This is a genomic window from Natrialba hulunbeirensis JCM 10989 (genome assembly GCF_000337575.1).
GTDB lineage: Archaea > Halobacteriota > Halobacteria > Halobacteriales > Natrialbaceae > Natrialba > Natrialba hulunbeirensis.
Window position 1 is genome coordinate 57,014 of sequence record NZ_AOIM01000009.1, and the last position, 55,899, is coordinate 112,912.

Sequence of the window (55,899 nt, forward strand, 5' to 3'; positions counted from 1 at the left end):
ACGAGTTGCGACTCGAGATCATCCGCACGCTCGGCACCGCCGACGCCTCCTCGCTCTCCTTTTCCGTGCTCCGCGAACGCGTCGGTAACCCCGACTCCGGACGCTTCAACTACCACCTCGGCAAGCTAACCGGCACCTTCGTCCGCCGAACCGACGCTGGTGAGTACGCGCTCTCGAGTGCCGGCTGTCGCGTCGTCGGCGCAATCGTCGCGGCGGAGTTCCCATCGGGGGCAGCGTCGGGACCGGCGTCCGACTCAACACAGCCGACACCGGAAACGGCCACACTCGAGTCCCCCTGCCCGCGCTGTGACACGGCGCAGGTCGCGACCTACGACCCTGCAGTCGAGCGCGTCTCGATTCGGTGTCCCGACTGCGCGGAGCTGCGCTCGCAGTTTGGCTTCCCGCCGGGCGGCTGGGACGCACACGCCGACTCGCTCACGACCGTTCTCGACCGGTGGTTCACCGATACCCTCCGCTTTCACGCGGACGGCATCTGCGTCAACTGTACGGGGCGGACGACCGGCCGCATCAAGACGGACTCAGCGATGTACGACGATGACGAACTCCGCCTCGCGTTCGACTGTGAGCGCTGCCCGAATCGCGTCTCGTTCACCCTGAGTCTCTACTTGCTGTTTCAGCCGCCGGTGGTCGCATTCCTCCACGATCACGGCATCGATCCCCGAGCAATCGACATCTGGAACCTCAAGTTCGTTCTGACGCCGACGGTACAGCGAGTTTCGACAGCCCCACTCGAGTTGCTCGCCGAGTTCGAACGCGACGGCGACCGGCTTCGGGTGCGCGTCGATTCCGAGTTGCGGGTCGACGTGGTCGAGTAGCGCCCACGAACTGACTTCGCCTCGAATTGCCCGCGTCTGCAAACCGAAACGAGGGTGTCAGCCGTAAACGTCATATCACAAACAGAACTGCGCTTCTGCGAATCACTATCTCGGACTGTACTCGAGTACCCCTATGCGCGTCGTGCTCCGGCAAACACAGTTTCGGCGGCTGTTTCTCGGTCGGCTCATCGCGAACGCGGGGGACAGTCTCTACTACGTCGCGGCAATGTGGCTCGTCTTCGAACTCGGCGGGTCGGCGTTCTACACGGGACTCGCTGGCTTTCTGGCACGATTTCCGATGGTGCTGCAGCTGCTCGTTGGTCCGCTCGTCGACCGCTATCCGCTCGGGCGGATCCTCGTCAGTGCGACGTCGGTGCAGGCGCTCCTGTTGCTCGTCATCCCGGCTGCGGCGGTGACCGGCCAGCTGACCGTCTGGACGGTCCTCCTCGTGATGCCGTTCGTCGCGCTCGCCGGCCAGTTTCTCGAGCCGGCACAGAAGGCTGCCGTACCGCGACTCGTTACCCGTGAGGAGCTGGTGTCAGCGAACGCCGCGATTTCGGTCGCCTACCAGGGGACGAATCTCGTCTTCATGGCCGTCGGCGGAGTACTCGTCGGGCTGATCGGAGCAACCGCGCTGTTCGTCGTCGACTCGATCGCGCTCGGGGTTGCAGCGGTCTGTTTCGTTCTGCTCTCGATTCCATCGGCAGGCCGACGAACGGGTCCAGAAGGTGGCCCCACCGGTGCCGTCGCGGACGGCGACAGGGACAGCGACAGTGCCGCTGTGCTCGATGCTGACGGCGGTGATGCAACAACTGCCGAAACCCGGATCGAAGATACTGCTGCCACCCAGACCTACCTCGGCGAACTCCGGGAGGGGCTTCGCTACGTCCGCGGCTCCATCATCGTCCCAATGTTCGTCGGTACGTTCGTCTTGAACTTCGCAACCGGCGCGATGATGGCCGTTCTCCCGGTCTTTGCGGCACAATCCGGTGGGCCGTCGCTGTACGGCACGCTCCTCGCGGCAATTTCCTGCGGCGTCCTCCTCGGTGCGCTCTCGGCGAGCAAAATCGACCACATTGGGATGGGACGGCTCTTCGGCATCGGCTTTCTCGCCAGCACGCTGGCCTGGGCGATCGCCCTCGGTATTGATTCCGCCCTCATTACGGCCGTTGGCATCGGCGCAGCCTGGATCATCACCGGCAGCTACAACGTCATTTCCGCGTCGCTCAAGCAGTCCTACGTTCCCGATACGCTTCTTGGACGCATCTCCTCGATCAGCTTCAGCATCTCCACCGGCGCGTTGCCGCTCGGCTCGCTGCTCGGTGGGCTCGCCGGCGACGTATTCGGCCCGACGGCCGTTATGGGCACTGTCGGCGTTGCGTTCGCAGGGTTAGCAGGATACTGGTTCATCCATCCACAGCTCCGAACGCTTCCCGCGGTCGACCGTCTCGATCCGGAACGCTACGGGCTCGGCACGACGTGAGTGTAAGTCTCTCGAGCCAGGGCCAAAACTGAAGAAAACAATCAGTTACTCTCGTCGTCCGAGTCCGAGTCCGAATCGGAGTCGGCGTCGGCGTCTGCTCCGTCTTCGTCGTCATCGGCCGCTTCGCCGTCATCGGCATCGGTGTCGGTACCGTCGTCGCTGTCGGCGTCGCCATCCTCCTCATCGTCCTCCTCATCCGCTTCTTGCTCGTCTTCGTCGTCCGGTTCGGGCTCGGGACCCGGCGCAGGTTCCTGTCCCTGCATCTGCTCCAACACGAGCTCGTAATCCTCGCCGGGCAACAGCGCTGCGACCTCCCCGTTTCGGAGCAGGTCGACCAGCCGCTCGTCCGGTCCATCGAGCAAGAACGCACCCTGCTCGGCGATAGCACCCTCGAGTGAGATCTCGTCCTCCTCGAGTATGGCAGACTCGAACTCGACCGCTTCCGCTTGGAACAGCTCCGTCTCTCGCTGTTCGATTTCCGCCATCAGCTCTTCCTGGCTCGCGTCCTCGCCCGCCTCGGCGATCACGTCCTGCTGGATCTGGGCCCGTTCCTGCTGACTCGGCTGGACGGACGCCGTGATGCCGTCGGCAGGATCGATCCCTGGCTCCGGGTCCGTCTCGAGTTCGGGCGCGCTGTCGTCCGAACCGATGCCGGGGATGTCGAACTGGGTACAGCCGGCGAGCGACGCTGTCGCACCGACACCGGTCAACTGGAGGACGCGGCGCCGAGTGGGGAAATCAGTCATTACGCATTTGCTGTCGGCGACGGGCAGGAATAAACCCTCGTTCTCGGAGCGCAAACACGTTCGGCGCGGTATCAAAGACGGCGCTGTCAGACCGCGTGCAGGCTCGCCGTTTCAGCCGAGATGAAGCCACTCTCGATTTCACCACGGCCGACGGCGGTCGCGGCCCTTTTATTCGCCGCGTCGGTATCACTCGACAGTGACCACCAGTCGCAGTACGCAGTCCGTTCGCGCCGTGACACTCGAGCGGCCCACCCCCACGGCGGCTCGCGATGCGATCGCAGACGGTCTCGACCGCAAGGCGCTCGTTACCGTCTTCGGTCGCTGTACCGTCGACTACGACGGCCGCGCCTCGAGTCAACTCGCCGCCGGGGACCGTCACGTGATGCTCAAACCCGACGGGGCGGCGCTCGTTCACACCGACGAGGGCCAGCAGCCGGTGAACTGGCAGCCGCCGGGCTGTGCGCACGATGTTTTCTGCGAACCCGCGAGCGGCGAGGGTGACTCCGAGGAATCTGAGGAAGCTGACGCAGACGGCGCTGACAGTCCTGCCGATCCGGACACAGCCACAAACACCGCGACGCTCGTCCTCGAAAGCACCCGCTCCACCCCCGAAGAACGCCTCCTCGTCCGTTTTCAGGACGTGCTACAGGTCTCGACGTTCGCCGGCACCGACGAGGGGGAACTCACTCTCTCGGGCACCGAAGCCGACCTCCGCGATCGTATCCTCGACGATCCCGATCTACTCGAGTCCGGCTTCACGCCGCTGGCCACCGAGCGCGACACGCCAGCCGGTGCGATCGACATCTACGGCGAGGACGACGCCGGCCGCACCGTCGTCGTCGAACTCAAACGCCGCCGCGTCGGCCCCGACGCGGTCAGTCAACTCCGGCGCTACGTCGACGCACTCGAGCGCGACCTGCACGCGGAGGCGACCTTGCGAGGAATTCTCGTCGCCCCGTCAGTGACCGACCGCGCGCAGCGGTTGCTGGGAGCGCACGGACTCGAGTTCGTTTCCCTCGAACCGACTGGCCCGGACTGACTCGGACTGACTTGAACTGACACCAACTACCGAGTAGTCGACGGTGGGACCCGGTGAGACAGCGTCGTGGCTGCCTGCTAGTGCCACGTCGAACGCTTCCCGTTCGCAGCACTCGGTTCCAGATATGGCGTTGCAATCGTGGACTCGATCTGATGACGGAGAGACAGGTGACCAGCTTTCAAGTACTGAATCAGAGCCGGCCGACCCACCAGCATCGTCGAGCTGGCTCTTCCGACTCGGTCGCGCGCTGTTCGGCGGCATTCTCGCGTTCAACGCGCTCGACAATCTCTGGAATCTGGATGAACGAATCGCCTACGCGGAGGCGAAGAACACGCCGTTTCCCGAATTCACGGTCCCGATGACGAGCGGCGGCTTGCTGCTCGGCGGCATCGGCGTCGCGCTGTGGCGTCGCCCCTCCGCCGCGGCGGCGCTGATCGCCGGCTTCCTCGTCAGCGTCACGCCGGTGATGCACGACTTCTGGAACGTCGAGGATCCCGAGGAGAAACAACAGCAAATCATCCACTTTCTGAAGAACACGGCGCTGTTCGGGGCGGCGCTCGCGTTCCTGAAGTTCGGCCGGCGGCGGTCTGCGTAACCACTCAAGGCCAGTCGGCTCCGAACCGTTCGCGCTCGGATTCGGTTCGTCTCGAGTAGCCGCCGATTCCGTGGCTCACCAACCGGCGACTCGCCACCCTCGCAGCTACGACTTCTCTTCCAGTAGCCGCTGCAGTCGGTCGAGTTCGGTGAGCGCCTCGACGGGAGTCATGTGTCCGACGTTGAGGTCGCGGAGTTCTGCGGCGACGGTATCGGGGACCGGAGCAGTTTCTGTCGACTCGAGTTCGCTGGTGCCGCCGTCGGCTGTTGGCTCGGTTTCGGCCGTGGTCTCTGTGGCAGCGTTGGCGTCGACCAGTTCCCGCGACCGGTCGACGACGTCCTCGGGAACACCCGCTGCGGTCGCGACTTCGACGCCGTAGGAGCCGGTAGCCGCGCCGGGTTCGATCTCGTGGTGGAAGACGACCTCGCCGTCCGTCTGTTCCACCTCGAAGTGGAGCGTGAACGCCTCCGGGAGGTCGTCGGCCAGTTCGGTCAGCGGATGGTGGTGGGTCGCAAAGAGCGTCGTTGCGCCGACCGCGTCGTGGAGGTGTTCGGTGATCGCCTGCGCGATGGCGAGGCCGTCTGCAGTCGACGTTCCTCGACCGACCTCGTCCAGCAGGACCAGCGAGCGCTCGTCGGCGTCCCGGAGGATCGTCGCGAGTTCGTCCATCTCGACCATGAACGTCGAGCGCCCGCCGGCGATGTCGTCGCTCGCACCGACGCGGGTGAAGATGCGCTCGACGGGTGTGAGCCGTGCCGACTCCGCGGGGACGAAGCTCCCGACCTGCGCGAGCAGAACGATCTGGGCCACCTGGCGCATGTACGTCGACTTGCCGGACATGTTGGGGCCCGTGATCACCGCCAGACGCTGCTCCGAACCGAACTGTGCGCCGTTCGGGACGAACGACTCCTGCGTGCGCTCGACGACGGGGTGGCGACCGCCCGTGATGTCGATTTCTACCCCGCTGTTGGTTCGTTCTGATTCGAGGTCGAGAATTTCGGGCCGGCAGTAGTCGTACTGCGCCGCGACGGTCGCAAGCGAGACCAGCGCGTCGAGCGTCGCGAGCGCGTCTGCCAGTTCCTGCACCCGTTCGACTTCGTCACCGATGCCGCTGCGAACGTCACAGAAGAGCTCGTACTCGCGTTCGTCCGCGCGCTCTTCCGCGCCGACGATTTCGTCCTCGCGCTCTTTGAGTTCCGGCGTGACGAACCGCTCTGAGTTCTTCAGCGTCTGGCGGCGCTGGTAGTTCTCGGGTACAGCGTCGAGATTCGGGTTCGTCACTTCGATGTAGTAGCCGTGAACGGAGTTGTAGCCGACCTTCAGCGAGTCGATGCCGGTCCGCTCACGCTCGCGCTCTTCCAGGTCGTCGATCCACTGCTTGCCGTCCCGCGCAGTTCCGCGGAGGTCGTCCAGATCGGAATCGTACCCTTCGGCGATGATACCGCCCTCGGTGATCTCGATCGGCGGATCGGAGACGACGGCGTCGTCGATTAGCTCTCGAACGTTGGCGAGTGGATCGAGATTCTCGTGGAGGTCGCGCAGGCGGTCGCAGTCCGCGTCAGCCAGTTGGGCTCGTATCTCGGGCACGACAGCGAGCGTGTCCCGCAGCGAGCGCAAGTCCCGCGCGTTCGCTCGCTCGCGGGAAATGCGCCCAATCAGGCGCTCCAGATCGTACACATCGCGGAGCAACTCGTGGCAGTGCTCGCGCGTCTGAACCGAGCCCGTGAGCTCTTCCACCGCGTCGAGACGCGCCTCGATTCGGGCAGGCTCGAGTAGCGGCCGGCGAAGCCAGTCGCGAAGCGTCCGCCCGCCGAGGGCGCAGGCGGTTTCGTCGAGCACGCCGACGAGCGTCGCATCGTCCCGGCCATTGACGGCGCGGGGCTCGAACAGTTCGAGGCTACGCAGGGCGACGGCGTCGAGCAGGAGGTACTCTCGGGGGTCGTACCGGGTGAGATGTGTGAGGTACTCGAGTCGGTCGGTCTCGCCGAGCTCGCGGGAACGCCCAGCTTTGCTGGTGTTGTCGCTCTCAGTGCCTCCATCCTGATCCTCATCCCCATTCCCTTTCTCGCCCTCGTGCTCGCCGCCGCGAGCGTACTCGGCGTAGGCGAGCAGCGCCCCGCAGGCTCGAATTTCGGCGTCGCTCGCGAGGAGTGCGTCCGGTTCGCCGAAGTACTCTGAGAGGATCGATGCGGCGCGCTCACGGTCGAAGACGCGCTCGTCGAACGGCGTCACCATGCAGTCGTCGGGGAGCACGTCGGCGGGTGCGTTCGGGCCGACGACGGCTTCGGCGGGGGTAAAGCGACTCACTTCGTCTGCAATCGCCTCGTTGGCGGCGGAACTCGTCACGAGGAAGTCGCCCGTCGAGACGTCGAGGAGGGCGAGGGCGAGTTCGTCGTCGGCGGGTCGCGTGTCGACGCCGCGGCCGCGGGCAACGGCCGCAACGAAGTTGTTGTCGTCGCTCGCGAGGAGTTCGTCCTCGGTGAGCGTGCCAGGTGTGATGACACGGGTGACCGCGCGTTCGACGACGCCTGAGGTTTCGCCGGGCTCTTCGACCTGATCCGCGACGGCGACGCGGTAGCCAGCTTCCAGCAGATCCTCGATGTACGATTCGGCGTTGTCGATCGGGATGCCGGCCATCGGGTACTCGCCGGTGCTGTCCTCGCGGCTGGTCAGGGCGATCTCGAGGAGGCGGGCGCTGCGCTCGGCGGCACCGCAGAAGGTCTCGTAGAAATCGCCGACCTGAAAGAGGACGATCGCGTCGTCGTAGCGGGCACAGAGGTCGTGGTACTGACGCATCATCGGCGTCAGCTCGTCGCGTTTCTCGGCCATCGCGTCGGGCGGGCCAAGCGCCGGGTCCATACAGTGTGGTCGGCCGCCGGACGCTGAAATAGCTTGCTGGACGGGGCGACGGTGGTGAGGGGTAGGCTAGGAAAGATGGGAAGTGGTGAGGGGTGGGATAGGATGGAGAGAGGGTGGAGAGGAGGAAGTGAGGGGTTGGAGAGAGGGTGGAGAGGAGGAAGTGAGGGGTTGGAGAGAGGGTGGAATGGGGTGGCGTGAGAGGGGACTTACTCGCCGTCAGTTTCGAAGTAGAGCTCCGCGTGCGCCCCACAGCCCGGATTGAACGGCGCGTCGCAGTTCGGACACTCGTACGCACAGTCGAGGTAGTCAGGAACCGTGAACGTGGCATCACAGACGCCACAGCGGACGGACGGTTCGTCGAATCGATGTTCGGGCCAGGGGACTGCCTCGTGATCCGTCACGGCGTTGTGGCATTGAAAACAGGGATAGTAGGCGTCACAGCAGGCAAAGCGGAACGCGACGACGTCTAGTTCGCTGTCGTAGTGGTCACACCGCGTGTCGGGGCCGACATCGACGCCACGGATTGGGAGAGACACAGCTCTGACCGGGTGGATGGGTGAGTCCTACTTTGGGATTTCGGATCGTGAACCCCGAATTTCGATTTACTCGAACGCGGTCGTGTCTCCGCGGCGATACCTGTCGAGCCGTCGGTACCCCTGGACGACGCCGTCCGTGTCGAGGTCGATTTCGTACCGGCCGAGCACGTCCTGCGTGTCCGGAATCGACGATCGCTCGACGACCTCGACGACGGCACACCAGCCCTCGTCGGTCGGCGAGATTTCGCTGACGCCGTCGAACTCGTGGCCGATGAGTTCACCGGCCGTCGAGACGACGGTTCGGCGGATCGCGAGCACGCCTTCGATCTGGTCGGAATCAATGTCGGACTCGACCTCGATGTCGAAGTCGTCGGTGTCGACGTCGCCGGGGTCTGTTGTTTCGTCGCTTGCCATATGGGTTTCTTCGTCTGTCTGGTCGGTCTCTGAGTGGTCAGCGTCAGACTGTGCTTGATCTTGTTCCTCGTCCTGCTCTTGCTCTTCGCCGTCTCCGTCCTGGTCCTCTGCTTGCCCTTGCTCCTCGCCGTCTCCGTTTTCCTCTTCAGCGTCCTGCTCCTCTGATTCGTCACTCGATTCGTCCGTCTCGTCGTCGGACTCACTCACTGTCGGATCATCCTCGTCGTGTTGAAAGCAAAAGCCGTCTTCTCGGGCTGGCCGCGAGCAGCGCTCGCCGTCGGCGGTGAGCGCCTTACACTGCGTCGTCGCGTCCGCTGTCTCTGCGTTTGCCATACTCTCAGTCTCGAAGTACCTCGCTAATCTGACTTCGCAGGGACGTCATCCCGTCGACCTCCGTCTCCGAGCCGGCGACTTTCGGACCGAGTACGTCCGTCAACACGTCCGCAAGCAGGTCGTCATCGTCGCCGAACTGGATCTGGCCGCCGTCTGTCCGCCCAACTGCAGCCTCGCCGCCGTCCCAGTCATCGAACACCGAGAGCCCTTTCGCGGCCGTAATCGCAGTCCGCGTTCCGACGACGATCGGTAACTCCTCACGCAGCGTCCGGGTCGCGTCGACGACCGTCTCGATCGCCTCGTCGGAGACCGTCTGGCCGTCGCCAGTAGACTCGTCCTGCGCTTCGGACACGTGTGACCGAACGATTTCGCGCTCGGTCTCTGCGTCGTAGTAGTCGACGTGTACGCCGACCATCCGGTCGAGCAGCGCATCCTGTTGCTGGTGGACACCCGCGTACTCCACGTCGTTCGACGTGAAGATCACGCGGAATTCCGGATGTACGTCGATCGACCTGCCGGCTCCGTGCTTACCCGGCCGCTCGAGTACACCCTCCTCAAGGACGGAGAGCAAAACGTTGTGGGCGGCGGGGTCGCTCCGGGAGAACTCGTTGTAGACGAGCGTTGCGCCCTCCCGGACTGCGACGGAGAGTGGGTTGTCGACCCAGCGGTCACGGACGATCTGCGTCTTCTTGCTGACGCCGCTGACGTACTGGTCGTGCTCCTCGTAGCGTTCGCCGCCGCTGTAGTCGCCGACGAGCGCGCTCGTGTCGACCGCCTCGTCGCCGTTTGAGAGGACGACTTGCCGCCCGCGCGCTGCGGCCGCTGACAGTGCGAGTGCCGTCTTGCCAGCGCCGGTCGGGCCGATCAGGTGAACCGGCTGATCGGCAGCGAGCCAGCCGGTGATGCGGTCACGAACGGCGGTGACGGCGTCGGTTTCGACGAACGGTTCCGGTGCGGCGTCGGCGGGGTCTATGAGGGGGTCGTCCTCACTCGTGCGCTGGGTGTGAGTACCCCCTGACTTCCCGGACGTCTCACCTTCTGTCTTCGTCTCCGATGCCGATCTGGCCAGCTTCTTTCGAGCCTTGCGGCGCTGCTTCGCCTCCCGATCACCGCGAATCTTTCTGCCACGGACTTTGCGCTTGCGCGAGGTGTCCTCGGCCATCGTGGATTATTCGGTGGCCGATTTCGGCGAGGATTCGGGCCGCGGCTCGACCTCGAGCTCTTCTAGGTCCTCGAGGTCGCCCTCCGCGGTCGCTTGCTCAATTTTTGCGATCTCCTCCGCGTAGTGCAGGAACGTGTCGACGGAAGCGACGACGACACGAGCCTCGATGGTGAGGAGTTCGATCCCGACGACCGAGACGCGCGCCCAAACGTCGATGACGACACCCTTGTCGAGTACGCGGTCCAGTACCTCCGCGAGACTCGATGAATCAGGCCGCCGTTGTGGTTGTGCCATTGCGAGTCGCGATTCACCCCGGTTTCGTAACACGACTTTCGTTGCGACTGCAAGCCAGTTGCTGGCGGCGAGCGTTTCCAAATCGGTATTGCTAGCTGGGCTGCGACTGCAAGCAGTACGATAACGCACGGGGCTGTCGAACACTTCCTGACGATTGCGTTTCACGACTGTGGGGACGGGATCACTGCCGCCGTTGCCGTCGAGACCGACGCCGACGGATCGAACTGGTGCGTGACCGTGTCCCTGGTCCGATACACCCGCTTATGACCGACACACGATCCAGCCGTCACACACGGCCGTGCTCGCAGTGGTGGAGAACGCTGTTCACGTGCAGCCCCTTGTCCACACGCAGATCCAGGTTTACACCCGCGCCCAGATCTCCGCCCACACCCATGCCCAGACCTACTCACGACCACACCTGCACGGAGACTCAACCTTCGTCTCACACACCCCGCCCACTACGGAGCGTGACTACCCAATGAGCAACAGTAACCGATACGTCTACGGCATCGTCGACAGCGGCGACATCGAGTTCGAAACCGACGCCGTCGCTGGCGCAGACCGCGTCTACACCGTCTCCCACCGCCGTCTCGGTGCCGTCGTCTCGAACATCGACACCACCGACCCCGAGGAGACCGACGAGGACGCCACACGCCACGACGAGGTCCTCCGCGAGATCATGGACTACGATGGCGGCCGAACCATCGTCCCGATGCAGTTCGGTATGGCCTTCGAAAGCGATCGCACCCTCAAGAACGTCCTCCGCGGCGCACGGCCCGCCTTCCGCCGCGCCATGAACGACATCGAGGGACGCATCGAACTCGGCCTCAAACTCGTCACCCAGGAAGACGCGACGGTCGACCCCGACGAAATCGAGGCCGCCGTCGAAGATGAACTCCAGTCCATCGTCGCACAGACGGTTACGAACGACCAGTTCAGTGACCGCCTCGTCCTGAACAAGTCCTACCTCGTCGACGAGGACGACCGCCCGGCGTTCGACGACGGCGTCGCCCGACTCGAGGACACCTACGGCGACGACCTGCTGGTCCAGTACACCGGCCCCTTCGCGCCGTACAGCTTCGTCGACGTGGAAATCGGGGCCCAATCTCGGTGACCACCATGTTCGTTCTCGACGACCTCCTGTTCCGGCCGTTCGTGGGCATCATCGACGCGCTACACTCACTCGCACTCGAGGAACTCTACGACGTGGACGCACTCGAGGACGAGCGCAAGGAGAACCAGTTGCTATACGAGCTCGGGGAGCGCTCGGAGGAGGAATACCTGGAGCGAAAGGAAGTGATCGAGGAGGAACTCGAAATCGCTCGTGAGGTACACGAGCAGTTCGGGAGTGGGCGTGTCGAGGTGAAGCGATGATGGTTCCTGATGGAGGTGGTGGTGCGGGCGATGGTGGTGGTAACGGTAGTGGCGGTGACGGCGGTAACGATGGTGGCGGTAGCGGTAGTGGTGGCGGTGCCGGTGCCGGAACCGGTGCTGATGGTACTGGCGACCGTGACGGCAACGGCGACAGTGGCCGTGATCGACGAGGCCGACACGATGGACGTGATGAGCAAGATGGACGAGGCGACTGGGACGACTGGGACGAGCGGCGAGAGCGCAAACGCGATTCGCGCCGTTCTCGTCCCAGCCGCGATTCGAGCACCGGCTGGCTCGCCACGGTCCGAGCCCTGCTCGACCGACTGGAGGGAGATTCGACGTCCAACACCCTCTCGAGTCGTGGCCAACGAAGTCGTGACCGGTCGATATTCGATTACAACATCTCGGTCCGAACGGGCGATGATCTGCTTGCTGACTCCCGGTTCGGCGACTCGATCGCCGACGAATGGCTCGACCGATTCCGCAAGCGCGACAGTACGGGTGACGAAGACGCCGAACGACCCCGAGGACGAGACACACCGTCCAAATCGTGGTCGCGTCGACATTCACCGCGCTCATCGTCGGATCGGTCCTCACGTGTCCGCGACGCCGCATCGACGGGATCGTCGCCACCGTCGCCGGGAAGCGACACCGGTCTTGACGACCACCGCGTGACGACGCGCACGCACGAAGACGAACTTCTCGTCATCGCCGATGTCTCCGGCATCGACCACGAGGACGTCACAGTCGGCTTCAGCGACACCGAACTGGTCGTCGTGGTCACCGACACCGAACTCGAGCGCGTCGACGTTCCCTGGCCCGATCGAACCGGTCAGGCGGCGATTAATAACGGTGTTTTGACCGTCCAGGTCCGTCCCGATCAGTCGGACACGGCTGACGATGAGTTGAGGAGAGACTCGAGTACGGAATCGAGGTCAGAATCGGATTCGGGCTCGGATTCGGGCTCAAACTCGAGTTCGAACGCCGACTCGAACACCGGGCCAGAGACCGAGTCTGAATCAGGGGGAGAGCTATGAGCGACGACTCGGTAACCGACTCGGTCGATGCCGAACTCGGCGACCTCGTCGCGAATGCGGAGGAGGCAATCGAGGCACTCGCGGAGTTCAGCGAGGAGGGCGGCCTCGACCCCGACAGCCTCGACGACGACACCCTTACCGACCTCTCACAGAACCTCGACACCCTCGCCGAACTGGCGACCGAACTCGAGTCCGTCCTCGAGACGGTCGACCTGTCGGACCTTCCGGACGCAATCGACGCCGACGAGGTCGTCGGAGCGATCGAAGCGGACGAGGTGCCGTCGGCGCTGGCGGACGACGACACCGGTGTGTCCGATGCAATCGATTTCGGACACCTCTTTCGGGCGATCAATCTGCTCGACGCCTGGGACGCGACTGACCTCGGCAGTCTCTGGGAGGCGAAACGTGACATCGAGGAGACGACCGAGAAACTGACCGGCGACGACGGGGACGGACTCACGGAGGGTCTCGTCGGCGGTGACGACGGTGAGGATGGTGACGACGGTCTCCTCGACACGGACCTCGACGGCGACATGCTCGAGACCGATATTGACCCCAGCGAACTACTCGGCGACATCGACGTGATGGACGATCCCGAGGCATACCAGGTCGCGATCCAGCAGACGGCGATGGCGGGAATCGACAGCTTTCGCGAGGCGCTACTCGAGACACACGCCAAATTCTTCCGCATTTACGAGTTCAATCGGGAGAAGATGCGCCGCCAGGATACAAGTACGAACTCGCGCAATCCGACGGCGGCGTCGACGATGCCGACGGAGCGAGCGGATGTCCCCAGCGGCGTCAAGCACTCGACGGTGCCACAGCAGGTCAAGCTATCGACGGCTCCGAGCCGGCAGCGGATCTACGGCAAGCGGTTCGAGCGCGAGCGGAAGAAACGCCGCAACGATGCCTCTCCCGACGAGACTGAAGACGAACAGGCGACCGAACAAGCGACCGAACAGCCGGCAGACCAGCGTGCGAGCGACGATGCCGGAAACGCCGACGGAGGTGCGAACTGATGGCTGTTCGAGCGCAGCCGTTGGTTTTCTGGACGAACCGTGTCGCCACTGCCACTACAGTACCAGTATCCAGCATGAGCCATACCAGTCCTGAATCAGCGTCGATGTCCCGTCGCAGTCGAACCGCCTGCGAGACACCACAGACACAGCGACGACGGAACGGGTACTCGAGTCCCACTCCGTTGTCGATGCCGGACACACACCCAGTACGAGGTGGTGCCAATGCCCGATAGTTTCCAGCCAAGCCGCCAGCAGAGCGACCTCGCGGATATCGTCGAGATGCTGCTGGACAAGGGGATCGTCATCAACGCCGATATCGCCGTCTCGATCGGCGACACGCAGTTGCTCGGCATTCAGCTTCGGGCTGCTATCGCTTCCTTCGAGACGGCGGCGAAGTACGGACTCGAGTTTCCCGAGGGGACGGATATGCAGCGGGTCGCCGAAGCGGCGGGCGATCCGGAACTCGCCGAGATGGAGCGCCCGAAGCCGGCGATCGATCCGACGCGGGGGGTGAACGTGACGGCGGCTGATGACGACGATGACGACGATGGCAGCGATGATGATGGTGACGAGGCCGGCGGTGACGATGGCGACGATGATGCGAGCGACGACGAAACAGCACAGGACGATACCGACGACGAGACCGCGGCCGACACGGAGGGCGACGAATGACCACGATCGACGTTGGCGACGGCGACGACGCCCGTCAGGGACTGATCACCCTCGTCATCACCGTCGTCGAACTCCTCATCGATGCACTCGAGCGCGAGGCCGTCCGGCGGATGGAGTCCGGCAACCTCTCGGACGAGGAGATCGACCGTCTCGGCCGCCAGCTCGCCACGATCGAGGCCGAAATAGAGCAACTCAAAGCAGACGAAGGGATCGAAGACGGCGTCGACGACCTGCGCGGCGATCTGGATGGGCTCGTCTCTGATGCAATCGAACAGTTCAACGCCGACGCGCCGTCCCACCGCAAACCCGGCTACTCTGTGTTCGGAGGTGACGAGCAGTGACGACGGACGAGGCGACTCCCGACACAGACGCAGCGGACATTCCGGAGATCAACGACGGGCGCTACCTCTACTGCGTCGTCCAGGCTGAATCTGACGCCCAACTCGAGACGACCGGGATCGACGGCGAGTCGGTCTCGGTGGTCGCGGAGAACGGGATCGGTGCCGTCGTCCACGCCTGCGACGGGCTCTACGACACGGACGATCTCGGACAGATCCAGCGCTGGCTGATCCGCCACCAGACGGTAGTCGACGCGGCCGGGGAGGCGTTCGGCACGCCGGTTCCGTTCCAGTTCGATACGATTCTTCGCGGCGGTGAGGCCGGTCTTCGCGAGTGGCTTCGTGAGGAGACGGACACCCTCCAGCCGGTGCTCTCGGAACTCGCCGGTCACTGGGAGTATCGCGTCGAGGTCGTCGAGTACGATTCACCGGATGACGAGACGCTCGTCAACCAGGACGAGCGCCTGTCGGAACTCGACGCGCAGATCGAGGAGGCGAGCGAGGGACAGGCGTTCTTGCTCGAAAAGCAGTTCGACCAGCGGCTGACAGAGCTTCGTGCCGCTCGTCGCGAGACGATGACGGCTGAACTCGAGACGGAGTTGGCCGAGGAAGCACGCGAGGTGCACACACTCGAGCGCTCGCCGGCGTCGGAGATTTCGAAGGTTGCAGGTCGCGATAGGGGCGGGAGCAGTAGAGATGGCGATGACGATGACGATACCGATACCGATAGCCCCGGTGATGACGGTGACAGCGAGGCCGAGAACAACGCGACCACGGCCGACTCGGAGACCATCTGCCGGCTCACACTCCTCGCACACGAAGACAGCGAGGACGAGATCGGTTCGATCCTTGACGACGTGGCGGCCGAAGACGGGATCGAAGTCCGCTTCACAGGCCCGTGGCCACCGTACACGTTCGCGCCAGCGATCGGCGACGACGAGAACAATGACGATGGGGATGGCGGAGACACGGGCGGCCCAGCCCGCGTGGGGAGGTGACCAGCCGTGGAACCGCGCAAAGATGACGACGCGCTGGTCGACTTGCTCGACGTAATCCTCCGGGACGGCGTGATCCTCCGGGCCGACGTCATCATCTCCGTCGCCGAAATCCCGCTCGTCGGCCTCAAGCTCACGGCCGCACTCGCCGGCATGGAGACGATGACCGAGTACGGCCTCTTCGAAGAGTGGGACGCGAGACACAGGCTCCGCGGCGCGGAGAAACACGGTGAACTCGAGCAGACGACGGGGTCGGGTACGAAGTCGGGGAACGCACAGCGGACGGCCGTTCCCGGCCCACGACCGAGCGGCGAATTAGATGGCCGCATCGGTACGTCGAGTCCGACCAGCAGCAGGAAAACGGGGAGTAGACACGACCCTGATCGATAATGTGGGATTCGCTAGATTGACCAGTGCCCTGTTCCGGACCACCGGTCCCAGCTGTCAGGCGAACTTCGGCCGCTCGGTCGTCAACTCGACGTCGCCAGAGACCGTCTCCTCGTCGCAGTCTTCGTCGTAGACGTACTGTCCGGTCGAGCCACAGAGGGTACACTCGTAGCTCTCTGATAGTTCGTTGATAACCTCACCGTCTTCGAAGTAGACGCGGCTCTGAGTGATCTGCAGGAACTGTGGGGTCTCACAGTTTGTACAGGTGATCATATCCGACGGGTCGCTTGCACCGGTTGTAGTTATCCGGCTTGTAACCGAATCGAAGGACACACTATCACAGTCTTACCGTCTGGAAATCGGTCGAACACACCCATGCTATCGACTCTCTTTCGAGGCGTTCGTCCGGCGCTTCTGAAGCCCGCGTAAACAGGCCATAACCGTACGACTAAATCGGGTTCACCCTTCAGAATACCGTTCCGAGTAGCCGTCGGAAAACGAGGAGTTATCAGCCCGTATCAAACTGTTATTCGCCCCCTTCCCGCGACCGCCGACCGGTCCGTTTGAGGGGACACTGGCCACCCCTCTCGGCCACCGCTACTGGCAACCCTACTCGAGTCCCACCGAGACTCGCTCACCGGTTCGAGCGGCCTCGTAGGCTGCCTCGGTCAGGGCGGTCACCCGAAGGGCATCGCGGGCGGCTGCCGGCGGTTCGTGCCCGGGTCCGTTGTGAATACTCTCGACGAAGGCGTCGGCGCGAGTCTGCTCTCGCCGGTGGTCGATGTAGGGGAGCCGTTCGCTCGCGTCGGTCTCGATTTCGAAGACGTCGCGCGAGCCCCACTGCGTCCCCTCGATGTAGAGCGCGCCATCATCGTCCCAGCAGTGGATGTGTTCGCGGGTCGAGGGAAGGTCGCCGTGGAGCGAGACCGTTCCCGTTGCACCGTTCTCGAACCGGATGTCCAGGTGTGCACGGCTGTCGACTCGCTGCTCGTCATCGTGAAAGTCCATGCTCGCGGTGACGGAAGCGGGCTCGAGTCCGGTCGTCCAGAGGATGCCGTCGAGGACGTGACTCCCGGTATCGGAGAGGAAGCCACCGCCCGACAGGTCAGGGTCGAGCCGCCAGGTTCCCTGCGAGTCCGCGATCCAGTCCTGGGTGATCGAGGCCGTCACCCACTGCGGTGGTCCGGATTCGAAGCGATCTCGCGCCAACTGAAACGCGGTCTGGAGGTGTCGCTGATAGCCGACCATCAGGGTCAGGTCGGTGTGCGCCGCTCGCTCGACGAGATCGCGAGCGTGTTCGAGATCCGTCGTCAGCGGCTTGTCGCAGTAGACGTGCAGGTCGGACTCGAGTGCGGCGACGACCTGCTCGTAGTGGAGCGTGTGAGGTGTGGCGATGAGGACGGCGTCGAGGTTTGGGTCAGAGTCTGGGCCAGGTTCAGAGTCTGAATTCGAGTTCCATTTTGAGTCCGAGTCGGAGTCCGAGTCCGGGCCACCGTTACCGTTGGCATCAGCGAGCATCGAGTCGTACTCAGTGTACCGTCGTGCGGGCGGAACGCCGAACTCGTTCCCGACGGACTCGAGTTGGTCGAGATCGAGATCGCAGACGGCTTCGATGGTGGCGTCGTCGTGGCGGTGGAGTTGCCCGCCGACCGTGGTGCCGATGTAGCCAAGGCCGACGATGCCGACGCGGATCGGTGTCGAGGACGACGTGGATGGAGATGGGCTGGCGCACATAGCCCGGGACACGAGGTCCACGACTATCGGTCTGGCGGGGATTTCAGCGGGCATCGCGCGGTAGGCGGTGGAATACGTGAAACAGGCGGGCCGTACCGCCGAGTAATCCCTGGAGACTGCTCTGTGTTCGGTTTTGGACTCGTCTCAGGGAGTGCGAATCTCACGAGGGAACCCGGAGAGCTGGCGGCGAATTCCACCGTAGTGGGGCGATACGCGTGCCGTATTCCGATCCTGTCGATGGTTTGAACACACTACGATCCGCCAACTCAGTCCATAACAAAGGGGAACACCGTCCTCTGGATCACGTGCGGGGATAACACGCCCCGCCGGGTACGCGCTTGGCCCAGACACGACGCGCTGACAGCCGATTGCGTGCGTTCGTGCCCGGATCGCTCGGAAGTGGACTCGCCCCCGCTTCGAGTTAGCTCATGTCTCTCACGCCCGGGCGGGCTCCCGCCCCCGTTCGGGTATACGTGCTGTCTGTCGGTCGCCGCCCGCCGTTCCGACGGCGGCGCTGGCGGCGGCTTTCACGCAAGTAGTGTCGCAGTGTTCCGTCACGCCAGTTCTGTCGCAGTATACCGTCCCAGCCACGCCGTTCGGTTCTCAGCACAGTTGTACACGCTCTGGAGCTACTGAACCGAACAACCAGATCAAGTCAGAACCACCTCGAAAGAGCGGCTGGCGACTCAGAACTCCGTAATAACCGGAATCCCGACCGTCTCGTAGCTATCCATCGAGGACAGCGTCTCGGGAGCCTCCTCGAGTGATAGCGTCTCGCCGATAATCTTGCTCGGCTCGAGCGTGCCCTCACCGATCAGCTTGAACAGTTCCTCGTAGCGCACGAGCGGCATGCCGAACGAGCCGTGGAAGTCGAGTTCCTGCATCGTCATCACGTCGACGGGGACCTCGATCTGTCCCTCCTCCTCGCCGGTCGTGAGACCGACCTGGACGTGCGTACCACGGGTTCCGAGACTGCCGATCGAGTTCTGGCAGGTCTCTGCGATGCCGAGCGCGTCGATCGAAACGTCTGCGCCGCCGCCAGCGAGCGCCTTGACCTCCTGGGCCGTGTTGTCCGCCTCGGCCGCGTTGACCGTTGCGGACGCGCCGAGTTCGCGGGCGCGCTCGAGTTTGTCCTCGCGAACGTCGACCGCAATCGGGTGTGCGCCCAGCGCGTCGGCGATGTGGATCGCCGAGAGGCCGACGCCGCCACAGCCGTGGACGGCGACCCAGTCGCCGGGTCGAAGGTCTGCGCGGTCTGCGAGCGCGTGGTAGGCGGTCATGAACCGGCAGCCGAGGCCGGCCATCTCGGTGAAGTCGACGTCGTCCGGGAGCTTCACGCAGTTATAGTCAGCCTCGCGGACCGGAAACGCCTCGGCGAACGCGCCCGGTGCGATTCCCGATAGCCCGAGCGGGATCACCGTCTCGCAGTTATTCGCGCGACCCTCGCGACAGTGCGAACAGGTGCCGTCGCCGAGGTGGAACGGCACCGCAACGCGGTCGCCCTCCTGCAACGTCTCGACGTCCTCGCCGACCGCGGAGACGACGCCCGCTGGCTCGTGGCCGAGAATCTGGCCCTCCGGCACCGAGGCACCGATCCAGCTCCAGTCTCCCTGCCAGGCGTGCCAGTCGCTCCGGCAGATCCCGCAGGCTTCGGTCTCGACGATCACCTGATCGGGTTTCGGTTCGGGGTAGTCGACCTCTTTGACCGCGAGCGGTTCACCGTGTTCCTCGAGTACTGCTGCTCGCATATCCTACCGGTTCCCGACCAACATATAAAAATATGATAGTTGATCGCAGGTGTCACGGTCGTCGATACACACATCCGACTTCGATCCGAACGAGACCTGTGACGCACTCGGACGAAGATTTCATACGCCAGCGCTCGGCTGCCGCGGGTGAGCTGCAGCCCTCAGCGGAGACGCAGACGGCAACGTTCGGTATGGGCTGTTTCTGGGGTCCCGACGCCACATTCGGCGCGATGGAGGGCGTCGTCCGAACGCGAGTCGGCTACGCCGGCGGCACCGAACCGAATCCCAGCTACTACTCGCTGGGAGATCACACCGAAGTCGTTCAACTCGAGTACGATCCGGAAACGCGATCATATGAGGACCTGCTCGAAGTCTTCTGGTCGAACCACAGCTGGCAAACCCCGTCTCGAAAGCGACAGTACCGCGGCGTCGTCCTCGCACACGACGACGAGCAGTACGAGACTGCCCAGCGCACGAAAGACGACCTCGCCGAGCGCACCGAGACGGCCGTCGAGACGGCGATTGAGGTACTCGAGTCCATCACGCTCGCAGAGGACTATCACCAGAAGTACGAGCTTCGGTCGACGCCGGTCGCCGGCGACGAACTCGTGGCGCTGTACGGTGACGAGTTCGTCGACTCGACTGTCGTCGCCCGACTCAACGGCTTCGTCGCCGGTCACGGGACCGAAGAGCAGCGCCGGCGCGTGCTCGCAGCACTGGACGTTCCGGCGACCGTCGTCGCCGAACTTCGGCGGCGGTTCTGATCGCAGAGTGGTCCCGTCGCGTGGACACGCTGTCGGGCGAGCAATTATACGATACCCTGGTGTAGTGAGATGACGATCAGGCCCATGTCCACGATCTGTGCGAACTGCGGCGACGACAGGCTGCCGGTGCAGTGGTGTCACGTCTACCTTTCGACGGACGAGGTCGTCGAGGTGGCACTCTGTGAGGGGTGTCGGTACAGATTCGTTACTGCCGAGTGGGTCGAGGCCGTCGTCTGAGCCAATGCCAGCGCCACCCCGATACAAACTGTTCGGTGTCTACGTCTCACAGCCGGTGTTCGAGGCGCTCGAAACCCACCTCCACGAGGAGGCTGGCGTCGTGGATCTCGAGACCTATTTCGATTCGACCGCTGATTCCGTTCCGGAGGGTGACCCCGGTGGCGACGTGACCGCCACTCTGCTGACGGACATTGTCGAGAATTTTGCACCGCTTTACGACGACGCGGCGTTCGCTGCGGCCGGCGATGTCGATCCGAACTCGTTCGTTCTCACGCATCTGGCCGCGCCACCGCAGACAGTTGCGAACGCTCGCGAGCGGTTTCAGGCCGCTGCGACGATTCAGGAGACAGACCAGCGGGAAGTCCACACGGCGATTCTGGCCGCGTACTTCGAGACGGATCCGTGAGCGACCTGTGAGCAAGCTGTAAGCAATCTGTGGCGACAGCTTTGGTCTCTACTCGGCGCTCTCACCCGGGTTCCGTCGCTCGATCATTCCCAGCCCGATCCAGGAGATGACGACCTCATCGTGCTGGTTGATCCCCTCTAGTCGGCTGTCGACGTACCCCCGCTTGGGATCGCTCTCGGAGACTCGCTTGTCGATCACTTCCGTCCGAATCGAGAGCGTGTCGCCCGGTTTGACCGGCCGCTTCCAGCGCAGTTCGTCGACGCCGCGGGCGCCCATACTCGCCCGGTCGTCGATCGGTCCGTCGACGAGCAGCCGCATACACATCGACGCCGTGTGCCAGCCCGAGGCGACCAGTTCGCCGAACGCGGACTCCGTCGCCGCTTCCTTGTCGATGTGAAACGGCTGCGGGTCGTAAGACTCGGCGAAGTCGACGATCTCTGCTTCGGTCACGTCGTACTCGCCGAACTCCATCGTGTCGCCGATCTCGATGTCCTCGTAGTACTTCATCTGCTGCTACTGATTCGTAGACGACAAAGAGCGTATGGGATGCGGAACAAACCGAACTGGATGGGCGTGCGTTAAATCGGCAGCACCGGGAGTACCCGCAGCACCCGCCCACCTCTCTACGGCACCACTGCTCCACCCGATCCACCCGCACCACCTCACCACCGCACCACCGCCCCACTCACACAATCCTCAGATATACTCGCCTTCGCTCTCGTACACCGACGGATCGTCCCTGAACTTTTCGGCGACCGTCTCGAGTGCGACGAACTCTGCGCGCTCGTGAGACTTCACATAGCGAATAAACTCCTCGAACAGCGGGATCATGTGTGGCAGGCCGTGGAGGTCGGGGTGAATCGTGAACGTGTAGACGCCCGCGCCGCGGCGGTTGTAGAGGAAGTCGAACTGGCGTTTGTAGTACTGTTCGTACATCATCTCGGGGTCCTTGTACCCCGCGTGGTAGATCGGCTGCTTGATGAACAGCATCGGCGGGATGTCGTCCCGGTACCAGCTGATCGGGATTTCGACGATGTCGGTCTCCTCGCCGTACTGGTAGGGCTCCATCCAGCTGTCTGCGCTCTTGTCGTAGTCGATCTTCTCCCAGCTGTCACCTTTGCGCATCCAGCCCGGTTCGAACTGTCGTTCCATCAGGCTGCTGTCGTAGTCGAAGCCGTGCTTCTCGACGAGGTCGGGCGTGTTCTCGCTGAACTCCCACCAACTCGCCCGGTGGCCGGTCGGCTCGGAGCCGGTGACGTCCTCGATGAGGTCGATCGAGACCTCGAGAATCTCGTCTTCTTGCTCCCGCGTGAGGTCGGTCGGGTTCTCGTGTGAATAGCCGTGAACGCCGAGTTCGTGACCGGCGGCTGCAACGGCCTCGATTTCGTCCCGGAACGTGTCGATCGTGTGACCGGGAACGTACCACGAGGTCCGGATGTCCATCTCCTCGAACAGCGTGAGCATTCGCGGTATGCCTTCGCTGCCGGCCGAGAGGCCGCGCGAGAGGTCTGCTGGTGAGTCTTCGCCGCCGTAGGAACCGAGCCAGCCGGCGACGCAGTCCGCGTCGACGCCGATGGCAACGTCAATATCTCCCATAGCCACTGGGACGGGCACCATCGACCGACAAAGAAGTGTTTCACTGACTGGGTGACTGTGTCACGTCCCTACTGGTTGGTCTCGCTGGCACCGGTTCAGGCCGTCTGCAGGTCGTGGATACTCACCCAGTGGCTGCCGTACTCCGCTTCGTGCTCTCGTGCGGCGCTGCTGGCTTCGACCCAGTCGGCGAGCTCCTGGTCGAGATCACAGCTGTCACAGCGGACCTGGTATGACATGATTTACCGTTCAACACTCCTCTCCTTAAGCCTTCGTCGAGCATTGTCTGGGGCCATTCTGTCCCCGCAGTGTTGGGGCAGAATGTGATCGGCGGCAGCGTTCGGCTTCTCACTCGGCTACTCGTATCCCTCGCTGACAGCCAGCGCGACACTCCGGCCAGTTCGTCTGTACGGCCCACAGATCGGTCGTTCCCCCTGAAAAAGTGTTATTCGCTCACCGAGCGTCTCTCGTACCGGTGTTTCCCATGGCAGTTGACGCATCCACAGCGCCGAGCGCAGTCGTCCGTCGAGAAATCGAGACCGTCTGGAACGACGACAACCTCGACATGATCGACGAGCTCGTTGCGGACGAGTTCACCTACCACAACCCGATGATCGACGAGCCGATCCGCGGCCCCGCGGACTACCGTACGCTCGTCGAGAACTTCCGCGGTGCCGTCCCGGACTACGAGATGACGGTCGAGGAGATGATCAGCGACGGTAAGATCGTCGCAACCCGATTCCGCGCGACGGGAACGCAGGAACGGCCGCTGCTCGACATCGAACCGACCGGTGCCGAAATCGACATCACGGGAATGATGTTCGACCGCATCGAGGACGGCAAACTCGTCGAGCGCCGGGTCAACGACGACGCGTTCGGGCTCCTCCGACAACTCGGTGTCGTCGAGCGCCAGCCGTTCTGACCGGCTACTGTACGCACCGTTCACGACTCCCAACCACTATTTTCGAAAAAACGTCCGCCACGCGAACCGTGTCGCGGTCGGTCACGTTCTCGCGTCACCCCCCACTGCAGTCCTTCCCGGCTACTCGCCCGCCGCTGGACTCGACTGAAACTCAAACACTACCCGGAGTTGCTCACCACAACACCAGTCGAAGCCGCCCTGCACAGAATTGCCCGCACGCTCACGGCATCGACTCGAGTAGCTCCCGCGTCGCCGCCCGGTCGAACGCCCGGTGGGTCTCCGAACTCACGTTTCCGGCTTCAGTGACGGAGAGGACGGCCTGTGCAGCCGTTTCGTCGTCCGGGAACTCGCTGATCGTGATAGTATCGTACTGGCCCATCAGCATATAGAAGGACTCGAGTTCGCCGCCGAGTTCCTCGAACTGCTCTTCGATACGGTCGATGCGGTCAGGGCTGTCCCGAATCGATGCCGCGCCTTGCTCTGTGAACTGCCACAGAGTAATGTATGGTGGCATGGCAGGGCAATCGCCACCGGCTGGGGCAATAAATCTCACAAGAGGTCGCGTTCTCTGCACGAGCGAGTTGCTGCTGTGTGTTGGGTACGTCCAGGTCGGTAGTTGGACTGTGGATCGGTGTCGGAGTCAGCGTTGGAAATTTGCGGGGTGTAGTGAGATGGGTACTCGAGTTCAGTTCCCATACGCGGCCTCGGCAGTGACCAAGCGGGCAGATTTGGACCACGCCGAGACGGTCGCTCTCGCGGTGCTCGAGCGCTGCGACTCGTCTAATTCAAATCTGCCCCACCGTCACGAATTTGCTGCTCGCGAATTTGCTCGCAGCAAAATTAGTGGGTTGGGGCAGATTTGAACTGCCGACTTCCTCCGTGTGAAGGAGGTATCATAACCGGACTAGATCACCAACCCGCACCCGGTGCTATCCGCGCATTCGACTTAAGACTTCCTTTCAGTCGGCAGTGTGACCCGTCGACGCAGGCCCACCCGGCCCTTCTCATCACCGACCCCACTACTCCGCTCACAACAAACTGCTGCCGAGAATTTCGGTCTAGCGCGAGGTGGTAAGCGCCGGAGTACTGAACTCGAGTCCACCGCTCTCACTCTGTTCTGCTCCCACTCGTCCAACCGTTACCTGACTACCTGCCGACTCAGTACCTCAGTACTCCGGTGCTTCCTCCGGCTCACCCTCCCGCGCGTTGACGACGCGGCCGAAGGTGAACAGCCCGTCCGACAGCCGGTTCAGGTACTGGACGGCCTGTTCGTTGATCTCCTCTTCCTGTGCGAGGCCGACGGCGCGGCGTTCGGCGCGCCGACAGACCGTTCGCGCGTGGTGTAGCCGTGCGCCGGTGTCGCTCCCCGAGGGAAGGATGAACGAGGTCAGCGGCTCGAGTTCCTCGTCGAACTCGTCGATCCAGTCTTCGACGGTGTCGACGTGCGCCGCGGTGATCGCGGGGTCGTCCTCGTCAGGATCTGGGTTCGCAAAGTCGGCTTGCACGACGTGGAGGTGGTTCTGCACGCTTCGCAGGCGCTCGTCCACGTCGTCGTGGCCGGTCGGGCGGATCGTCCCGAGCAGCGCGTTGAGTTCGTCGACGGTGCCGTAGGCCTCGATGCGAGCGCTCGTCTTCGAAACGCGGGTCATATCCCGCAGGTCCGTCTGGCCGTCGTCGCCGCGGCCGGTGTAGATCGACATGGCCGAACCGACGGAGGGCGATTACTTAATTGCTGGCCGCTCGGCTGTCTCCTCGCGTTCCAGTTCCGACCACCAGCATCCGGAACCAGTACGTTCAATTCGCTCCGTACGCAACCGTCTCGTATGGCGATGGAACTCGATCACGACTGTCCCGACTGCGGCGAGGAACGGACGTTCTACCGTGCGGCGAGCACGACCATGCACCTCGGCGAGAAGGTCAAGTGGCACTGTCCCGACTGTGACTACGGTTTCGTCCGGATCAGCGACAACGGAACCGCCGTCGACTCGAGTGCAGACGCGTAAGTTCCCATTCTTCCCGCCGTCTTCAAGAACTGGCCGCTGGTCACATCGAGAACACCAACACCCATAGTCAGTCAGTTCCACGGATGACGTAATGCAAGGACGCAGACTCGCGACGACGGAGGAGATTGTCGCGATCGTCAGTCCCGACAGCGACGACGTCGTTTCCCGACTCGAGTCCTGGACGGCCGAGCGCGACATCTCGCTGTCAACGGTGGCCGTTGGTGAGGACATCGGCCACGTCTACAACGAGAATCGGGCGACACTCGGCGTAACGATCGGCGGCGACGGCACCTTTCTCGAGGGGATCAAGACCTTCGCGCCCCGGAACGTCCCGCAGATCGGCGTCAACACCGGGACGCTCGCCTTCCTCGCGCGCGTCGAACCCGAGGATCTGGAGGCGGCACTCGACGAGGTTATCCACGGCCGCGCCAAGGTCGACAGCCGCCAGCAGGTCGCCGTCCGCGGGGAAGAGATCGACGCGACGGGGATCAACGACGTGATGGTCGAGCACGTGCCGCCGGAGAACCCGATCGACCGCAAGATCACCCAGCTTGACGTCTACGCCGACGACGAGTACATCGGTGAGTTCGAGGGAACTGGCCTCGCAGTTTCGACGCCGACGGGCTCGACCGGCATCTCGCTATCTGCCAACGGGCCGATTCACTACCCGGTCGACAACCACACGCTGCAGCTCGTTCCGTTGCACACCCACCAGCTCGGCGTGCGGCCGATCGTGGTCTCGCCCTCGACGGAACTTCGGTTCGTGACCCAGGGGCCGGCAACGCTGCTAGTCGACGGCGGCCGGGCAAACGCCACGCTCGAAACCGGCGAGGAGGTCCTGATTACGGGAGCCGAGCGACTGGCACACGTCGTCCGGACGAGTTACGACGACCACTTTTTTACCGCGATTTCGAAGAAACTCGGCTGGGGGATCCGCGACGTGGACGAACCCCAGCGACAGTCCGCCACGGCGGGACGCGAGCACACGACGAGCCTCTCAGCCGCATCGGCCGGCCTCAATCACAGCCACAACCGTGCTCGGGACCCGGCTCTCGGCTCCGCCGCCATGACTGACGACGACTCCGCGGCAGTACTCGAGCACGCCCACACAATCGCGACGGAAGCCGCCGAGGCCGCCGGTGAACCGCTGCGCGAACTGCACGGGCAGGTCGAGACCGTCGCGGTCAAGAGCAACAAATCGGATATCGTCACCGAGGCGGACCACCAGGCCAATCGGATCATTACGACCGTCATCGACAACGAGTTCCCCGACCATGGCATCGTCTCCGAGGAACAACCCCGCAGGAACGGCAAGAACGGCTATACGTGGGTCGTCGACCCACTCGACGGAACCGGGAACTTCGCCCACGGGAACCCCAACTACTCGATTTCGATCGCCCTCCTCGAGAACGGCACGCCAGCGATGGGAGTCGTCTACGTTCCCGAAACAGACGAACTGTTCAGCGCGATTGCCGGCATCGGTGCCTGGCGAGACGGTGACCCGATCGAGACGACGGATCGCGACCGGCTCGACGAGAGTATGCTCATCTCGGGGTACGACCCGGACGGCACCTTCCTCTCGCACTTCTACCAGGAGTCACGCGGCGTCCGCCGGCTCGGCTCGGCGGCGCTCAACCTCTGTTATCTCGCGAGCGGTAGCGCCGACGCAACCTGGGAGCACGACACCTATCCGTGGGACATTGCCGGGGGCCTCGTTATCGCCCGTGCGGCAGGGGCGACGATCACCGACGAGCGCGGCGAGCCGTTCGCCTTCGACCTCGAGACCGACGAGCGGACGGCACTACTCGGTTCGAACGGGCCGCTGCATCCAGCGCTACTCGAGCATCTCGAGACGGGATTGCCAGAGCGCGGCGGAGACCGGTAGCCTGAGACTGCTGACTCTGACCCCGCACAGTGTGGCCGTTTGCCGGTTTGCATCGCACGCAGCGAAACGGCACAAAGCTGTTTCGGTGGTGTGAGCGTCGGTTTCACCCCTCGAATACGCTTATCGTCACTGCTGTTCGTCGTAGGTGTAGGAACATGTCACTCTTCCCGACCGAGATGGAGAGCGAACGGCTCCGGTACGAGCGAGTGCACCCGGAGGAGTTCGACGCGTACGAACTCTACGAGTACGTCCAGGCTGGCGCACCCCACACCGACGAGTTAACGGAGTACATGACGTGGGATCCACACGCCCACCCGAAGGAGTCGTTCGACTGGGTCGAACAGGCCGGTGAGAAGTTCGACGACGGCGAGGCCGCGAACTACCTCGTTCGTCCGACCGAGGGCGAGCGGGCCGGCGAACTTGCCGGTACCGCGGGCCTCTTCGCGGACTGGGACCGTCGGCGAGCGATCTTCGGCACGTGGTTCCGGAAACCGTTCTGGGGCCGGGGCTACTCCGGTGAGCGCGCCGCTCGGATGCTCGAACTCGCCTTCGATCGGCTGGATCTCGAACTCGTTGCTGTTTCGCACGTCCCGGAAAACGAGAACTCCCAGCGCGCGATCGAGAAGTACGTCGACCGCTTCGGCGGCCGAAAAGAGGGTCGACTCCGCAACACGGTCGTCATCGACGACGAGCCGCGAGATGTCATCCAGTACAGCATCTCGCGCGAGGAGTGGGAGCGAAACCGCGACTGACGCTCGCTGGATTTTCGAGCGAGACCGCCTGTGTGCGCTTGGTCCTTTGGTCCTACGTGTCTTCCTCAGCCAACTCGTGCCAGGACAGGCGCGGATTCCGCGCCGCGCTGGTCTGGTCGATCCGCCGCGCCGTCGTCCGCTCGGGGGCGTCCTCGAGTACCCCGTCGCTTTCCTCGGCGACGGCGTTGAACGCCGCCGCGAGACGATCGAGCGTATCCTTGCTCTCGATTTCCGTCGGCTCGGTCATCAGCGCCTCGGGGACGATTTCGGGCCACTTCGTCGTCGGCGGGTGGACGCCGTAATCGAGCATCCGCTTTGCGACGTCGGCTGCGTCCTGGTCGCCCGCGCTGGCGACGAACTCGTGGTGGAACGGACCGTACGGAACGTCGTACTCGATCTGGCTTGCGAGGTAGTTCGCGTTGAGCACGGCCTTGGCGCTGGCGTCTGTCAGTCCCTCGTCGCCGAGGCGGGCGATGTAGGCGAACGCCTTGACGAGGACGAGCCAGTTGCCCTGGAAGCCATGGACCTTGCCGATGGTGTGGTCGGGATCGAACAGTTCGTAGGTTGGCTTCTCGCTATCAGCACCGGCATTCGTCTCCGTATCAGCCTCGCGAACCCGCGGCGCCGGCAGGAACGACTCGAGTTCACCCACGACACCGACGGGTCCCGCGCCGGGACCGCCGCCGCCGTGTGGCGTCGCGAACGTCTTGTGAACGTTGTAGTGCATCACGTCGAAGCCCATATCACCCGGTCGCGCGCGGCCGAGCAGCGCGTTCAGGTTCGCGCCGTCGTAGTAGAGGAGACCGCCGACATCGTGGACCATGTCGGCGATTTCCTCGATGTCGCGCTCGAACAGGCCGAGCGTGTTGGGGTTCGTGAGCATCAGCGCTGCCGTATTTTCGGAGAGGGCGGCCTCGAGTGCCTCGAGGTCGACGCGCCCGTCTTCGTCACTCGGCAGCGAGACGACGTCGTAGCCGCCGAGTGCAGCGGTCGCAAAGTTCGTCCCGTGGGCGCTCTCGGGGATGATGACCTCGTCGCGGTGGCCCTCGCCGTTGTGCTCGTGGTAGGCCGCGGCGACGCGGATGCCGACGAACTCGCCGGCTGCGCCCGCAGGGGGTTGGAGCGTGACGGCGTCCATGCCACCGATTCGGCCGAGGTAGTCCTGGAGTCGATACAGCAACTCGAGTGTCCCCTGGATCGACTCCGCGGAGCGGTCGGGGTGGACCGCAGCCGAAGGCAGCGCCGCCACGTCCTCGGTGAACTTGGGGTTGTACTTCATCGTACACGAGCCAAGCGGGTAGGGACCGCTGTCGATCCCGTAGATCATCTGCGAGAGGCGCGTGTAGTGGCGGGCGAGTTCGGGCTCCGAGAGTCCGGGCAACTCGAGTTCGTCTCGCGTGAGGTCGTCGGGGAGTGGCGAGTTGCTGTCACCGTCGCCGTCATCGTTGTTGTCGCTACTGATGTCGACGCTGGTCTGGTCCTTCTCGGAGAGCAGCGGTTCGTACTGGCCGTCGTTGACGTAGCGAGCCTGGTCGTAGCGGACCTGGCTGGCGTCGGTCGTTGGGTCGCTAGTTGTGTGGTCGTCGCTCATCGAACCACCTCCGTCATCGCCGCGACGAAGTCGTCGAGGTCGTCGTCGGGGACGCCGGCAACACAGACTTGAATCTCGTGCTCGCCGACGACGTGGACTGCAAAGCCGCGTTTCTCGAGATCCTCGGCGACCGCCGGCGCGGGCTGGTCGACGCGTGCGACGAACTCGCGGATGTGGTGGCGGTCGTGGACCGGTGCCTGGACGCCGTCGAGGTCGTCGAGTCGCGCTGCGAGGTCCTCGGCGCGTGTCACGCCGCGCTTTGCGAGGTCGACCATCCCGTTCGGGCCGAGCGAGGCCGCGTGCATCGCAGTTCGCAGCGCAACCCAGGCCTGATTCGTACAGATATTACTCGTTGCACGCTCGCGGCGGATGTGCTGTTCGCGGGTCTGCAGCGTGAGGGTGAACACCCGTCGGTCGGTCGCGTCCTCGCTCACGCCGACCAGCCGGCCGGGCACCTGGCGCAGGAACTCCTCTCGGCAGGCGAAGAGGCCGAGCCCCATCCCGTAGCTCGTCGGCAGGCCGAGCACGCTCGCGTCGCCGATGACGACGTCCGCACCCACGTCTGCGGGTCGCTGTAGAAGCGAGAGTGCAACCGGGTCCGAACCGAGCACGAACAACGCGTCAGCGTCGTCTGCGACCTCGCCGATCGTCTCGAGTTGCTCTTCGATCGTTCCGCGTACGGTCGGATTCTCTGCGTAGACCATGACCACGTCGTCGCCCTCGTCGACAGTGGACTCGAGTGCGTCCACGTCGACGGTGCCGTCGTCGGTCGGGTACGACTCGACGGTGAGGTCGGTGCCGGCGACGTAGTTTTCGAGCGTGCTTCGTCGCCCCTCGCGCAGGAGGTCGGGGACGAGCACGCGGTGGCCGCTCGTCGAGCGGACGCGTTCTGCGAGCGTCGCGGCTTCGCCGAGTGCCGTCGCGGCGTCGTACATCGAACAGTTGGCGATTTCCAGTCCTGTGAGTTCGACCAGCAGCGACTGGTACTCGAACAGCGCCTGGAGGAAGCCCTGGGAGACCTCGGGCTGGTACTGCGTATAGGACGTGAGAAATTCGGATCGGTCCGCGAGGTGATCGACGAGCGAGGGAATGTAGTAGCCGTAGTGGCCTCGCCCGAGCAGTTCCGTCAGGTCCGCGTTCCGGTCGAGCACCGAGCGCACGAGCCGGCGCGTCTCGCGCTCGGACCGCGCGTCGATTCCGAACTCGTCGGTGAACCGAACGTCGTCGGGAATATCAAAGAGCTCGTCGACGGCGTCGACCCCGATCGCTTCGAGCATTGCTGTGCGTCCATCGTCCGTGTGGGGAGCGTAGGGACTCCCCGTCGTGTGTGTATCAGACTCGTTCATACCGCCTCACTGCGTGATTGTACTGGGTGGTTGTACTGTTGGTACTGGTAGCTGGTACTGGTACTGTCCTGGTATCCGGATTCGCCCGTGTGGCCGGTGTGACCCAGCGCCCGCCTCGTCCCGCTCTCGGAACCGCGAACTGCCGTTCGAGACACGATAGCTGTCTGTTGCAGCTAGGGGATAATGAACGCACCCGTTCCGGTGAGCGCGACCGTCATCTGGTATCGAACTGGTCGGTGGAGTTACCGGGTACTCGAGTCCGAGTCGTCGGCGTCGGTGTCGGCATCGGCGTCGGTGTCGGCGGTGTCGTCTGTTCCGTCAGTCGTTTCGTTCGGGTCGCTCGCGTCGGGCGTTTCACCTGTGTCGGTGTCACTCTCGTCTGTGCCACTGGTCTCGTGCTCACTGCCGTTCTTCCTCTCCTCATCGTCCCTGTCGGTGCCGACGCCAGCACCGACCGTCTGCACTGCTTCGTCCTCACCTGGTTGCCCGGCACCGGTGACCGGCTCCACTCCTGCCGCGCGCTCGCGGGCGAACAGATCGAGCGTGATCTTCGCGCCGCCGAGGACGACCGGGCCGATGAACAGCCCAACCGCACCGAAGACGACCAGTCCGCCGAAGATACCGACGACGATGATCGCGGAGTTGAAGGCGCTCGTCCGGCCGATGAGCGCGGGCCGGATGTAGGTGTCCGAGGCGCTGACGATCGAGCCGTAGACAACGAGTATGCCTGCCGTTACGAACTGGCCCGTGGCGAGCAGGTACAGCGAGACCGGTACCCAGACGCCGAACGCGCCGATCAGCGGCAACAGCGCGAAGATGAACGTTACGACCGAGAGCAACACGACGGTGGGAACCCCGAGCAGCGCGAGGCCGGCACCGAGCAGAACCGCCTGAATCGCGGCGACGGCGACGTTTCCGACGACCGACGCCCACATGAGCTGGTCGAGCTCAGTAGCGAGTTCCGACACCAGTTCGTCCTCGACCGGCAACACGCGCATGAGCCATTCGACGAACTCGCCCCCATCTCGCAACAGTGCGAACAGGACGAACAGCGTCACCGTCAGGCCGATCAAGATGCCGGGAATACCGCCGGCGATCTCGAGGGCGCTCATTGCGAGCCCCTGCAGTCCCGTCGCGATCGGTTCCTGGTAGGTCTGGTAGAACTCGACGACGTCGATCGAGTAGCCTGTCGCCTCGATCTGGGATTCGATCGCCTCGATATTGAGCTGGCCGTTCTGGATGGCGGTGATGACTTGGAGCGCCTCGCGGAACGCGACAATGAGGACGTAGGTGAGCGGGAGCAAGATCGCGAGAATCGCGACGGCGACGAGCGTGAGCGCGGCGACGAGCGAGCCAGTGTAGCGCTCGAGCCACCGCTGTACAGGACGCAGAATGTACGCGAGAACGACGCCGAGCAGCACGTACTGGAGATACGGCAGAACGATGAGGAGCCCGAGTATAGATGCGACGGCAGCGAGAACGGTTAGTCCGGGCCGTTTTGCGTACCAGCCACCGGTCGGAAGACGATCGGCCATGGTATCGACTCCCTTTGCGCTCATGATTCATTATTTTGGTGATATGACGTGCGACCCGTGACGTGACGAACGGGGAGGCAACTTCGATCGACGGCTACCGATCGCTGTGACTCACTCGGAAAGCAACGGTCGCGAGGAGTTCGTAACGACGAGCAGGCTGCTTGCTCCCATCGCGACGGCGGCGAACAGCGGATTCAGGAGTCCCGTCACCGCGAGCGGGATCGCGATCGCGTTGTAACAGAACGCCCAGCCGATGTTCCCCTTGACCCGGCGGTCCGTCGCCCGCGCGAGTTCGAAGACGGTGTCGACCGACGAGAGGTCGTCGTCGACGAGCGCCACATCGGCCGCGTCGGCGGCCATCGCCGTTCCGCCCCCGAGCGCGACGCCGAGATCCGCGCTGGCAAGCGCCGGCGCGTCGTTCGTCCCGTCGCCGATCATCACCGTTCGGCCGGTCCGTTTCAGTCGGTCGACGGTTTCGGCTTTCCCCTCAGGCGGGACGCCGGCGAACACCTGCTCGACGGCGTCGTGCTCGCGGAACTGCGCGGCCGCACGCCGGTCGTCACCGGTCAGGACGACGATGTCAGTCCCCGACGCCGAGATCGCGGTGAGCGTCTCGTCCCAGCCCTCACGAAGGTCGTCACCAACGACGATCAGGCCGTCCGCAGCGCCGTTACGGCCGACGGCGACCGGAACGCGTCCGGTTTCGCGTGCGTCCGTAATCTGCTCATCGAGTTCGTCGGGCACAGTCCAGCCCCGGTCACGGAACAGGTCCGGATGCCCGACGATGACCTCGTCGCCGTCGACGACGCCTGAAACACCGTTGCGGTGGGATTCGAACGAGTCGATTCGCTCGTCTGCGTGGTCTCCGCCCCTCTGGTGATCCTTGCCTGGCTCATCGGCCTCGGCTGCAGCCAGTTCGTCCTCCTCCTCATCCGACGACGGCGCGACCGTTCCGCCGTCCGCCACCGGCGACACCGGTGTCGCCGCAATCGCCTCACCGACCGGGTGGGAAGAGCGGCTCTCGAGTACCGCGGCCTGTTCCAGCAACTCATCATCGAGGTCGGCGTCAACGACGGTCATGTCGCCGGTCGTCAGCGTCCCGGTCTTGTCGAAGACGACGGTGTCGGCGTTCCGGATGCGCTCGAAGACGCTGTCGTCGAAGACGACGATGGAGTGCTCGAGTGCGTCCCGAATGCCGGCGGCGACGGCGAGGGGGGTTGCGAGGCCGAGCGCGCACGGGCAGGAGACGATCAGGACGGTGAGGCCGACAAGCAGGGCGTCGGCGATGCTGGCACCGAGGAGGAGGTAGATGCTGGTCACAACGAGTGCAAGCACGAGCACGAGCGGGACGAAGATCGTCGCCAGTTTGTCCGCGAGCTTCTGGATGCCGTGGGTGCCACTCTGGAGGTCCCAGACGAGTTCGCTGATCCGGTCGAGGGTGCTCGTGGCGTCCTCGCCAACCGCGACGGTGAGCGAGCCGTCGGAGACGATCGAGCCGCCGACGACCTCGTCGCCCGATGCCTTCGTCACGGGCAGCGATTCGCCGGTGACGACGGCTTCGTCGACTGCGGCCTGACCGTCGACGACGGTGCCATCGATGGGGATTCGTTCGCCAGTGCGGACGAGGACGCGATCACCGGGATCGAGGTCGTCGACGGCGACGGTCGTCTCGCCGTTGCTGGTGGTGTCAGTGTTTTCGTCGTCGGTGACGGTGCTGCTGTCGATGGCGGTGCCACTGTCGCTGTCAGTGCTCGTATCGCTGTCTTTACTGGTATAGACCCGGCGGGCCTCGTCGACCTGCACCGCAGTCAGATCGGAGAGGCGGTCCATCGCCTTGCGTTTGAGCGTCGACTCGTAGTAGCCGCCGACGGTGACGATGACGATGATGGCGACGGTCACGTCGTAATACAGCTCTGGATCACCGACAATGATCGAGAGCGTACTGTAGAGGTAGGCACTGATGGCTGCGATCGAGACGAGGAGGTCCATGTTCGGCGACCGGGTCTTGATCGCCACGTAGGCACCCTGCAGGATCGGTTTCCCGGTGATCATCAGGATGATTGTCGTCAGCGCAGCGATGCCGATGTAAAACGGTGTCGCGAGTTCGCTTGCGAGTGCCTCGGTGAGAAACTCAGTCGTCCGCTCGTCGTAGAACAACCCGCCGAAGTAGGTCGGATAGATGATGACGATGTACTGCAACATCACCATCATCCCCATCATGACGCCGACAGCGACGCGGCCCATCTCCCAGTTGTCGGCACGACGGCGACTGATGGCGTCCTCGCGGTCGTAGGCGCTGTAGCCGAGTTTACTGATCTCTTCTTTGAGCGTCTCGACCGACACCGTCTCCGGATCGTGGTCGATGCGGGCCGTATCCGTCACGTAACTCGAGCTGGCGTGGCTGACACCCTCGGTGTTCGAGGCGACGGACTCGATGAACGCCTCGCAGGTCGCACAGTACATGCCGTCGACCTCGAGGAAGGTGGTCTCGTGGCCTGACGGGACTTCTCGGGTGTCCTCGCCCGGTTGTGTCGCATCGGGTGCGGCACGTGCGTCGCGGATGTCCGTCGCATCTACGTCCTCGACGTCGCCGAGCGCGTCGTAGACATCCCGACAGCCGACACAGCAGAACGCGTTTCCGTCGTCGACGACGCCGCTGCCCTCGACCGGCAGCTCACAGAGCGTACAGCCGGCGTCGCCGTTTGCCGTACCATCTGGGCTTGGGCTTGAGTCCGGGTCTGGGTCTGTGGTTGTGTCGTTTGGGTCCGTCATTGGTCAGTTCTCAGTAGTGATCGTGGTGATCCCAGTCAGTGCTCAATGGTGGCCGTGACCGCCCGTCTCGACACCCGGCGCGTCGATCCCGTCGTAAAACGGCAACTCAGGGTGTGGAACGTGAATCCCCAGGCTCATCAGCCCGTGGGCGAGCAGAACGTAGCCGAGGACCACGAACGCGACTCCGAGGAGTTGGTGTACCCGTCGGCGGTGTGCCACGTCGACGGAGTCGATGATCGTCCCGTACGCAAAGACCGCCGGCACCGTCCCGAGTCCGAGTGCTGCAAGCGCGAGCGCCCCACCAGTCGGGGAGCCGGTTGCGAACGCGTACAGAAACGCCGGATAGAGAATCGGGCAGGGCAAGAGGCCGTGAAGCGCCCCCAGTCCAACGATTCCGGGCCCGTTTGCGAAGCGGTCGACGTGGGCGGTCAACATGGCGACAACCCGATCGAGTCCAGGGATGTGCAGTCCGCCGGTCGTCCGTCCGAGCAGGTAGTAAATTCCGGTGACGATGACGAAGCCGCCAACGACGAGCCCGATGCCGCCGCGGACGGGATCAGCGATCGACGTGAGCTCTGTCGTTGTCACGAATAGCACACCACCAAGTGCACCGAAAGTAGCACCCAACAGGGTATAGCTTGCTGTCCGTCCGAGATTGAAGAGTGCGTGCTGGCGAACCTCGTAGGTGGTGAGATGGCTCGTACGACTCTGCCCGGATGCGGTCTGTGTCCCGCCGTCGGTTGCCCGTCCGTCGTCCATCCGGCTCGCGTAGACTGTCACGAGTGGACCGCACATTCCGATACAGTGTGCACCGGCGAGTAAGCCAATAACAAAGAACAACAGCACGTCGATGCCAAGAAGCGTAAGCGGGTCCATATGTATCGAGTAGTTCTGTGCGGTAATTCGGCGTTCGGGTTCACTTTTCGAACGCGCGTGTTCGCGGCTAGCCGCTGGACAAGGTAATCGGTTTCGTCTTGGGGGTAGTTACCCGACCACCGCTTGGGATCTGAGCGGTCACGCGTCTCGAGTACTCTGTTCGTTCCGTAGTGTGAGTAGACAAAAGGTTGATATCACGTCGAAGTGCTGTCAATCCGTATGAGTGTCGCCTCGCCAGTTCCAGACTGGTACTCGAGTCGGCGGGGACGCGTGTTCGCCCTGATCGGATTGCTCGCCGTGACGTGGTTTGTCCTCAGTATTTATCGAGTGATGTTCTCGGTCGCGATTCCGGACGTTACAGCGCTGACGAGCGTAACGTACACGCAAGCAACCGTTCTGTTCGGCGCGCTCTTCGTCGGCTATGCGGTCAGCCAGTTTCCAGCAGGATCGCTTGCTGACGAACTCGGAATCCGGACGGTATTGCTCTGTGGCGCAGCCGTCGCCTGTGTCGCGATGGCGTCCCTTTCGGTTGCGAACAGCTACGTTCACGTTCTCGGTGCGTTGTTTCTTATCGGTGTTGGACTCGGGAGTTTTCGCTCGGTGAGTCAGGTTGCGATTTCGGCGCACGCGCCGGCAGAAGACGAGGGGAAGGCGCTCGGATTACTCACGGCTGCCGAACCGTTTAGTTATATCGTCGGGCCAGCAACCGTCGCGGTACTGATCGAACAAAGCGGACTCTTTACGATGCCGCTGCTTCTCGCGCTCGTACCGCTCCCCCTTATTGGGGCGCTCGCTATCGGTATGCGCCACCGACGAGGTGCAACCGAAACCACGATCGAAACCCCGTCACTTCGAGCCGGAATGTCGACGGTCACCGCCCACCTGTTTGACCGTACGACGCTCCTGATCGTCGGTTTTGGAATGACGTTTTCGGCGACGACGAACGCGCTGATAGCCATCCTTCCGTGGTACGTCGTCGACACGACGGGGCTCTCGCTCACGGTCGGAAACTTCTACGCGGGTGTTATATTCGGTGCGGGTGCCGTTGCCGCCCTGATCGGCGGCGTGCTCCGCGACCGGATCGGTTCTGTCCCGATCCTCGTCGGCGGTTTCACTGGCGCGGCACTCGCCGTGCCATTTCTCGCGGTCGTCTCGAGTCTCTTCTGGGTGCTTTTCGTTCTTGGCGTGTTCAGCCTCGCACTCAATAGCATCCTTCCTGCACGTGATCGCGTTATCAACGGCCACTCGAGAGCATGTACGGACTCCGAGAGGGGTGCGATGATCGGCGGCTTGCGCTCACTCTGTTATCTCGGTGGTGGTATCATTGCCGTCGGCATCGGCCTCACGTTCGCGCAGTTCGGCCGTACCGAAGGATTCGGACTCCTCGCGGTTGTTCTTCTCGTCGGTAGTCTCTGTTCGTCGCTGCTGTGGGGTACTACTGGGAACAAGTACTAAACGTGGATGGGGTACTGTTCGCGCTCACTCTATCTCCAACTTCAGCTTCAACTCCAACACTATCGAACGATAGGAACGCCCGTAAACTGTCCGCGTGCAACCAAGAACAGATCGACGTTCAACCCGCTTGAGACAAATTCGGCGTGCCGACTCGACTGCTACTCGACGTACCGATACTTCCGCTCGCCCATCCGGCCCCAGCCGTCGAAGACGAACTCCTCGTCGGGCGTCGTAAACTCCTCAACATCGACGTCCATCTCGTGGTTGTGTGCGTCGTGGACCTCCTCGTAGTCCTCCCAGGAGAGATCGTAGCGCGCCTCGAGTTGCTCGTCGACGTTCATCGCCTCGATCTCTGCTTCCCACCCATCCTGGATCGTCTCGGCGTGAATTTCTGCCTGCGCACCGCTGCCGTAGGAGCCGACCAGCAGCGTCTCACCGGTCAGATCGCGACCGGACTCGAGTGCGGACTTGAGCGCGCTCGCCCGGGCGATGTGAACCGAGCCGGTGTACCAGTTGCCGACCTCGCGCGAGAGCGCCAGCGTGGGGTCGACTGTCTCGGCGTACCACTCCTGGTATCGGTCGGTCTTTTTGAGTGCGTCCATGTACTCGCGAACGGCATCGCGGAACGCGTCCTCGTCGTCGAACGCCTCTCTGCGGGGCTGGCGTCCGATCTCCTCGGCGAGTTCCTCTTCGACCGCCGTATCACGTGTGACGTGGCGATACGCGAGCATCGCTGCCTTGCGGACCATGCCCGGGAACGGGGTGTGGAACGGTGCGAACACGAAATCGTCGGGGTGAACGTCGCCCGCGACGCTCTCGTAGTCCTCCAGGGCTTCGCGCATGCGTGCGAGGTAGACCTGTACGGAGCGCTTGCCGTCGACGGACGGGAACTGCTGGTTGGGCTTGAGGAAGTCGGTTTCGTCGGCCGAGCCGTAGCCCTGCTTGGCGGAGAGTTCGATCAGGTTGGGGTCCTCGTCGATGTACATCGCGACGGCACCGGCACCCTGGGTCGCCTCACCGGCGTCGCCGCGGGCGTAGAGTGCGGTGTCGGTCGCGATGACGAGTGCGCCGCGGCCGCGGTTGCGACCCGCGCGGATCCAGTTGTACGCATCGTCAAGGCTCTGAGTGCCTGCAATACAGGCGAACTTGCGCTCGCCCTTGTTCGCGTGGTGGAAGTCGCCCTCGTACACCGATTCGAGGCACCCAGCGACGTACGTCGAAACCGGTTTCGAGTTGTCGAAGGAGCTCTCGGTTGCGACGTCGATCCGGCCGATATCGTCGGGTTCGAGGCCCTTGCGATCCATCAGGCGGTGGGCCGCGTTCGCGCCCATCGTGACGATGTCCTCGTAGCTGTCGGGGAACGAACTCGCGTTGAGGCCGAGTCCTTTCGTGTACTTTTCGGGGTCTTCGCCCTTCTGCGGCGCGAACGTTCCGGGAAGGTCGAGTTTGAGGTTCCCGGTCCAGATCTCGATGGCGTCGATACCGACTGCTGTCATACTGGGATACTATACAGCGACCTATTTGATATTGTCGTTCGATGTTTCGACAACTGACGTATTTTCGGCGAATCTTCTGACGTCGATCCGTGTGTTCGTCGCTGTTCGTCAACTCACGACAGCCGCACTCAGCACCCAGACGACCTGTACTCGCCAGTCTCCGTTCGAGGTTTGGGCCGCCAAAACAGTCCGCTCGTCGGTGTCGTCGTTACTCGTCTTCTTCGACGACTTCCGGATCGCTCATCGCACTCTGGAGGCTGTCGAGGCCGTTGATCCACTCCGTGACCAGTCCGTACTCGAGATCCTCCGCGACAGTCATATCGAGTTCGTCCTCGTCGATGATGAGCGTCCCAGCCTGTGCAGCGTAGCCGAGCGCGGCGTCGAGATCCTCCTCGGCTTCCGCGTCTGCAGCGGCGCTCAGGTAGTCGCCGACGGTCCCGTCTGCGGCGGGCCCGTTCGCGATGTACTCCTCCGCGGCGAAGAAGACGCAGACGAGGCTCGTCTGGACGCCGTCGACCAGAATCAGCTTCTCTTCGTCTTCGATGTCGACCTCTCCGAGGACGATTTCGCGAACGTCTGCGATCTCCTCGAGTGCGGTCTCGTCGTCGATGTCCCCGTCGTCGTAGGCGGCAACGATCTTCGCGATGGCAATCGCCGTGTCGTCCTGTAGGTTCAACAGGAGACGGGCCGACGATTCGTCTTCGGGATCGATCTCTTCGTCTTTGATGCGATCGATCCAGTTCTGCCATCGTTCCTCCGAGTAGTACTCGGTCGGGGGATTGCTCATACAGACACCTACACCGGCCGCTTGAAATGCCTTTCTCTACCTGTACGCCGCCACGACAGAACCGGAAACCGTCTTACTGGCCGGTAGCACCCTCGAGCGTGCCGTCGGTGTCAATTCCGTAGACGAGTTCGGGGGTTTCAACGTGGGCCGTTCGGACCGCCTCATCGTGACCGTTCTCGAGTAGCCATCGAACACGACGGGGGACCGTTTTCGGTCCCAGCACGGCTCCCGGCCGGTCGGGATGGTCGACGTAGTCGGTTTCCATCAGGAACGGCGCGTCGTGCTCGACGGCGCGCTTGGCCGCGCGCTCGAGGCGGTCTTTGTCGCTCATGACGCTGGGTGTTGGCCCCTCGAGTCGGCCCGCGGCGTAGTGTTTGACGACCTTGTGTGCGGGCAGGCCGCGATCTTCGGCCCACTCGGCGACCTCGGTCAGATCCTCGCTCGCTTCGGTGTGGAGCTGGACCGCACAGTCGAGGTCGCCGCCGTGGTCGAAGGCGTGGCGCATGACGGCGTTCGAAGCCTCCCAGACGGCCTCGGAGACGTCGTAGTGAGGACGGCCGGATTTGAGTGCGAGCGCCTCGCCACGGTCGACGAACTCGGCGGCGATGTCGATCCCGCCCTGCATGATCTCACGCGCCTCGTCCGGGCTGTAGCCGCGGTCGTCGACGAGCCGTGAGATGAGCCCTGGATGCACGCCGAGGACGGGCCAGGCGCGACCCGGCAGTTCGGCTGACGCGTCGTCGACGATGTCGATGGTGCGCTCGAAGACGGGGCGAAAGTCCTCGCCAGTATCGGCCTCGACGCCCAGATGCCAGGAAGGCTTGTTCACCACGAGCAGGTGCGTGCCACCGACGCGGGCAAAGTCACGGACTGCGTCGATTCCGCGGTGGGCGTCCGGGTCGAGGTGCAGGTGGTTGTCGAGAACCGGCGTCTCGTCGTCGATCATAGTCGCTGGTGGGTGCGCGATTCGGGAAAAGTCACCGACTCCCGGTCGACCTCCGCCGGCCGAATAATCTACATCACATGTTCGCGCTGGAATCAATGTGAACTACGAACAACGGTCTTTCGTCGTACCGGCACCCCGTACCCGGGTTATCTGGGAAAAGATTTTTATAGTAGTGGCGGTTACGTTGGGTTAGTAACGAATGACTCTCGAGCAATTCAGCAACAACGAAGAGCAGGTTGCCCGTCGGTACCAGTACGACGACAAGCTCGTCCTCGTCGTCGACTTCGGCGCTGACATCGCCGATAGTGCGGTCGACGTAGTCGACGGAACGGTTCTCGCCGTTCTCGACGGGACACAGTATGAAATCGAACTGCCCGACGGTGCAGACGACGCGCATACGTTTATCAAAAACGGGGTGCTCACTATCGAAGTGGAGGGCGACCGATGAAACTTACCGTCAAACCACTCAAACAGAAGGACGCAGGCCGCGGACTGGCCGCCATCGACCGCGTGTCGATGCGTGAACTGGACCTCGAAAACGGTGATTACATCCTGATCGAGGGAAGCGACGACAGCCAGGCCGTCGCCCGCGTCTGGCCTGGCTACCCCGAGGACGAGGGACGGGGAATCGTCCGTATCGACGGCCGTCTCCGTCAGGAGGCAGACGTAGGGATCGACGACCGGGTCTCGGTCGAACCCGCGGACGTCAATCCCGCGACCTCGGTCACCGTCGCGCTTCCGCAGAACCTCCGTATTCGAGGCGATATCGGGCCGCTCGTTCGCGACAAACTGTCCGGACAGGCCGTCACTGAGGGTCAGACGGTCCCCTTCTCGCTCTCGTTCGGACCGATGGCCAGCTCTGGCCAGTCGGTCCCACTGAAGATCGCGAGCACCTCGCCGTCGGGAACGGTCGTCATCACCGACTCGACCGATATCAACATCTCGGAGACGCCGGCCGAACAGGTCGGTGCCGGCGGCGATCCGAGCGCCGAAGGCGTCCCGAACGTCACCTACGAGGACATCGGTGGCCTGGACGACGAACTCGATCAAGTCCGTGAGATGATCGAACTGCCGATGCGCCACCCAGAGCTGTTCCAGCAGCTCGGGATCGAGCCACCGAAGGGCGTCCTGCTGCACGGCCCGCCGGGCACCGGGAAGACGCTGATGGCGAAAGCGGTCGCCAACGAGATCGACGCCGACTTCCAGACGATCTCCGGTCCGGAGATCATGTCGAAGTACTACGGCGAGTCCGAAGAGCAACTCCGCGAGGTCTTCGAGGAGGCAGAGGAGAACGCACCCGCCATCGTCTTCATCGACGAACTCGACTCCATCGCCGCCAAACGCGAGGACGCCGGCGGCGACGTCGAACGGCGCGTCGTTGCCCAACTGCTCTCTCTGATGGACGGCCTCGAGGAACGTGGCCGCGTCACCGTCATCGCCGCGACGAACCGGGTCGACGACATCGACCCTGCACTCCGCCGCGGCGGCCGCTTCGACCGTGAGATCGAGATCGGCGTCCCAGACAAGGACGGCCGCAAGGAGATTCTGCAGGTCCACACCCGCGGAATGCCCCTCGAGGAGGGTATCGACCTCGACCGCTACGCCGAGAACACCCACGGCTTCGTTGGTGCCGACCTCGAAAGCCTCGCCCGCGAGGGCGCGATGAACGCCCTGCGGCGCATCCGTCCCGACCTCGACTTGGAATCCGAGGAAATCGACGCGGAGGTCCTGGAGACGCTGCAGGTCACGGAGGGTGATCTCAAGGAAGCACTCAAGGGAATCCAACCCTCGGCGATGCGCGAGGTCTTCGTCGAAGTCCCGGACGTCATCTGGAACGACGTCGGTGGCCTCGGCGACACCAAAGAACGCCTGCGCGAGACGATCCAGTGGCCGCTCGACTACCCCGAAGTCTTCGAGCAGATGGACATGCAGGCCGCAAAGGGTGTGCTGATGTACGGCCCACCCGGCACCGGGAAGACGCTGCTCGCCAAAGCTGTCGCTAACGAAGCCCAGTCGAACTTCATCTCGATCAAGGGCCCCGAACTGCTGAACAAGTACGTCGGCGAGTCCGAGAAGGGCGTCCGCGAAATCTTCGAGAAGGCCCGGTCGAACGCCCCGACCGTGATCTTCTTCGATGAAATCGACTCCATCGCGGGCGAACGCGGCCAGCGCCAGGGTGACTCCGGCGTCGGCGAACGCGTCGTGAGCCAACTCCTGACCGAACTCGACGGCCTCGAGGAACTCGAGGACGTCGTCGTCATCGCGACGACCAACCGCCCGGACCTGATCGACTCGGCCCTGCTCCGTCCCGGCCGTCTCGATCGCCACGTCCACGTCCCAGTGCCGGACGAAGAAGCCCGCGAGCGCATCTTCGAGGTCCACACCCGCGACAAGCCACTGGCTGATGCGATCGAACTCGAGTGGCTCGCCGAAGAGACGGAGGGCTACGTCGGTGCCGATATCGAAGCGGTCTGTCGCGAGGCGTCGATGGCAGCCAGCCGCGAGTTCATCAACTCGGTCGATCCGGACGATATCGACGACACGATCGGCAACGTCCGCATCGGAAAGGAGCACTTCGAGCACGCACTCGAGGAAGTCCAGCCGAGTGTGACCCCGGAGACGCGCGAGCGCTACGAGGAGATCGAACAGCAGTTCCGGCAGGCAGAGCCGGGACAGGAACAGGACCAGCTCGGTCGGACGTTCCAGTAAGCGCGTTCTCTGCGGATTGATTCTTTTGCGTCCCGTTTTCCGGTTTCGATATGGCCGTTTCGACGGCTGTTGGGACGCTCTGGGTAGGAATACGCCACAAAACGGTGTCGATCCGTGGGGACAGCACAACCCACGTCAGAATCGACGTGTGACTGGCTACTCGAGTTCCGACGCCGTCTCCTCGAGTACCGACTCGGCGACTGGCTCGAACGGGACTGACGTGTCGACCAGTTCCCGACCCCGATCGTAGGTGATGAGTCCGGAATCTGCCAGTTTCGGGACGTGGTTGTGATAGAGCGCGATGTACGTCTGTTCGACGGCACGGTCTGGAATTTCTGCGACGGGGTCGTCGTACGTTCGGCTGGCGACAGCGTCGGCGAGTTCGGCGAGTTCGATCGGCGTCTCGTGCTCGTCGAGACACCGGAGCACGTGTCGACACCGCTGGTCTGCGAGTGCTCCGAAGACCTGATCGGCGTTCACGTGATCCGTTCGTTGCTCGCCCATGACGGACAATAGTACTCGACCTATCAAAAAGAGTCACCTGGCTGTATATATCGGCCACTTATATACCTATCACCTATTGGGGTCAACATCGTCGCCCTCACCGACTTGGCCAACTGTCAGGACGTGACCGATGAGGCTCTTGTGGGCGTGATGGAGTCGCTCCGAGAGCGTCTGCTGGGTGATCCCCATCGACGCTGCGAGTTCCGTCATTGTCGTCTGCTGTGGCACGTCGAACAGCCCCTCCTCGTAGGCCGTCACCAGCGTCTCCCGCTGAACCGGTGTGAGTCCGTACTGTGAACTCGCCATCGGCTGGGACTGTTCGTAGAGTCGGTCGAGTTCGAACTCGACATCGCGCTTGAGACAGAATTCGTGGAATTCAGCGACGGTTTCCTCATCGTCGAAGCGCATCTTCAGGCTCCAGTGCTCGTTGGTTCCCGTCGCCTCGAGAATCGTCGCACCGATTTCGACGTACGCGTAGATGATCGCCTCGATGTTGTCCGTCCATTCGGCCCTGTAGAGGACGGTGTCGTCGATCTCACTCACCCGCGTCGCGTTTGTTATCGACGGATCCGCCGTGAACGCTTCCTCGAACGTCTCCTGATCGTCGCCTGTCACCCAGAAGTACGGCATCAACCGCTCTTGGGTCGTTGCGACGAGACGTTCGATCTCGACTACCATCTCCGGCGCGGCCGACAACGTCTCGTGTAACGCAAAGTCCGCAGAGTTGATTGTGAACTCTCCCATCACGCTCATGCCTGGGATCTGGGTTCTCAGCGTCGATAAGGTTGTGGCTGGATCTTCACCACCGGCTACCGGTCCGACAGCCGACCTGTCAGGCTGACTCCTCGCCCTCGAGTGACTCGAGTACACGCTCGGCGTGACCGTCCGGGCTGACGTTCTCGTAGACGGCCTCGATGGTTCCGCGGGGACCGATGACGTACGTGTTGCGGAAGACGCCGTCGAAGGTGTTGCCGAACATCTGTTTTTCACCGTAAGAGTCGTACTGCGTCGCGACCGCGCCGTCTTCGTCCGAGAGCAGGTCGAAGTCGAGGTCGTATTCAGCCGCGAAGGAGTCGAGGTCCGACACCGGGTCGTCGCTGATCCCGACGACTGCTGTGTTAGCGTCCGCGAACGCCGCCAGCGCGTCGTCGAACTGGCAGGCCTCGGTGGTACAGCCCTCTGTGTTCGCCCGCGGGTAAAAGTAGACCACGAGCCGCTGGCCGTCGAAATCGGACAGCTTGACGGCTTCGCCGTGTTGATTCGACAGTTCGAACGCGGGGGCATCCTCGCCAACGTCGAGCATACGTGTGGATTTGTGACTGCGGTCGTCAGTGTTGTGATCCCGGAATCGTGGTGGCGTGAGTGCTCCTAGCGGATACTGCTCACAGCAGACGCTTCTCACAAAACAGATTTCTGGACGTGCGAACAGGGCTGGACAGAACAGACTCCTACTCGAGTTGCTCCGCCGCCTCGCGCTCGACGAGCGGTGTCGCGTTTGCCTCGGGCAGCGTTACGACGTCGTCGCTGGCGAGGGGGTATTCGCGGTCGTCGACGCCGAGGATATTGCCGACGTCCTCGGTGATTTTGACGGTGACGCGGTCGACGGCGGTTGTCTCTGTCTCTGCGTCTGCGTCTGCGTTTGCGTTTGAGTCCCCACCGGGATCGAGTCCGGCCTCATCTGTCCCGTCTGCCGACGCTGTGGCAACTGGTTCCGAGTCGGCTGGCGGCTCGGCCTCGGGTGTGTCTGCGGGCGCACCGTCGGTTGGCGAGTCGCCACTACCCAGCGAATCTGCACCGCCCATCACGTCTGCAGGAGAGACGCTGTCTGTCTCTGTCGCGCCATCTTCCACCCCATCCGACTCAGCCGCCTCAACCGATTCGACCGCCTCAGCCGGCGATTCTGCCGGTGGTGTCGGCGGATCGGGTTCGGCCACAGCCCCAGGTTCGGGTGACGGCGGCTCCGGCACAGGATCGGTTTCGTGCGGTGGTGTTTCGTCTCCGGCCTGTCTCCTGGAATCGGAACGTGGATTCTGGTCGGCGGCGGACGCTGTCAGCGAGTCGGAGGTGGGATCGTCCGACGAGGTGTCGATCCTCGATCGCTCGTCCGCACCGTCCTCGACACCTTCGAGCACATCGAGCACGCGGCTCTTGTTCGACCCGATACGCTCGACGAGGTCGTCGAACAGGTCCGCCTCCTCGGCGGTCAACCCCTCGTCGTTGGCCGCCATCCCTGCGGCGGCGAGACTCGCCTGCTTGACGAGTTTGCCCATTCGACGCTCGTAAATCGCCTCGACGACATCCTTGGCGGTCTCGATTTCGTCCGTCAGTCGACCCACTTCGGGCGAGGAGAAGGGGTCCTCAGCACGGTCGGCCGCGCGTTCTCGCTCGTCCTCGAGTTCGGCGATGTACTCGCCGACCTCCTGGTAGAACGAGGGGCGAAGATTCTGGAGGCTGTCCTTCTTTCGCTCCTTGCTCTGGACCGAGCGGAGTTCGTTCAGATTCATTCTTTCTCCTTCTCAGCGCGCCCGCGTGCCATCAGAAAGACGGCAACGTACTCTGGTAATGACTGGTCACCCTCCGAGACCGTAAAGCTATCTCCTCCGAGTTCGACCTCGCCGCCGTCGGTCACGTCGACCGCGATCTCCTGACCCTCGAACGTCTCGGGGACGGCATCGATCAGTGGATCGAACTCCTCGAGTTCGTCGCGTGCGAGGCGGACCGTTTTCAGTCCGCTGCCGCCGTGGAGAGTCCCCGGCAGGCGGATCAGTCGGTTCGTGTCCGTCGTCACCGGTTCGTCGATTGGGGCGTTGTCCTCCTCGACGGCCGTCGACGCGAACCGCTCTGCGAGCTGGGCGACCGCGGTGTGGACCGTGACATTCCCCATCTCGAGCTGTTCGCGATTGTTTCGCGCGGCGTTCAGCGTCGCCTTCGCTTTCCCTTCGCCGATCCCGTCGAACTCCTGGAGGGACTCGAGTGCGGCCTCGTCCTCGAGTGCCAGCAGGTCGTCGACGAAGGCCATGAAGTGTTCGTGGGTTCGCTTCCCCCAGCCGCCTTCGATGCGGAGGGTTCGGCGCTCAGTTGGCGTTTTTCGGCCGAGTCCGGCGACGGTTTCGGTTTCGATCAGGTTGTCGAAGTCGAGACCGATGCCGCGGACGTAGTCGACGATTTCGCGGCGGTGTTCTCTGTCGAGGTGGCGAACGTTCTCGTCGCGGACGTGAACGTGGTAGCCCCGTCCGCCCGAGAAGACGATTTCGAGCTCCTCGAAGCCGAAGTCGTTCTCGAGGAAGTTGAGGAGTCGGAACAGGGCGTCCTTACACTTGGCGAGCATCTCGGCGTAGGAGTCCTCGCCGAGCGTGACGCGTGGCAGGTGGTCCGCGTCGAGGTCGAAGACGAGGTCGGCAGACTGCCAGTCTTTGGCCTTCATCGAACTCGCGCTCGGATCCCGAAAGCGGCCCGCCGAGAAGTAGACGTGTCGCGGGCGCTTGCGGACGAGAAACTCCGAGAGGTCGCCAAGCTCGAGCAGTGACCGGTGGCGGACCATCGTCGTGCCGGGCCCCTCCGTCCAGGGGATGAATCCCCACTCGCGCTCGTTCGCGGCGGGCGGCGGTGTTAGCTCCGTCCGTCGGTAGTAATCCCGAAATCTCCCCCGAAGATAGGCCCTCGTTCGCTCCTCCATGCGCTTGCGCTACTCGTCGTGGCGCGGGTATAATTGTATTGTCTTGGACTGTCCGGCTGGGCGACCGGCGCTGTGCTGGTGAGGGCTGGGAGACTAGCGGCCCATGAGGTCCGAGAGCCGATCCGTGATCCCGTCGCCGGAGCCGAGTTTCAGGTAGTAGGCGTCGCCGCCGTCCTCGTAGTAGTTGTCGATCCGGCGCTTGATCTCGAAACCCAGGTGTTCGTAGAACTGGAGTGCGTTTTCGTTGCTCGTGCGCGCGTGACAGGTTATCGTCTGGTGGTCGTCTGCGACGCGAGCGACGAGCCGTTTGCCGATCCCTTCTCCGCGAAACTCGGGCGAGACTGCGAGAAAGAGAATGTAGCCGTCGCGTCGAACCGCAGCGAAGCCGATCAGGTCGCCGTCCAGGGCATAACAGTGGACCGTCGACCGGCGATAGGCGTCGGTGAAAAAGTCGCGTCGTTGCTTGAGGACGCCCTCCTCCCGATTGATCTCCTCTTTGAGCTGCCAGGCCTGCTCGACGAACTCGTCGTTTCCTGGCGTAACGACGCGCCTGTCGATATTGACGCTCACTACCACTGCCTTACATCGTCGCCAATATAATTCCACCGGCAACGGGGCTGCCGATGGCGATATACATAGTCTGCTGACAATCGCCACCGGTCACGCACGCATCGAGTGAAAGCGACGGGCATACGACGCCGGTCGTGGTACGGTAGCCAAGAGACGACTATGGGATTCGCACTTCGGGACCACACCGCCGACATCGCGGTCGAGGCGACGGGCGACTCGATCACGGATGTGTTCGCCTCGGTCGCAGACGGCCTCGCAGCGGCCTCCTGTGACGATATTCCGGCAGCGACCGGTGAGCGTTTCTCGCTGTCGGTCACCGCCGAAAACCGTGAGGCACTGCTGTTCGACTACCTCGACGAACTGATCTATCTTCGGGATGTGCGCGCTGAACTGCCGGTCGACCACCACGTCGAGCATATCGACCGGTCCGACGCCGACGGGTCAACAGACACCTCCACAGCGGAGTGGTCGCTCACCGCCACCGCCCGCGGCGTCCCGCTCACCGAAATCGACGCCCGCGAGGTGAAGGCAGTCACCTACTCAGAGATGCAACTCGAGTTCATCGACGAACACTGGAACGCCTACGTCGTCTTCGACGTCTAACACGACAGTCCCCGCCAGTCAACTGCTGTGTCGGAGCCGTGTTTATTTCATCGTGGGCATTGTGCGTACTGCCAATGGTGTTTCGCCATCGCCGCCGATGGATGCGCCTCACTGGTGCGTTCGCCCTCATCATCGTGGCTACTAGTCGTGTCGGCGCACACGAGGAGTACGTCGTCGACGACGAGGAAGACGTCGCTCTCGGAGAGTTCTTCTCGGAGGCGCTGTCCGATCCGTTCGTCGTCGGACCGCTCGTCGCCGGCGCGCTCGTTGTCGCACTCCTCGTCGGCGGCTACCTCCTCGTCCGCCCGTTCCAGCGGGATCTCGCAGCCTTTCGGTTCGCGATGAGAGAGTACGTCGAGTACGTTCCCTGGCTCTTGCGCATCTCGCTCGGTATCCCGCTGATCGGCGCCGGCTTCAGCGGCTACTTTATCTCACCCGCCCTCGAGATCGACCTCCGACTCTTCCAGCTCGCGCTCGGCTTTCTCCTCCTCTTCGGCCTCGCAACTCGCGTCGTCGCACTCGTCGGCCTCGCGACCTACCTCGTCGGCGTGGTGATCTGGCCGACGCTTCTGTTGCAACTCGAGTTCGTCGGCGGACTGGCGGCCATCGCGTTACTGGGAAGCGGGCGGCCGAGTGCGGATCACGTCCTCCAGCGGGTTGCCGGCTCGCCGGGGACGGTCTACAGACGATTCGATCCGGTGCACGAACGTGCACGAGAGTTCCAGGCGCGGATCGATCCCTACGAGCGCTACCTGCCGACGGTCGTCCGGGTCGGGCTTGGAGCGACGTTCATCTATCTGGGTGTGACCCAGAAACTCCTTCAGCCGGGACTCGCGGTCGCAGTCGTCGATCGGTACGACCTCACGGCGGTTATTCCGGCGAGTCCGGAGTTGTGGGTGATGGGTGCCGGGCTGGCCGAAGCGGGGCTCGGTATCGCGATCGTTCTTGGGCTTTTTACGCGGGCGAGTGCTGCCGGAGCGCTTGCGATGTTCTCGCTGACACTGTTTGCGCTGCCGGACGATCCGGTGCTGGCCCACGTTGCCCTGTTCGGGATGGCGTCCGTGTTGCTCATCACTGGTGGTGGGCCGTACGCGCTCGACGGTCGACTCGAGCGGCTCGGAGCCGACACTGAACTCGAGGCGGCGGATGCAACGCCGACGGAGGCAACGCAGTCTCGGGGCTGACGGCTGTCGAGGTCGTCTGGACGGAGGGGGCGGGCAGTCGACCGGAGAGACGAACATCTTTCATCGTCGGGGCCGGATATCGATTATGAGCAACGTCACGTTCGACGCCGACGGCATCACGCTCGAGCAGGTGCGTGAGTACGTCTGGGAGATTCCACAGGAGGGCGACATGCGCGTTCCCGCGCGAGTGCTCGCCAGCGAGGCTCTGCTGGAGGAAATCAAGGAGGACAAGACACTCGAACAGATCACAAACACGACCCATCTGCCGGGGATCACAACCAACGCGATCTGTATGCCCGACGGCCACCAGGGATACGGTTTCCCCGTCGGCGGAGTTGGCGCGCTCGACGCCGAGAACGGCTGTATTTCGCCGGGAGCGGTCGGCTACGACATCAATTGCGGCGTCCGCATGATGCGGACGAATCTGACGTACGACGAACTCACCGGTCAAGAAGAGGAACTCGTCGACGCACTCTTTGCGAACATCCCGTCGGGACTCGGCGGCGGTGGCGTCGTCGAGGCCGGCGTCGACACCGTCGACGAGATCCTCGCCCGTGGCGTCGACTGGGCACTCGAGAACGGTCACGCAGTCGAGGACGACCTCCTGCACTGTGAGGACGAAGGGATGCGCGACGGTGCGGATCCGGAGAAGGTGAGCCAGAAGGCCAAAGACCGCGGGAAGAACCAGATCGGTTCGCTTGGCTCCGGGAACCACTTCCTCGAAGTCCAGCGCGTGACGGACGTCTTTGATAGCGAGGTCGGCGAGGCGTTCGGACTCGAGGAAGACCAGATCGTCGTCCTGATCCACTGCGGGTCGCGCGGACTGGGCCACCAGACCTGCAACGACTACCTCCGCAAGATCGAGCAACAGCACCAGGGGCTGCTGGACCAGTTGCCGGACAAGGAACTGGCAGCAGCGCCCGCGGGCTCACAGCTCGCCGAGGACTACTACGGCGCGATGAACGCCGCGATCAACTTCGCGTGGGTCAACCGGCAGCTGATCATGCACCGCACGCGACAGGTGTTCGAGCGCGTCTTCGACCGCTCGTGGGAATCGATGGAGATGGAGCTCTTGTACGACGTGGCGCACAACATCGCGAAGAAGGAGACTCACGAAGTCGATGGAGAAGAGCGCGAACTCTACGTCCACCGCAAGGGTGCCACGCGCGCGTTCCCCGCCGGTCACCCTGAGGTCCCGAAAGCGTATCGTGACGTCGGCCAGCCGGTCATCATCCCCGGCAGCATGGGTGCCGGCAGCTACGTCCTCCGCGGCGGCGAGAACTCCATGGACCTCACGTTCGGCTCCACCGCCCACGGCGCGGGGCGGCTGATGAGTCGCACCCAGGCGAAAAACGAGTTCTGGGGCGGCGACGTTCAGGACGAACTCGAGGAGCAGGACCAGATCTACGTGAAGGCCCAATCGGGTGCGACGGTCGCCGAGGAAGCGCCGGGCGTCTACAAGGATGTCGACGAGGTCGTCCGTGTCTCAGACGAGTTGGGGATCGGCGACAAGGTTGCGCGGACGTTCCCGGTCTGTAACATCAAGGGATAGCGGTCGCTGGCGGGCGTTCTCGAACCGTTAGATTCGGGACGACACGTCGTCAGACTCCTGAACACACGTCAGGCATCTAACCACAACTACGTCAGTTTCATTTTCACTTGAGGCGGAACGGATTGTCGTCCGTCTCGTCCTCGCTTTCATCGTCGCTGTCCGCTCCGTCGCTCTCGTAGGGTTTGCGGGCGGTGATCGTCACCGTGGCCTCGGGAGCGTCCTCGTCGGACCACGGACTGTCGTAGGCCGAGAGTTCGAGGTCGGTCACGTCCCAGCCGGCGGCTTCGATTCGTTCGACGAGTTCGCGCTGATCGGAGAGCATCGCATCGTCCATAGGCGACGTACGCGAATCTTCGGTGTAGTTCTTCTGTCGGCAGTATCGACCCCGGCCAGCCCGAGTTGTCGTTGATTCCGTCTACTGCTCGGCAGATTCGTAACCAAAATGGGTTACGACGAGTGGGAATACCCGGCGCGCTTAAGCGGTTTCGACCAAAACGGGGTGGTATGCTCACCGACGAGTTCGGGCGCGAGGTGACCGGGGTTCGCGTCTCGCTCACCGATCGGTGTAACTTTGACTGCGTCTACTGCCACAACGAGGGCCTCGGCGACACTCGCGGACCGATGGATCCCCAGGACGACGAGATGGAAACCGACGACGTCGTCCGATTCCTCGAGGTCGCCGCCGAGTTCGGCGTCGACGCCGTCAAGTTCACCGGCGGCGAGCCAATGCTCCGCCAGGACCTGACGGAAATCATCGAACGCACCCCCGACCAGATGGAGGTCTCACTGACGACGAACGGCACGTTTCTCCCCGGTCGTGCCGAGGAACTGGTCGACGCCGGTCTCGACCGGGTCAACGTCTCCCAGGACGCACTCGACCCCGAGGACTTCGCCGCCGTCACGAAAAGCGGCGCGTACGAACAGGTACTCGAGGGCGTCGACGCTGCACTCGAGGCGGGACTGGATCCGGTCAAACTCAACATGGTCGTCTTCGAGCACACTGCGGGCTACGTACCGGAGATGGTCGACCACGTCGCCGAGAACGAGGGGCTACAGCTCCAGTTGATCGAGTATATGCCCGAGCTGACGGGTCGACCGGAGTGGAATATCGACATCCAGCGCGTGCACGACTGGCTGGCCGAGCAGGCCGCCGAGGTCGAACATCGCGAGATGCACGACCGGAAACGGTACTGGATCGAGGGCGACGACGGCATCGACAGGGAGGGCGACGATGGAGACGAGAACAGTAGTGGCCGGGGGATGGTCGAAATCGTCGACCCCGTCGAGAACCCGACGTTCTGTGCGAACTGCCACCGGGTTCGGGTCACCCACGAGGGCTACCTGAAGGGCTGTCTCAACCGAAACGACGACCTCAAACCGATGGGAGAGATGACCAAACCCGAGATCCGCGAGGCGTTCCGGGAGGTCGTCGCGAATCGCGTTCCGTACTACGGCGAGTACATGATCCGCAACGGCGACGGCGAGTGGGAAGTCAACGACGAGTACATCGAAGGATACGCACAGAGCTGAGTTCGCTGCACGTCGTTTTTACAAGCGGTATAGGAGAACGCCCCGAGGCGATTCACACAGCCCGAGTTGCACTACGGCCGCCGATTCCGTCTCCCACCGCGCCCACCACGTCCTCGCCGGCCTGAACGTCACGACCGATTTGCGCCCAGTCCAACCGTGATGAGCGCAGCCGCGAGCAACAGCAACGCGACCGCAGCGGTCGGCTGGCCGCTCGCTCCGAAGACGTAGACGCCGTAGCCGATCGTCCCCGCAAGCAGGCCAACCAGCAGACTCGAGCCAAGTTGGACGATCTCGAGTCGAATCGTTCGGGACTCCCGGCCGAGCTGGGCACCGAGGTCGAGTCCGCTGTGACCGATGTCCCACGCGAGGACCGTCGCGACGGTGCCGGCGATCAGCGGCTCGACCGCGGGCGTTTCGATGCCAGCGAGGATGAGCGTCGCGAAGATCACCAGCGCGCCGATATCGATGACCTGCGGCCGTCCTCGTAGGAGACCGACACCGAGCGTGAGTGCGCCGAGTACGGCGACCCCGAACACCGCCGGATCAGTGCCCGGAACGAAGAGCGTCGTTGTAGCCGCGACGACTGCAGCCCCGAACGCACAGCAACTCGAGAAGACCGTTGGGTTTCGGGTGAGTGAGACGGGGCCGGCGTCGTCATCGGTGCCGGCTCCAGACCCAGTTTCCGTCTGGTCGTCCGCTGGTGGGTGCTCGCCGGTCGATGTTGCCCCGTCATTACCCGCTGTCGCGGGTGCGGACCGTGCCGGCTCTGTGTGCGTCTCCGTTTGTGGTGTCGACGTCATTGACGACCCCCCCGCCCCGCCGCGTGGCGTGCGAATACTTCGTCGATCGAGTCCGTCGATTGCCAGTCGATGACCGGGATACCGGCCTGTTGGAGGTCGAACCGGCGAACGCGGCGAGCGGTCGCTGCCAGCTGGTGGCCGATCGTCCGATCGGTCGTCGGATCCGGGCTCACAACCGTCACAGCGTGGCCGCGTGCGTCGAGCCGACGGGCGATCGTCGGGGCCATCGAGTCACAGAGCGGCGAGAGCAACAGGATCTGCGTCTCCGCCGAGAGGCGGCGGCGAATCGTCCGCAACTGCGAGAGCCACCGGCTCTCCTCCGTGGGAGGCATCGTCTCGAACTGCGGGTGTGTCGCGAGCAACTCCTGAAACCGAATCTCGTGATCCCGGCCCGATGCCGGGGCGAGCCAGCACGGCTCCGACACCGACGCCGCCGACGCGGTTTCGTCACGACCGACGGGGCCGATTCCCGCCAACCCGACGGTGTCGCCCTCGGCAAGCAGCGAGGCAGCGATGCGGCCGGCTGCGGCGACCGAGCGATCGACGGCGTGGGCTGCGTCGGGTTCAGGTGCGAGGAACGACCGCCTCCGCGCGTCGACGAGGACGACCACGCGAGCCGCCCGCTCCTCGTGGAACGAGAGCGTTGCAAGCTCGCCGGACTTCGCCCGCCGGTTCCAGTCGATACGCGAGAGCGGGTCGGTCGGCCGGTACTCTCGAACGGAGTGGAACGTCGTTCCGGTCCCGCCCTCAGTGGTCGTTAGTCGGCCGGCAAACGAGGCTGCCGTCGTCCGGAGCGGCACCGGCGCGGCAACCGGCCGGAGTTCCGGCTCGCAGACAACCGTCGTCTCCGCCCCAACGACGTACTCGTGCTCTGTCGACCGCGAGAGGTCGCGCACGAGCACAAGTGCGGGATCGAACTCGTGTTTCCCTCGCTGGACAGTGACGGTGTACTCGAGTCCAACCGATTCACCGGGCCGAAGCGCGGTGCCGAGTCGACTCGAGCCGTCGGTGACGGCGAGACCGGGCGGGACGCCGTCGACGAAGCGGAGGTCGGGGACGAACCGCGAACTCGTGTTCGTGAGCGTGACGCGGACCTCGACCTCGTCGCCGGGGTCAGGGTCGTCGTCGCTCAGGGTGCGTTCGATGGCGAGTTCGGGTTCGGGTGGGTCGAAGGCACGCGCGAAGCCGGCGTAGCCGATGCCGACGACGCCGGCGAGGATGACGCCGGGTGCTTCTGCGAGCGTCCCGATCCCGACGGCAAGCAGGGCGACGGCACCGATACCGGTCCAGTAGCCCGTCTGTCGGGTTCGAAGCGTCGAGATGCCGTCGATGGTGTGGTCTGTGGTTCGGCGTGGCGGGTCGTCGCTGTCAGTGCTGGTGGCCGAACGGGGCTGGTAGACGTACGCCGGCAGCGAGCGTTCTGTGGTGCCATCGTCGCTGTTCGACGTGGGCCTGGCGTTCGAATCTGACCTGTCCTCGGCACCCCGATTGCGTTTGGCATCGCCCTGGGTTCCGCTGCCGTCCTTGTCACCGGCCGACCCGCTATCGCTCGTCCCGTCGTACCCGACCGCCGCAATCGCGGCGACGGTGTGTCGAACGCTGCGCTGAAAGCTCGGTTCCCGATCGACGGCCGCCCGGACCCGATCCAGTATCGACCGCGACGGCACCTCGACCGATTCCGAGAGGAAGGCAGCGGCGATGCGGTCGTCCGTCCAGTTCCCGCGCTCGATTCGCTCGGTCGCCTCCGCCACCGAATCACCACGAAAGCGCGTACAGACTGCGACGACCGCGGCCCGGAGGCCGT

The 55,899-nt window shown here is 63.6% G+C and carries 57 protein-coding genes and 1 tRNA gene (2 of these 58 only partly in view); 26 read left to right on the forward strand and 32 right to left on the reverse strand.

Features of this window, described 5'->3' with window-relative positions:
• On the forward strand, nt 1-836 hold the 3' portion of the coding sequence (locus tag C483_RS01555) for a DUF7351 domain-containing protein (protein WP_006651588.1). The gene continues 55 nt to the left of window position 1, outside the view; only the last 836 of its 891 coding nucleotides appear in the window; its start codon lies beyond the left edge, outside the window; it ends in the stop codon at nt 834-836.
• 133 nt (nt 837-969) lie between these two features.
• Nucleotides 970-2,319 (forward strand): MFS transporter, encoded by a 1,350-nt coding sequence (locus tag C483_RS01560; protein WP_006651589.1) that lies wholly within the window; start codon nt 970-972, stop codon nt 2,317-2,319.
• A 41-nt stretch (nt 2,320-2,360) separates the two neighbouring features.
• On the opposite strand, the gene C483_RS01565 is transcribed toward C483_RS01560, so the two are convergent.
• The gene (locus C483_RS01565; RefSeq protein ID WP_006651590.1) at nt 2,361-3,065 is read right to left on the reverse strand and encodes a hypothetical protein; all 705 of its coding nucleotides are present in this window, start codon (nt 3,063-3,065) and stop codon (nt 2,361-2,363) included.
• 196 nt (nt 3,066-3,261) lie between these two features.
• Here C483_RS01565 and nucS point away from each other — a divergent pair, with 196 nt between their 5' ends.
• Both nucS and C483_RS01575 read left to right on the forward strand, forming a co-directional pair.
• Complete coding sequence (nucS, locus tag C483_RS01570) at nt 3,262-4,104, forward strand: endonuclease NucS (protein WP_006651591.1); 843 nt, start codon at nt 3,262-3,264, stop codon at nt 4,102-4,104.
• 124 nt (nt 4,105-4,228) lie between these two features.
• Nucleotides 4,229-4,699, forward strand: coding sequence for a DoxX family membrane protein (locus C483_RS01575; protein WP_006651592.1), 471 nt, complete (start codon nt 4,229-4,231; stop codon nt 4,697-4,699).
• 105 nt (nt 4,700-4,804) lie between these two features.
• Here C483_RS01575 and mutS read toward each other — a convergent pair whose 3' ends face one another.
• The 5 genes from mutS to gvpA form a co-directional block, all read right to left on the reverse strand.
• Nucleotides 4,805-7,558 (reverse strand): DNA mismatch repair protein MutS, encoded by a 2,754-nt coding sequence (gene mutS, locus C483_RS01580; protein WP_006651593.1) that lies wholly within the window; start codon nt 7,556-7,558, stop codon nt 4,805-4,807.
• A gap of 206 nt (nt 7,559-7,764) precedes the next feature.
• Nucleotides 7,765-8,094, reverse strand: coding sequence for a CHY zinc finger protein (locus tag C483_RS01585; protein WP_006651594.1), 330 nt, complete (start codon nt 8,092-8,094; stop codon nt 7,765-7,767).
• Between the two features lie 66 nt (nt 8,095-8,160).
• Nucleotides 8,161-8,841, reverse strand: a complete 681-nt coding sequence (gene gvpO, locus C483_RS01590; RefSeq protein WP_006651595.1) for a gas vesicle protein GvpO, halophile-type — start codon at nt 8,839-8,841, stop codon at nt 8,161-8,163.
• A 4-nt stretch (nt 8,842-8,845) separates the two neighbouring features.
• Entirely contained in the window at nt 8,846-10,003 is a 1,158-nt protein-coding gene (gvpN, locus tag C483_RS01595; RefSeq protein ID WP_006651596.1) for a gas vesicle protein GvpN, read from the reverse strand.
• 6 nt (nt 10,004-10,009) lie between these two features.
• A complete protein-coding gene (gvpA, locus tag C483_RS01600; RefSeq protein WP_006168082.1) occupies nt 10,010-10,297 on the reverse strand; it encodes a gas vesicle protein GvpA in 288 nt (95 codons plus the stop codon).
• Between the two features lie 478 nt (nt 10,298-10,775).
• Here gvpA and C483_RS01605 point away from each other — a divergent pair, with 478 nt between their 5' ends.
• The 8 genes from C483_RS01605 (at nt 10,776) to gvpM (ending at nt 16,122) form a co-directional block, all read left to right on the forward strand.
• Nucleotides 10,776-11,411: a GvpL/GvpF family gas vesicle protein gene (locus C483_RS01605; RefSeq protein WP_006651598.1), complete on the forward strand. Its 636-nt coding sequence runs from the start codon at nt 10,776-10,778 to the stop codon at nt 11,409-11,411.
• A gap of 5 nt (nt 11,412-11,416) precedes the next feature.
• Entirely contained in the window at nt 11,417-11,671 is a 255-nt protein-coding gene (gene gvpF / locus C483_RS01610; protein ID WP_006168084.1) for a gas vesicle protein GvpF, read from the forward strand.
• Nucleotides 11,671-12,708, forward strand: a complete 1,038-nt coding sequence (locus C483_RS01615) for a hypothetical protein (RefSeq protein WP_006651599.1) — start codon at nt 11,671-11,673, stop codon at nt 12,706-12,708. Before gvpF ends, C483_RS01615 begins: the two co-directional genes overlap by 1 nt.
• The gene (locus C483_RS01620) at nt 12,705-13,727 is read left to right on the forward strand and encodes a hypothetical protein (protein ID WP_006651600.1); all 1,023 of its coding nucleotides are present in this window, start codon (nt 12,705-12,707) and stop codon (nt 13,725-13,727) included. Before C483_RS01615 ends, C483_RS01620 begins: the two co-directional genes overlap by 4 nt.
• A 222-nt stretch (nt 13,728-13,949) precedes the next feature.
• Nucleotides 13,950-14,399, forward strand: a complete 450-nt coding sequence (gene gvpJ, locus C483_RS01625; RefSeq protein ID WP_006651601.1) for a gas vesicle protein GvpJ — start codon at nt 13,950-13,952, stop codon at nt 14,397-14,399.
• Nucleotides 14,396-14,740 (forward strand): gas vesicle protein K, encoded by a 345-nt coding sequence (locus C483_RS01630; protein ID WP_006651602.1) that lies wholly within the window; start codon nt 14,396-14,398, stop codon nt 14,738-14,740. The genes gvpJ and C483_RS01630 overlap by 4 nt, the downstream gene beginning before the upstream one ends.
• Nucleotides 14,737-15,735 carry a gas vesicle protein GvpL gene (gvpL, locus tag C483_RS01635; RefSeq protein ID WP_006651603.1) on the forward strand — a complete coding sequence of 333 codons (999 nt, stop codon included), beginning with the start codon at nt 14,737-14,739 and terminating at the stop codon, nt 15,733-15,735. Before C483_RS01630 ends, gvpL begins: the two co-directional genes overlap by 4 nt.
• A 6-nt stretch (nt 15,736-15,741) precedes the next feature.
• A complete protein-coding gene (gvpM, locus tag C483_RS01640) occupies nt 15,742-16,122 on the forward strand; it encodes a gas vesicle protein GvpM (protein WP_006651604.1) in 381 nt (126 codons plus the stop codon).
• A 54-nt stretch (nt 16,123-16,176) separates the two neighbouring features.
• On the opposite strand, the gene C483_RS01645 is transcribed toward gvpM, so the two are convergent.
• The 3 genes from C483_RS01645 to C483_RS01655 all read right to left on the reverse strand — a co-directional run bounded on the left by C483_RS01645 (nt 16,177) and on the right by C483_RS01655 (nt 19,601).
• Nucleotides 16,177-16,392: a hypothetical protein gene (locus tag C483_RS01645; protein WP_006651605.1), complete on the reverse strand. Its 216-nt coding sequence runs from the start codon at nt 16,390-16,392 to the stop codon at nt 16,177-16,179.
• 336 nt (nt 16,393-16,728) lie between these two features.
• Complete coding sequence (locus tag C483_RS01650) at nt 16,729-17,853, reverse strand: Gfo/Idh/MocA family protein (protein WP_006651606.1); 1,125 nt, start codon at nt 17,851-17,853, stop codon at nt 16,729-16,731.
• Between the two features lie 686 nt (nt 17,854-18,539).
• Nucleotides 18,540-19,601 carry a zinc-dependent alcohol dehydrogenase family protein gene (locus C483_RS01655; protein WP_006651607.1) on the reverse strand — a complete coding sequence of 354 codons (1,062 nt, stop codon included), beginning with the start codon at nt 19,599-19,601 and terminating at the stop codon, nt 18,540-18,542.
• Between the two features lie 98 nt (nt 19,602-19,699).
• Here C483_RS01655 and msrA point away from each other — a divergent pair, with 98 nt between their 5' ends.
• From msrA to C483_RS01665, 3 genes are all read left to right on the forward strand, one after another.
• Nucleotides 19,700-20,365, forward strand: a complete 666-nt coding sequence (msrA, locus tag C483_RS01660; protein WP_006651608.1) for a peptide-methionine (S)-S-oxide reductase MsrA — start codon at nt 19,700-19,702, stop codon at nt 20,363-20,365.
• 69 nt (nt 20,366-20,434) lie between these two features.
• On the forward strand, nt 20,435-20,602 hold the full coding sequence (locus C483_RS20185) for a hypothetical protein (protein ID WP_006651609.1): 168 nt from the start codon (nt 20,435-20,437) through the stop codon (nt 20,600-20,602).
• A gap of 4 nt (nt 20,603-20,606) precedes the next feature.
• The gene (locus C483_RS01665) at nt 20,607-21,008 is read left to right on the forward strand and encodes a hypothetical protein (protein ID WP_006651610.1); all 402 of its coding nucleotides are present in this window, start codon (nt 20,607-20,609) and stop codon (nt 21,006-21,008) included.
• Between the two features lie 48 nt (nt 21,009-21,056).
• On the opposite strand, the gene C483_RS01670 is transcribed toward C483_RS01665, so the two are convergent.
• The 3 genes from C483_RS01670 to C483_RS20315 form a co-directional block, all read right to left on the reverse strand.
• Nucleotides 21,057-21,515 carry a MaoC family dehydratase gene (locus C483_RS01670; protein WP_006651611.1) on the reverse strand — a complete coding sequence of 153 codons (459 nt, stop codon included), beginning with the start codon at nt 21,513-21,515 and terminating at the stop codon, nt 21,057-21,059.
• Between the two features lie 189 nt (nt 21,516-21,704).
• A complete protein-coding gene (locus C483_RS01675) occupies nt 21,705-22,604 on the reverse strand; it encodes a polysaccharide deacetylase family protein (protein ID WP_006651612.1) in 900 nt (299 codons plus the stop codon).
• A 95-nt stretch (nt 22,605-22,699) separates the two neighbouring features.
• On the reverse strand, nt 22,700-22,840 hold the full coding sequence (locus tag C483_RS20315; RefSeq protein WP_006651613.1) for a hypothetical protein: 141 nt from the start codon (nt 22,838-22,840) through the stop codon (nt 22,700-22,702).
• 245 nt (nt 22,841-23,085) lie between these two features.
• On the opposite strand from C483_RS20315, the gene C483_RS01680 reads away from it, so the two are divergent.
• Entirely contained in the window at nt 23,086-23,523 is a 438-nt protein-coding gene (locus tag C483_RS01680) for an ester cyclase (RefSeq protein WP_006651614.1), read from the forward strand.
• A 220-nt stretch (nt 23,524-23,743) separates the two neighbouring features.
• On the opposite strand, the gene C483_RS01685 is transcribed toward C483_RS01680, so the two are convergent.
• The 3 genes from C483_RS01685 to C483_RS01695 form a co-directional block, all read right to left on the reverse strand.
• The gene (locus C483_RS01685; RefSeq protein ID WP_006651615.1) at nt 23,744-24,037 is read right to left on the reverse strand and encodes a GYD domain-containing protein; all 294 of its coding nucleotides are present in this window, start codon (nt 24,035-24,037) and stop codon (nt 23,744-23,746) included.
• A gap of 330 nt (nt 24,038-24,367) precedes the next feature.
• A tRNA-Val gene (locus tag C483_RS01690) sits at nt 24,368-24,442 on the reverse strand.
• 247 nt (nt 24,443-24,689) lie between these two features.
• Nucleotides 24,690-25,223 carry a cob(I)yrinic acid a,c-diamide adenosyltransferase gene (locus C483_RS01695; protein ID WP_006651616.1) on the reverse strand — a complete coding sequence of 178 codons (534 nt, stop codon included), beginning with the start codon at nt 25,221-25,223 and terminating at the stop codon, nt 24,690-24,692.
• Between the two features lie 123 nt (nt 25,224-25,346).
• Here C483_RS01695 and C483_RS01700 point away from each other — a divergent pair, with 123 nt between their 5' ends.
• The 3 genes from C483_RS01700 to C483_RS01710 all read left to right on the forward strand — a co-directional run bounded on the left by C483_RS01700 (nt 25,347) and on the right by C483_RS01710 (nt 28,163).
• The gene (locus tag C483_RS01700; protein WP_006651617.1) at nt 25,347-25,526 is read left to right on the forward strand and encodes a DUF7838 family putative zinc beta-ribbon protein; all 180 of its coding nucleotides are present in this window, start codon (nt 25,347-25,349) and stop codon (nt 25,524-25,526) included.
• A 91-nt stretch (nt 25,527-25,617) separates the two neighbouring features.
• Nucleotides 25,618-27,411, forward strand: a complete 1,794-nt coding sequence (locus C483_RS01705; protein ID WP_006651618.1) for an NAD(+)/NADH kinase — start codon at nt 25,618-25,620, stop codon at nt 27,409-27,411.
• Nucleotides 27,412-27,566: 155 nt separating this feature from the next.
• Nucleotides 27,567-28,163, forward strand: coding sequence for a GNAT family N-acetyltransferase (locus C483_RS01710; protein ID WP_006651619.1), 597 nt, complete (start codon nt 27,567-27,569; stop codon nt 28,161-28,163).
• Between the two features lie 52 nt (nt 28,164-28,215).
• Here C483_RS01710 and gcvPB read toward each other — a convergent pair whose 3' ends face one another.
• From gcvPB to C483_RS01735, 5 genes are all read right to left on the reverse strand, one after another.
• Nucleotides 28,216-29,754: an aminomethyl-transferring glycine dehydrogenase subunit GcvPB gene (gene gcvPB, locus C483_RS01715; RefSeq protein ID WP_006651620.1), complete on the reverse strand. Its 1,539-nt coding sequence runs from the start codon at nt 29,752-29,754 to the stop codon at nt 28,216-28,218.
• Nucleotides 29,751-31,100 (reverse strand): aminomethyl-transferring glycine dehydrogenase subunit GcvPA, encoded by a 1,350-nt coding sequence (gene gcvPA, locus C483_RS01720; RefSeq protein WP_006651621.1) that lies wholly within the window; start codon nt 31,098-31,100, stop codon nt 29,751-29,753. Before gcvPA ends, gcvPB begins: the two co-directional genes overlap by 4 nt.
• Nucleotides 31,101-31,342: 242 nt before the next feature.
• Nucleotides 31,343-32,635 (reverse strand): AI-2E family transporter, encoded by a 1,293-nt coding sequence (locus C483_RS01725; protein WP_006651622.1) that lies wholly within the window; start codon nt 32,633-32,635, stop codon nt 31,343-31,345.
• A gap of 111 nt (nt 32,636-32,746) precedes the next feature.
• A complete protein-coding gene (locus C483_RS01730; RefSeq protein WP_006651623.1) occupies nt 32,747-35,407 on the reverse strand; it encodes a heavy metal translocating P-type ATPase in 2,661 nt (886 codons plus the stop codon).
• A gap of 42 nt (nt 35,408-35,449) precedes the next feature.
• Nucleotides 35,450-36,283, reverse strand: coding sequence for a sulfite exporter TauE/SafE family protein (locus tag C483_RS01735; RefSeq protein WP_006651624.1), 834 nt, complete (start codon nt 36,281-36,283; stop codon nt 35,450-35,452).
• Between the two features lie 219 nt (nt 36,284-36,502).
• Between C483_RS01735 and C483_RS01740 the strand changes: the two genes are divergently transcribed.
• Nucleotides 36,503-37,738, forward strand: a complete 1,236-nt coding sequence (locus C483_RS01740; protein WP_006651625.1) for an MFS transporter — start codon at nt 36,503-36,505, stop codon at nt 37,736-37,738.
• A gap of 158 nt (nt 37,739-37,896) precedes the next feature.
• Here the strand turns inward: C483_RS01740 and hmgB are convergent, their stop codons facing one another.
• The 3 genes from hmgB to C483_RS01755 form a co-directional block, all read right to left on the reverse strand.
• Nucleotides 37,897-39,234, reverse strand: coding sequence for a hydroxymethylglutaryl-CoA synthase (hmgB, locus tag C483_RS01745; RefSeq protein WP_006651626.1), 1,338 nt, complete (start codon nt 39,232-39,234; stop codon nt 37,897-37,899).
• 208 nt (nt 39,235-39,442) lie between these two features.
• The gene (locus C483_RS01750) at nt 39,443-40,021 is read right to left on the reverse strand and encodes a DUF2150 family protein (RefSeq protein ID WP_006651627.1); all 579 of its coding nucleotides are present in this window, start codon (nt 40,019-40,021) and stop codon (nt 39,443-39,445) included.
• Nucleotides 40,022-40,094: 73 nt separating this feature from the next.
• Nucleotides 40,095-40,967 (reverse strand): TatD family hydrolase, encoded by an 873-nt coding sequence (locus tag C483_RS01755; RefSeq protein WP_006651628.1) that lies wholly within the window; start codon nt 40,965-40,967, stop codon nt 40,095-40,097.
• A 199-nt stretch (nt 40,968-41,166) separates the two neighbouring features.
• On the opposite strand from C483_RS01755, the gene C483_RS01760 reads away from it, so the two are divergent.
• Together C483_RS01760 and C483_RS01765 are read left to right on the forward strand one after the other, a co-directional pair.
• Nucleotides 41,167-41,415, forward strand: coding sequence for a DUF7127 family protein (locus C483_RS01760; protein WP_006651629.1), 249 nt, complete (start codon nt 41,167-41,169; stop codon nt 41,413-41,415).
• Nucleotides 41,412-43,676, forward strand: a complete 2,265-nt coding sequence (locus tag C483_RS01765; protein ID WP_006651630.1) for a CDC48 family AAA ATPase — start codon at nt 41,412-41,414, stop codon at nt 43,674-43,676. Before C483_RS01760 ends, C483_RS01765 begins: the two co-directional genes overlap by 4 nt.
• Before the next feature lie 156 nt (nt 43,677-43,832).
• Here the strand turns inward: C483_RS01765 and C483_RS01770 are convergent, their stop codons facing one another.
• The 6 genes from C483_RS01770 to C483_RS01795 form a co-directional block, all read right to left on the reverse strand.
• A complete protein-coding gene (locus tag C483_RS01770; protein WP_006651631.1) occupies nt 43,833-44,180 on the reverse strand; it encodes a DUF7344 domain-containing protein in 348 nt (115 codons plus the stop codon).
• Nucleotides 44,181-44,249: 69 nt separating this feature from the next.
• A complete protein-coding gene (locus C483_RS01775) occupies nt 44,250-44,933 on the reverse strand; it encodes a helix-turn-helix domain-containing protein (RefSeq protein WP_049912369.1) in 684 nt (227 codons plus the stop codon).
• Nucleotides 44,934-45,012: 79 nt separating this feature from the next.
• Nucleotides 45,013-45,483 carry a thioredoxin-dependent thiol peroxidase gene (gene bcp / locus C483_RS01780; protein ID WP_006651633.1) on the reverse strand — a complete coding sequence of 157 codons (471 nt, stop codon included), beginning with the start codon at nt 45,481-45,483 and terminating at the stop codon, nt 45,013-45,015.
• Nucleotides 45,484-45,628: 145 nt separating this feature from the next.
• Nucleotides 45,629-46,684, reverse strand: coding sequence for a DNA replication complex subunit Gins51 (locus C483_RS01785; RefSeq protein ID WP_006651634.1), 1,056 nt, complete (start codon nt 46,682-46,684; stop codon nt 45,629-45,631).
• On the reverse strand, nt 46,681-47,856 hold the full coding sequence (gene priS, locus C483_RS01790; RefSeq protein WP_006651635.1) for a DNA primase small subunit PriS: 1,176 nt from the start codon (nt 47,854-47,856) through the stop codon (nt 46,681-46,683). The genes C483_RS01785 and priS overlap by 4 nt, the downstream gene beginning before the upstream one ends.
• A gap of 93 nt (nt 47,857-47,949) precedes the next feature.
• Nucleotides 47,950-48,426: a GNAT family N-acetyltransferase gene (locus C483_RS01795; protein ID WP_006651636.1), complete on the reverse strand. Its 477-nt coding sequence runs from the start codon at nt 48,424-48,426 to the stop codon at nt 47,950-47,952.
• Nucleotides 48,427-48,585: 159 nt separating this feature from the next.
• Here C483_RS01795 and C483_RS01800 point away from each other — a divergent pair, with 159 nt between their 5' ends.
• The 3 genes from C483_RS01800 (at nt 48,586) to C483_RS01810 (ending at nt 51,765) form a co-directional block, all read left to right on the forward strand.
• Nucleotides 48,586-49,029, forward strand: a complete 444-nt coding sequence (locus C483_RS01800; protein ID WP_006651637.1) for an archease — start codon at nt 48,586-48,588, stop codon at nt 49,027-49,029.
• Between the two features lie 101 nt (nt 49,030-49,130).
• Nucleotides 49,131-50,213 (forward strand): DoxX family protein, encoded by a 1,083-nt coding sequence (locus tag C483_RS01805; protein WP_006651638.1) that lies wholly within the window; start codon nt 49,131-49,133, stop codon nt 50,211-50,213.
• A gap of 85 nt (nt 50,214-50,298) precedes the next feature.
• A complete protein-coding gene (locus C483_RS01810; RefSeq protein WP_006651639.1) occupies nt 50,299-51,765 on the forward strand; it encodes an RtcB family protein in 1,467 nt (488 codons plus the stop codon).
• Between the two features lie 103 nt (nt 51,766-51,868).
• On the opposite strand, the gene C483_RS01815 is transcribed toward C483_RS01810, so the two are convergent.
• Nucleotides 51,869-52,099: a hypothetical protein gene (locus C483_RS01815; RefSeq protein WP_006651640.1), complete on the reverse strand. Its 231-nt coding sequence runs from the start codon at nt 52,097-52,099 to the stop codon at nt 51,869-51,871.
• A gap of 170 nt (nt 52,100-52,269) precedes the next feature.
• On the opposite strand from C483_RS01815, the gene moaA reads away from it, so the two are divergent.
• Nucleotides 52,270-53,295: a GTP 3',8-cyclase MoaA gene (gene moaA, locus C483_RS01820; protein WP_006651641.1), complete on the forward strand. Its 1,026-nt coding sequence runs from the start codon at nt 52,270-52,272 to the stop codon at nt 53,293-53,295.
• Between the two features lie 128 nt (nt 53,296-53,423).
• Here moaA and C483_RS01825 read toward each other — a convergent pair whose 3' ends face one another.
• Both C483_RS01825 and C483_RS01830 read right to left on the reverse strand, forming a co-directional pair.
• Nucleotides 53,424-54,095: a DUF7519 family protein gene (locus C483_RS01825; protein WP_006651642.1), complete on the reverse strand. Its 672-nt coding sequence runs from the start codon at nt 54,093-54,095 to the stop codon at nt 53,424-53,426.
• Nucleotides 54,092-55,899 carry the 3' portion of a DUF58 domain-containing protein gene (locus tag C483_RS01830; protein ID WP_006651643.1) on the reverse strand. The gene runs 307 nt beyond the window's last position, so only the last 1,808 of its 2,115 coding nucleotides appear in the window; its start codon lies beyond the right edge, outside the window; the stop codon is at nt 54,092-54,094. The genes C483_RS01825 and C483_RS01830 overlap by 4 nt, the downstream gene beginning before the upstream one ends.

Coding starts and splice junctions, on each gene's coding strand:
- C483_RS01560 (WP_006651589.1), top strand. CDS start 970: ATGCGCGTCGTGCTCCGGCAAACACAGTTTCGGCGGCTGTTTCTCGGT.
- C483_RS01565 (WP_006651590.1), bottom strand. CDS start 3,065: ATGACTGATTTCCCCACTCGGCGCCGCGTCCTCCAGTTGACCGGTGTC.
- C483_RS01575 (WP_006651592.1), top strand. CDS start 4,229: ATGGCGTTGCAATCGTGGACTCGATCTGATGACGGAGAGACAGGTGAC.
- mutS (WP_006651593.1), bottom strand. CDS start 7,558: ATGGACCCGGCGCTTGGCCCGCCCGACGCGATGGCCGAGAAACGCGAC.
- gvpO (WP_006651595.1), bottom strand. CDS start 8,841: ATGGCAAACGCAGAGACAGCGGACGCGACGACGCAGTGTAAGGCGCTC.
- gvpN (WP_006651596.1), bottom strand. CDS start 10,003: ATGGCCGAGGACACCTCGCGCAAGCGCAAAGTCCGTGGCAGAAAGATT.
- gvpA (WP_006168082.1), bottom strand. CDS start 10,297: ATGGCACAACCACAACGGCGGCCTGATTCATCGAGTCTCGCGGAGGTA.
- C483_RS01605 (WP_006651598.1), top strand. CDS start 10,776: ATGAGCAACAGTAACCGATACGTCTACGGCATCGTCGACAGCGGCGAC.
- gvpF (WP_006168084.1), top strand. CDS start 11,417: ATGTTCGTTCTCGACGACCTCCTGTTCCGGCCGTTCGTGGGCATCATC.
- C483_RS01615 (WP_006651599.1), top strand. CDS start 11,671: ATGGTTCCTGATGGAGGTGGTGGTGCGGGCGATGGTGGTGGTAACGGT.
- C483_RS01620 (WP_006651600.1), top strand. CDS start 12,705: ATGAGCGACGACTCGGTAACCGACTCGGTCGATGCCGAACTCGGCGAC.
- gvpJ (WP_006651601.1), top strand. CDS start 13,950: ATGCCCGATAGTTTCCAGCCAAGCCGCCAGCAGAGCGACCTCGCGGAT.
- C483_RS01630 (WP_006651602.1), top strand. CDS start 14,396: ATGACCACGATCGACGTTGGCGACGGCGACGACGCCCGTCAGGGACTG.
- C483_RS01645 (WP_006651605.1), bottom strand. CDS start 16,392: ATGATCACCTGTACAAACTGTGAGACCCCACAGTTCCTGCAGATCACT.
- C483_RS01650 (WP_006651606.1), bottom strand. CDS start 17,853: ATGTGCGCCAGCCCATCTCCATCCACGTCGTCCTCGACACCGATCCGC.
- C483_RS01655 (WP_006651607.1), bottom strand. CDS start 19,601: ATGCGAGCAGCAGTACTCGAGGAACACGGTGAACCGCTCGCGGTCAAA.
- C483_RS20185 (WP_006651609.1), top strand. CDS start 20,435: ATGACGATCAGGCCCATGTCCACGATCTGTGCGAACTGCGGCGACGAC.
- C483_RS01665 (WP_006651610.1), top strand. CDS start 20,607: ATGCCAGCGCCACCCCGATACAAACTGTTCGGTGTCTACGTCTCACAG.
- C483_RS01670 (WP_006651611.1), bottom strand. CDS start 21,515: ATGAAGTACTACGAGGACATCGAGATCGGCGACACGATGGAGTTCGGC.
- C483_RS01675 (WP_006651612.1), bottom strand. CDS start 22,604: ATGGGAGATATTGACGTTGCCATCGGCGTCGACGCGGACTGCGTCGCC.
- C483_RS20315 (WP_006651613.1), bottom strand. CDS start 22,840: ATGTCATACCAGGTCCGCTGTGACAGCTGTGATCTCGACCAGGAGCTC.
- C483_RS01680 (WP_006651614.1), top strand. CDS start 23,086: ATGGCAGTTGACGCATCCACAGCGCCGAGCGCAGTCGTCCGTCGAGAA.
- C483_RS01685 (WP_006651615.1), bottom strand. CDS start 24,037: ATGCCACCATACATTACTCTGTGGCAGTTCACAGAGCAAGGCGCGGCA.
- C483_RS01695 (WP_006651616.1), bottom strand. CDS start 25,223: ATGTCGATCTACACCGGCCGCGGCGACGACGGCCAGACGGACCTGCGG.
- C483_RS01700 (WP_006651617.1), top strand. CDS start 25,347: ATGGCGATGGAACTCGATCACGACTGTCCCGACTGCGGCGAGGAACGG.
- C483_RS01705 (WP_006651618.1), top strand. CDS start 25,618: ATGCAAGGACGCAGACTCGCGACGACGGAGGAGATTGTCGCGATCGTC.
- C483_RS01710 (WP_006651619.1), top strand. CDS start 27,567: ATGTCACTCTTCCCGACCGAGATGGAGAGCGAACGGCTCCGGTACGAG.
- gcvPB (WP_006651620.1), bottom strand. CDS start 29,754: ATGAGCGACGACCACACAACTAGCGACCCAACGACCGACGCCAGCCAG.
- gcvPA (WP_006651621.1), bottom strand. CDS start 31,100: ATGAACGAGTCTGATACACACACGACGGGGAGTCCCTACGCTCCCCAC.
- C483_RS01725 (WP_006651622.1), bottom strand. CDS start 32,635: ATGGCCGATCGTCTTCCGACCGGTGGCTGGTACGCAAAACGGCCCGGA.
- C483_RS01730 (WP_006651623.1), bottom strand. CDS start 35,407: ATGACGGACCCAAACGACACAACCACAGACCCAGACCCGGACTCAAGC.
- C483_RS01735 (WP_006651624.1), bottom strand. CDS start 36,283: ATGGACCCGCTTACGCTTCTTGGCATCGACGTGCTGTTGTTCTTTGTT.
- C483_RS01740 (WP_006651625.1), top strand. CDS start 36,503: ATGAGTGTCGCCTCGCCAGTTCCAGACTGGTACTCGAGTCGGCGGGGA.
- hmgB (WP_006651626.1), bottom strand. CDS start 39,234: ATGACAGCAGTCGGTATCGACGCCATCGAGATCTGGACCGGGAACCTC.
- C483_RS01750 (WP_006651627.1), bottom strand. CDS start 40,021: ATGAGCAATCCCCCGACCGAGTACTACTCGGAGGAACGATGGCAGAAC.
- C483_RS01755 (WP_006651628.1), bottom strand. CDS start 40,967: ATGATCGACGACGAGACGCCGGTTCTCGACAACCACCTGCACCTCGAC.
- C483_RS01760 (WP_006651629.1), top strand. CDS start 41,167: ATGACTCTCGAGCAATTCAGCAACAACGAAGAGCAGGTTGCCCGTCGG.
- C483_RS01765 (WP_006651630.1), top strand. CDS start 41,412: ATGAAACTTACCGTCAAACCACTCAAACAGAAGGACGCAGGCCGCGGA.
- C483_RS01770 (WP_006651631.1), bottom strand. CDS start 44,180: ATGGGCGAGCAACGAACGGATCACGTGAACGCCGATCAGGTCTTCGGA.
- C483_RS01775 (WP_049912369.1), bottom strand. CDS start 44,933: ATGAGCGTGATGGGAGAGTTCACAATCAACTCTGCGGACTTTGCGTTA.
- bcp (WP_006651633.1), bottom strand. CDS start 45,483: ATGCTCGACGTTGGCGAGGATGCCCCCGCGTTCGAACTGTCGAATCAA.
- C483_RS01785 (WP_006651634.1), bottom strand. CDS start 46,684: ATGAATCTGAACGAACTCCGCTCGGTCCAGAGCAAGGAGCGAAAGAAG.
- priS (WP_006651635.1), bottom strand. CDS start 47,856: ATGGAGGAGCGAACGAGGGCCTATCTTCGGGGGAGATTTCGGGATTAC.
- C483_RS01800 (WP_006651637.1), top strand. CDS start 48,586: ATGGGATTCGCACTTCGGGACCACACCGCCGACATCGCGGTCGAGGCG.
- C483_RS01805 (WP_006651638.1), top strand. CDS start 49,131: ATGCGCCTCACTGGTGCGTTCGCCCTCATCATCGTGGCTACTAGTCGT.
- C483_RS01810 (WP_006651639.1), top strand. CDS start 50,299: ATGAGCAACGTCACGTTCGACGCCGACGGCATCACGCTCGAGCAGGTG.
- C483_RS01815 (WP_006651640.1), bottom strand. CDS start 52,099: ATGGACGATGCGATGCTCTCCGATCAGCGCGAACTCGTCGAACGAATC.
- moaA (WP_006651641.1), top strand. CDS start 52,270: ATGCTCACCGACGAGTTCGGGCGCGAGGTGACCGGGGTTCGCGTCTCG.
- C483_RS01825 (WP_006651642.1), bottom strand. CDS start 54,095: ATGACGTCGACACCACAAACGGAGACGCACACAGAGCCGGCACGGTCC.